The organism is Elizabethkingia bruuniana (assembly GCF_002024805.1).
GTDB lineage: Bacteria > Bacteroidota > Bacteroidia > Flavobacteriales > Weeksellaceae > Elizabethkingia > Elizabethkingia bruuniana.
Genome location: NZ_CP014337.1, coordinates 2,076,174 through 2,133,844, shown reverse-complemented (window position 1 = coordinate 2,133,844; position 57,671 = coordinate 2,076,174). Strand labels below are relative to the sequence as shown.

The window sequence follows — 57,671 nt, the reverse complement described above, 5'->3', positions numbered from 1 at the left end:
GGATAGTTATTATTATGTAACATTAAGTGTATATCAAAAAGATAAATTAAATGCAAAAATTAAAAGCATTATTCCCCGTAATGAAAACTTCATTATCTACAATGATAAGTATTTTAAAAAGTAAAAACTACTTGTATAGCTGGAAGTTATTAGATAAATGAATTTACATTCAATTATTACAAAAGCTCACAATATTGTGGGCTTTTGTAATAAATATGCTGTGCTTGATGTGTTTTTAATTTATAATTATGATTAATTGTTTATAAAAGCATTATTATTTATAAATATAAAATGAATATGATTGAATTATGAGTTGTATTGAATAATTTTGAACTATGTTTTAATGATTTTGATTCTATTTATTATTAATTTTTTGTATAGATTTTGCTGAGTTAATGTGGTATTTTGAGAATTTTTTTCTATTTTTAAGGTAATTATTAAATCCATAATCATATGAGAAAAAAATATTCACTTAAGCAAAAAATATTATTTATTTTGGCCTTTGCAGTAGCTCCACTTGGAAGCTTTTTGGACGCATGTACCAGAGTAGTATACAAAGGACCTGAAAATAATGTAATCACTGCCAGATCAATGGACTGGAAAGATGAAATAGATGCTAATTTATGGGCTTTTCCTCGCGGTATGCAGCGGGACGGAAATGTTGGTGCTAACTCTATAAAGTGGACTTCAAAATATGGTAGTGTGATTACAAGTGCTTGGGACATAGCCACTACTGATGGTATTAATGAAAAAGGACTTGTTGCAAATGTATTATGGTTGGTAGAAAGCCAATATCCAAAGTTTAATCCGAAAGGAAAATCCAAAGGTGTAACTATTGCTGCATGGGCACAATATGTACTGGATAACTTTGCAACGGTAAAAGAAGCTGTAGATGAGCTGAAAAAAGAGAAATTCGTTATTGTTTCTGATTTTATTCCGGGAACACAGAAATTTACAACTTTACATTTGTCTATTTCTGATGCTATGGGGGATAATGCTATTTTTGAATATATCAATGGTAAATTAGTGATTCATCATAGCCCTACTTACACGGTAATGACCAATTCACCGGAATTTAACAAACAATTAGCAATTAATCAATATTGGCAGGGAATCCCCGGAACTGTTATGCTGCCGGGAACCAACCGTGCTGCAGATCGTTTTGTGAGAGCTTCTTATTATATCAATGCTATCCCGCAAACCGCGGATGTGCGTACTTCTGTTGCCAGCGTATTTAGTGTAATTAGAAATTGCTCAGTGCCTTTTGGTATTTCTTCAGAGACCGAGCCAAATATTTCTTCTACAAGATGGAGATCTGTTGCAGATCATAAGAATCTGGTATATTATTTTGAAACTGTAAAAACACCTAATACATTCTGGGTAGATCTTAAAAAATTAGATTTTAGTAAAAATGCTCAGGTGAAGAAGCTAAGTGCCAGTAAAAATGAATCTTACGCCGGAGAGACATCACAGCAGTTTGTCGCGGCTAAGCCTTTTACATTTATCGGAATATAAATTGTTAATCGAGAAAAGAGGCTGGTTATGATAATGATCAGCTTCTTTTTGAATAAAAACGGGCAATCAAAAATGATTGCCCGTTTTTATTATGATAATCTTTGCTGAATAAATATTCAGATAAAAAGGTTATTGCTTATTCAGTATATTTTTTGAAAATACTTGTTGCAATATGCCCGCCAAATCCAAATGTATTGTTCATAGCGTAGATGACTTCTTTGTTTTTCTTTTTACCGAGTGTAAAGTCAAATACATCCTTATATGCAGGCTCCGGTTCCTGTGTATTAATTGTTGGAGGGATAATATTTTCACTTACAGTCTTAATACAGGTGATTGCTTCAACGGCACCAGCTGCCCCCAGTAAATGGCCAGTCATCGATTTTGTTGCGCTAATATTCAGATTATTCTCTCTTCCAAAGACCCTTTCTGCAGCATTAAGTTCACTAAGATCTCCTTGTGGAGTAGAGGTTGCATGAACATTTAAATAATCAATGTCGTGTGGTTGAATACCGGCATCTTCCAGGGCAGCAAGCATCCCAAGATATGCACCTACTCCATCCGGGTGAGTTCCGGTAAGGTGATATGCGTCTGCAGCCATTCCGCCACCTACAATTTCAGCAATAATATGAGCACCTCTTTTCTTAGCACTTTCCAGCTCTTCCAGAATTACAGCGCCAGCACCTTCTCCTATTACAAAACCATCCCGGTTTACATCAAACGGTCTTGATGCTGCCTGAGGATTTTCGTTGTTTGTAGATAAAGCTTTAGCAGAATTAAATCCTCCAACAGAACTCTCTGTAATGGCAGCTTCAGATCCTCCGGTAATGATCATATCAGCCTTGTTCCATTTGATGTAATTATAAGCATCAATAATGGCCGTATTAGAAGTAGCACATGCAGATACCGTAGTGAAGTTTACACCACGTAATCCATATTTTATAGAGATAACTCCAGAGGCGATATCTACAATCATCTTCGGTATAAAGAACGGACTGAATCTTGGAGTTCCGTCTCCTGATATATATTCTGTCATTTGTTGCTGAAACGTTTCGATACCTCCGTTTCCTGATCCCCATATTACGCCAATACGGTTTCTGTTCATCTTCTCAAAATCGATGTTTCCGGTTTTTACAGCTTCTTCTACAGCAACCAATGCATATTGAGTAAACAGATCGTATTTACGAGCCTCGGCCTTTTCAATAAAATCCAGAGGATTAAAGTCCTTAAGCTCGCAGCCGAATTTAGTTTTAAATTTTGAAGTATCGAATCTGGTAATTGGGGCAGCGCCGCTTTTACCTTCTGTTAATGATGTCCAAAAGTCATTTATATTATTTCCTATCGGAGTCACCGCGCCGATACCTGTTACAACTACTCGTCTCATAGTTATGATATTAAATCGTTTATAATCGTATTTTTTATTTCCTGAAAATTCTGATGGTAAGTTATTCTTGAAAGATGTTCAGCTCCCAGAATATTGGTGATAATCATCAATGCTTTTGTATGATGATCCATACTATAATTAAAGAAACCTTCCTTTTTGCCATCTTTTAAAGTATCTGTAAGCCAGTTAAGTGTATTGTCCGTTAAGATTTTCAGCTCAGCCTGAACCTCTGGCTCAAACGAATAATAATCATTGGATAATGACCCCAGAATACTGATGCGCCCTTCAGATTTTGCAACCGCATAAACGGATAGAAATTTTATAAGCTTTTGAAGCGGATTTTCATTCGCTATTTTACGCTTAAACTTTTCTAAAAGGATATGGTGCTTCTGAATAATGGCTATAACCAGTGTTGTTTTCGTTGTGAAATGATAATGTATTGAGGCATTTTTAATACCCAATTCCTTTGATATGTCACCAAAACTAAAGGCATTATAACCTTTTTTCCGGATCAGGTTATCTCCTAACAAAATTATTTTTTCACGTGTATTCATAATGCAAATATACTTACCTACTAGTAAGTAGGCAAATTTTTTAATCAAAATATAAATTAAATTTTAGAGTTAATTTCCATATTATCAGTAACAACCTGCTTTTAAGGGTTGAATTCAATAATGACTTGTATGAAATTTTAATTTATGCACATTAATTAAACTAGTTAAATGCATTGCGATTTGGCATGTTGTAATTTTACCTAAAAATAAAAAGACATGGAAAACAAAATATTAGGACTGCATCATATTACAGCAATAGCTGATAATGCAAAAATAAATCTTGACTTTTATACGAAAGTATTAGGTGTACGCCTTGTAAAAAAAACGGTAAACTTCGATGATCCCGGAACCTATCATTTCTATTTTGGGAACGAGACGGGAACTCCCGGGACTATATTGACCTTTTTCCCGTGGGAAGGAATTGGTCAGGGGACTAATGGAGCTGGTATGGCAACTCATATCGGTTACTCAGTTCCAACAGGAAGTATTGAATTCTGGAAAAACCGTTTGATACAAAACGGAGTTAATGTAGAAGAAGGAAGTATTTTTGGTGAAAAAATGATTTCTTTTAAAGATCCGGATGGTCTGCAATTACAATTTATAGAACCTGAAAATGAGGACAGCCGAAATGCCTGGACTATAGATGGAATAAGCAATGACAATGCACTAAAAGGTTTTCATAATGTAACACTTACCTTGCAAAAGGCAGATCCAACTATAAAAGTGTTAACAGATGTATTAGGTTACAGTCTGCAAAAGCAGGAAGACAGTCACTATCGCTTCACAACTGATACTATAGACACAGCTAACTTCATTGATATTATAGAGAATCCTTCTGTAGCATATGGACGAAATGCTGCCGGAACAAATCATCACATTGCCTTTCGGGTAAAAGATGAAAATACTTTGATGGAATACCGTGAAAAAGTATTGTCAGCAGGACTTCAGATAACGCCTAAGATAGACCGGGATTATTTCTATTCGTTATATTTCCGTGAACCAGGAGGTGTTTTGTTTGAGATTGCTACGGATAACCCAGGATTTATGCGGGATGAAGAATTGGCAGAATTAGGTACACATCTTAAACTTCCAAAACAATATGAAGGGATACGTGGTAAAATAGAAGAGGCTTTACCTAATCTGTTATGATTTTAGTAAATTTAGGGTAGGTTCCTGGTTTTCTTATGGGAGACTACCCTGAATTTAAATTATAAGTAAGAGAGACTTAATTTGGAAACAACAGCAAAAAAATAAAAATGGAAAGAACAGAAATTGTATTAAATACAAATCAGCAAGGAGAGATACAGCTATTTTCTGATGACAGAAAAGCCGGGAAAATGGATGTTTCCGTAGCTGAAGGAAAGTTAACAGTATATCACACCGAAGTAAATCCTGAGTATGAAGGCAGAGGGTTTGCTAAATTGTTATTAGAGAAGCTGGTTTCTTATGCCAGAGAAAATAACCTGAAGATTGTACCGCTTTGTCCATATGTTCATGCACAGTTTAAGCGCCATACTGAAGAGTATGCAGATGTATGGTTTAGACCACAGGCCTAATTGTAAAAGTATTAATAGAGATGTCATTAATTACAGGCTTGCATCATGTAACTGCAATAACAGGAGATGCACAGGAAAATATTGATTTTTATACAGGAGTACTTGGACTTCGACTTGTTAAAAAGACCGTAAATTTTGATTATTCAGAGGTTTATCATTTTTACTTCGGAGATGAGTTCGGGACACCGGGAACTATTATGACGACTTTTCCGTATGGAAAAGGTTTGGTAAACGGCAGACATGGAAAAGGAATGCTGAATACAACTGCTTTCTCTGTAGCAATGGACGGGTTGGATTATTGGCTGGAAAGACTGGATCGATTTGGGATTCCCTATAAACAGCCTCAGGAGCGCTTTTCGGGGGAAGTGTTTATTTATCTGGAAGATTATGACGGACTGGGGCTGGAGCTTGTATTCAATACAAAAGATCTGCGCAAAGGCTACAGTAAGGGAACTATTCCTGAAGACTATGCAATAAAGGGAATTCATCATGTAGAAATTTGGTTAGCATCCTATGAACGTACGGCTGCATTACTCACAACACAGATGGACCATGTACTTGTTTCTGAAAGTTCCGACCGTTTCAGATTTGCAACCGAAAATGCTCCCGGAAAATATGTAGACTTATTGTGTACACCAGCTGCATTAAAAGGTCTTGCAGGAAGGGGAACTGTACACCATGTTGCTTTTGCTACACCAGATGCCGAATCTCAACTGGAAATGATGAATAAACTGGACCGATTTGGTCTGGAACATACAGAGGTAAAAGACCGGAAATATTTTACTTCCGTGTATTTTAAAGAACCGGGTGGTGTTTTATTTGAAATTGCAACCTCCGGACCTGGATTTTCTGTAGATGAGGAATTGGCATCATTGGGAGAGAACCTAATGTTACCAAAGCAGTTTGAGAAGGAAAGAACACATTTAGAAGAAGTATTACCCCAATTTGTTTACCCGACAGAAAAATTTAAATAAATAATGAAACATATTCTTGATATAAAAACAGCCGGAGCTCCTTTAGATCGGGCTGAGAAAGTTCTTATCATGATTCATGGAAGAGGCGGAAGCGCTCAGGATATATTAAGTCTGGCATCCCATCTTCATGTAGATGATTATGCATTGGTGGCACCACAGGCTACTCACCAGACGTGGTATCCTTACTCATTTATGGCGTCTGTAGAACAGAATGAACCTTGGTTGTCCTCGGCACTTGAGGTTGTATCGCAAACCGTTGAAAAAGTTCGAAAAGAAGGCATAAAACCAGAGAATATATATTTCTTTGGTTTCTCTCAGGGGGCTTGTCTTACGTTAGAGTTTTTAGCACGCAATGCTCAGAGATTTGGAGGAGCAACAGCAATTATTGGTGGAGTTATCGGTGATAAAATTAATCGAGATCATTATAAAGGAAATTTTGAACATACTCCCATATTGATAGCGACAAGCAATCCTGATTTTCATGTTCCTGTAGAAAGAGTATATGCGACAACAAATATTCTGAAGGAGATGGGAGCTGACGTTACCGAAAAAGTCTATCATAATTTTGGACACTCCATTAATCAGGAAGAATTAGAATTAGCCAATACACTAATTTTTAAATAGGTGGTCAAGTTATACCTGAAAAAGTAAATTATTTCTTTAATAGATTTCAGAGAAGAGAGTATATGAAAATAACCCGTATATACAACGATAGTAATGGGAATTCCCATTTTGAAGATGTAGCTGTTGCTTTATCGGATTATGGAGCCATTGGATTTTTATCCCAGAATATTAAAGTCAGTCAGTTACAATTTAGAAAAGTAGTACCGGAGTATGACTATGATTTTCATTGTGCTCCCCAGAAACAGTATATTGTATTATTGGATGGCGGGGTAGAGATTGAAACATCTTTAGGACAGAAAAGAGTCTTTCAGTCGGGAGAAGTTTTATTAGTAGAAGATACAATAGGAAAAGGGCACAAAACCAAAAATCTGGAACACAAAGAGAGAACATCTTTGTTTATACATATTGATTGAGTTTAGAATAATAAATAAAAAATAAAATGCACGAGAATTTACTTTTAGTCCTGGGACTATTGGTTGTGGTTATGTTATTGGTTATGCTGGCTCAGAAAATTAAGATAGCATATCCTATATTTTTGGTCTTAGCAGGTTTGGGTATTAGTTTCATTCCCGGAATACCGGGGCTTAAACTCGATCCTGAGATTATATTTTTAATCTTTTTACCACCAATACTTTATGAGGCTGCATGGTATACTTCCTGGAACGACTTCTGGAAATGGAAACGCCCTATATCTTTATTGGCATTTGGATTGGTATTTTTAACCTCAGTAATCGTTGCCTATACTTCCCAAATGATTATTCCTGGATTTACACTGGCATTGGGCTTTCTATTGGGGGGAATTATTTCGCCTCCGGATGCTATTGCAGCAACAACAGTACTAAAAGGATTGAAAGTTCCTAAAAGAACATTAGCCATACTGGAAGGAGAAAGCCTGGTGAATGATGCCTCTTCACTCATTGTTTTTCGTTTTGCATTGGCAGCAATTCTTACAGGTAGCTTTTCGATGCAGGAAGCCACCGGACAATTCTTTATTGTAGCCGGTATGGGAATTATTGTAGGGATATTGGTAGCACATATATTTTATGCAATTCACAGATTTTTGCCAACAACTCCGGCTATAGATGCAGCACTTACGGTTATTACACCTTATGTACTTTATTTAGTGGCAGAACATTTTCATTTTTCAGGAGTAATGGCAGTGGTTAGCGGTGGACTTTTCATGTCATTCAGAGCTCATGAAATGTTTAAAACCGGAAGTACAAGAGTAAATATGACCGGAGTTTGGAACACACTCATCTTTACGATGAATGCTCTTGTATTTATTTTAATAGGATTAGAGCTTCCGGAAATCATTAAAGGATTGGGACAGACTTCTATTGTTCAGGGAATACAATATGGGGTGTTTATCAGTCTGATTATTATTGTAGTCCGTATACTATGGATTTATCCTGTGGCACACATTCCTCGTTGGCTAAGTAAGAACATTAAAAAAGATCCCTCACCAGGGTGGAAAAATCCACTTATTATTGGCTGGGCAGGAATGCGGGGCGTTGTATCTCTGGCCACAGCACTGTCTATTCCGGTGTTGATGAATGATGGTACTGCTTTTCCGTTCCGAAGTCTTATTATATTTATAACCTTCGTTGTCATCTTTATAACGCTTGTATTTCAGGGGCTGACATTACCGCTCATTATAAAACTAACGAAAATTGGAGAGCTGGATGCAATCCTCCCTTCACATGAGCAGCAGGCAGGTATCCAAATAAGATTAGATACTGCTGCAATCAATATGCTGGATAATAAGTATGAAGAAGAAATGCAGCATAATAATCTTGTAAGAGATTTTAAAGAACATCTTGAAAAAGATTTTAAGATGCATGAAAAACATTTGAGCTCATTAGAGGTTTGTAGTAACAGGCAAAAGGATTTAAAAGAGTATCATGAAGTAGTTTTGGATATTTATGCTATGCAGCGTAAAGAGCTATTTAAAATGAAAAGAGAAAAACTATTCAGTGATGATGAAATCAGAAAGGCAGAATCGCAGCTTGATCTGAATGAATTAAAAATAACAGGAAATAAACATTTGTAAAACACCTTGGATAACCAACATATAAAAATGAAAACATTAAATTTTTTAGTTCTCGGAAAGAACAAGGAAATTCTGGAAGTTTTAAAAAGACTTATCGAAAATAATGAGGGGTGGAATGCGGAATTACTTTTTGATGAAGATGCATCATATGAGTATCTGAAAACTAATAATGTTGATATTCTCCTTCTGAGTTCAGGATTGGATTTAGAATATGAACAAGAAATAAAAAAATACACATTATCTTTAGACAAAGATATTAAAGTGATAGACCACTACGGAGGCGGAAGCGGACTACTTAAAAATGAAGTATATAGCCTTTTTCCGGATCTGAATTCTTAAAATTTTAAATTATGTTTGAGAAAATTATTGAAAATGTAACCAGATGTATTGAGCTTACTGAAGAAGAGAAGCAAAGCTTTACAGATCTTCTGGATTGTAAAGCTATACCCGCTAAAACTATTTTGCTTCGCGAGGGCGAGATCTGCCAGTTTGAAGGTTATATTCATAAAGGCTGTATTCGAACCTATTATATAGATGAAAATGGTTTTGAAGTAACATTATATTTTGCTGTTGAAGACTGGTGGGTAAGTGATATCGCATCTTTTCATGAACAAAAACCTTCCCGCCTTTATATAGAAGCATTGGAAGACTCTGAAATATATATGCTGACACCGCAAACGAAAGATATACTCCTAGAATCTATTCCTAAGTTTGAAAGAGTTTTCAGAATGCTGGTGCAAAGGAATCTTACAACACTTCAGAACCGTCTGGTTAATACTATATCTAAACCAGCAACCGAACGATATCTGGACTTTATAAAAGTATATCCGTCTATTCCTCAGCGGGTTCCACAGTATTATATAGCTTCTTACTTGGGCGTTTCAAAAGAATTTGTAAGTACCATCAGGAAAAGACTTTCCAATAAATAACATTGCTGTTTTTTTATTTATTGCCAGGTAGCTATGCTATCTGGCAATTTTTTTTGTACACCAAATCATTTATTAAACTAGTTAAATGGAATTGGTTTTTGATGAGTGTAATTTTGACCTATCAAAAAACAATACTAATGGACAGAAAAGATTTCATAAAAAAAGGCTTGCTTGGTACAGGTATTTTTGCAGCATCTGCTGCTCTGGGAAATCTCCTTAAAAATGATATTGATGAGATTGAACCACTAAAGCCTATTGGTTTTAATCATCTGCCAAGTGGCGATTCCAAAGTAAAAGACAATTCAGTACTGCACAAGGCAGATTCCAGAGGTGTTGCGGATCATGGCTGGTTATTAAGTCATCACACCTTTAGCTTTGCAAACTATCATAATCCGGAGCGTATGCATTTCGGCGTATTAAGAGTGCTGAATGATGATAAAGTAGAAGGCGGGAGAGGATTTGGAACTCATCCACATGATAACATGGAAATTATTAGCATTCCGCTGGAGGGAGACCTGGAGCATAAAGACAGTATGGGAAACCTTGCTGTTATTAAAAGCGGTGATGTACAGGTGATGAGTGCCGGGACCGGAATTATGCATAGTGAATTCAACAAGAACAATGACCAGCTGGTAAAATTTCTACAGATATGGGTATACCCTAAAAAAAGAAATGTAGTACCAAGATATAATCAGATTTCTCTCAATATAAATGACCGTTATAATAAGTTTCAGCAAATTCTGTCTCCTGATCCGAATGATGAAGGTGTATGGATTCATCAGGATGCATGGTTTCATATGGGATCATTTGACAAGGAATTTATATCAGAATATCAGCTTAAGAAAGAAGGTAACGGTATATATGCCTTCATTATAAAAGGAAGTGCTGTAATAGAAGAAACAGAACTTCATGAAAAAGACGGTTTTGGAATATGGAATGTTTCCAAACTTCAAATAAAAGCATCAAAGCCAGGAACAGAAATCCTATTGATGGAAGTTCCGATGACGCTGTCCTAAATAATCTATTTGAATATCCGTTTATTAGCCTAAATTTCAAATATTTGAGTAAAAGCCTTTATTAAAGATGAACATATTCAGTTTTACTGCAAATTTTGGAACAGAAGAAGATTGTAGAACCCATTTTAAAGGCCAAAGAGATCTACAAGGAGTAATTTGCTCCAAATGCAATTCTACCGAACACTATTGGAAGCAAGATAAATGGAACTATGAATGTAAAAAATGTAATTACAGAACCTCTATACGAAAGGGAACAATAATGGAATGCTCCAAACTATCCTTTTTGATTTGGTATAAGACCATGTTTTTGATGAGTGTAACGAAGAAAGGATTTTCTGCTAAAGAAATCCAAAAACAATTAGGCTTGAAGAGATATGAGCCAGTCTGGACAATGGTTCATAAATTGAGAAAAGTTATGGGCAACCGAGATTTCCGGTATACTTTAAAAGGGATAATTGAGTTTGACGAGGCTTATTTTACAGTAGAATCCAACGAAATAGAACAGGAAAAAGGAATCCGTGGAAAGGGAGCAGTTGGCAAACAAAATGTAGCGATGATGGCGGATCAATACCATTACTAATAAGCCATTTGGAGCTTTATTAGTAAACCAATAGTCCAAATAAAATTTATCTTATTGATTATCTCTGGCTCTTATTAAAGAAAAACAGAAAAGGTTACTATTCTCTTGGGTATATTATATTATAACTTTATCCTTAATTAATACTTTTCTGATGATAACAAAAAATATTTATCTATTACTATTATTATCGGTAGTTTGGTATTCTTAGGAAGGATTGTGTAACACAAACTTGTTAAATATATTCCTATTCAAATGTAATAACATGGCATTTAGTTTTTAGCCTTACAGTAATAGTTTATAAGAAAATTTTAAATAAAATGAATCAACTTACAATTATAGATAAATAGGAAGTAAAGCTCAATAAAGTTAGTGATATTCATTCAAATGTAGAGGTTATTAAAACTGGAGATATTCAGGTGATGAGTGCCAGAACAGGTATTATGAGTAGTGGGTTCAATAAAAATAATGATCAGTTAGTGAAATTTCTATATATATGGTTGTATCCTAAGAAAAAAATGTAGCACCAAGGTACGATCAGGTCACTCTTGATATGAGTAAAAGACATAATAAATTTCAATAAATACTCTCTTCTAATCCAAATAATGAAGGTTTTTCTGGATTCATCAGAATGTCCGGTTCAAATTGGGTAGGCTTGATAAAGACTTCGATCCTACACATTCAGAGATGAGATTCAGCAATGTTTCCGATAAAATTAACAGAAAAGATTTTGGGCTAACCTGGAACGCTTCATTGGAAACAGGTGGTGTGCTGGTTGGAGAGGAAATAAAATTAACAGCTGAAATACAGCTTATCAAACAATAAATTATAGTAATACATTAATTAAATACTTAAAAAAATGAAAAAAACAATCTTATCTTTTGTATTAGGGCTAATATCACTAAGTGTTTCAGCCCAAAAGCCAAGTCCGGCATTATTAACACCTACTAACCATGCTTTGGTTTTAATCGATCATGAAAGTCAGATGGCTTTTGCAACAAAGAGTATTACAACCGAAGAACTGAGAAATAATGTTGCACTTACAGCAGGAGCTTCTAAAATATTCAATGTTCCGACTGTTGTAACAACTGTTGCCGAAAAATCTTTCAGTGGTCCGGTTTTCCCTGAAATTTCTGAATTCTACCCGGAACCTTATATCGATCGTACAACGATGAATACCTGGGAAGATGTTAACGCTTATAAAGCTATTACCGGAAAAGGTAAAAAGAAGCTTGTTTTTGCAGGACTATGGACAAGTGTATGTATTGTAGGGCCTGTACTTTCTGCAATTAATGATGGATATGATGTCTATGTAGTAACGGATGCTTCGGGAGACGTTTCTAAAGAAGCACATGATCAGGCGGTAACACGTATGGTTCAGGCTGGAGCACATCCGGTAACAGCAACACAGTATATTCTGGAATTGCAAAGAGACTGGGCGAGACAGGGAACTTATAAAGCAGTTACCGATTTAGTAAAAAGATACGGAGGTGCTTATGGTTTGGGAATGCAGTATGCGCACGACATGTTAAAACACTAATCTAATCTAAAGGCAGGCTAATTGCCTGCCTTCTTAAAACTGTTTCATTATGAAATCATTAAACAGAATCGTTCTTTCATTATTACTGATTAGTGGAAGTGTTATAAAAGCACAAAAAGCAGATATCATTGTTACGAATGGAAAAATTACAACTTTAGACGGAAGAAGTCCCGAAGTACAGGCTGTGGCAATTTCCGGAAATAAGATTTTGCAAACCGGAACAAATGCTCAGATATTAAAACTAAAATCCACAAATACAAAATTAATAGATGCGAAAGGCAAACGGGTTATTCCGGGATTATTCGATAGTCATTTGCATGTGATTCGCGGTGGACGTTTTTATAATACGGAATTGCGTTGGGATGGTGTCACTTCATTAAAGAAAGCATTGCAAATGCTCAAGGAACAGGCTGCCCGTACACCCAAAGGCCAGTGGGTGCGTGTTGTAGGTGGTTGGAATGAATACCAGTTTGAAGAAAAGCGTCTTCCAACCCTTCAGGAAATAAATGAAGCAACTGGAGATGTTCCAACATTTATATTATATCTGTATGCAAAAGCATGGTTGAATAAAGCCGGATTAAAAGAACTGAAGATTACTGACGATACAGCTAACCCTATACAGGGATTGATAGAAAAGGATACTAATGGAGATCCGACCGGGTTATTGGTTGCAGAACCCAATGCATTCATTTTATATTCAACTCTGGCAAAATTGCCTGAGCTTTCACACGATGAAAAAATAAATTCAACTTTACAGTATATGACCGAGCTTAATCATTTGGGTATTACTGCGGTAATGGATGCAGGTGGAGGATTTCAAAATTTTCCGGATGATTATGGGATTACCGATGAATTAAATAAACAAGGAAAAATCACAGTGAGGCTGCCTTATTATTTGTTTGCTCAGAAAAAAGGAACCGAACTGGCTGACTATACAAAATGGACCGGAATGGTAGATATAGACCACCATGCTTCGAATGGACATAATGAAGTTGATTACTATGTAAATGGGGGTGGTGAAAATTTGGTTGCCGACGCTGCGGATTTTGAGAATTTTTTATTTCCACGCCCCGAGTTACCGGCTACTATGGAGAAAAATATGAAAGAAGTCCTGAGTTTGCTGGTGAAGAAACGTTGGCCATTCCGTATACATGCTACTTATAATGAAAGTATTTCCAGAGATCTAGATGTAATAGAAGCTGTGAATAAAGAAACACCTCTAAACGGATTACCATGGTTGTTTGACCATGCTGAAACGATAAGTGAGGCGAATATGCAGCGTATAAAAGCATTGGGAGGAGGTATAGCAATTCAGCACAGAATGGCATATCAGGGTGAGAGCTTTATTCACCGTTATGGCAAGAAAACAGCTTTGGCTGCACCTCCGGTAAAACGTATGCTGGAGCTTGGAATTCCTGTAGGACTTGGTACTGATGGTACACGTGTAGCCAGTTACAATCCATGGGTAGCATTATACTGGATTACTTCCGGTAAAACCGTTGGCGGAGCTCAGGTAATGGCCAAAGAAAATACACTTGACAGAAAAACAGCATTAGAACTCTTTACCTATGGTGGTTACAGTCTTATTAAAAATACTGATAAAGGTAAAATCCAAAAAGGTTTCTTCGCAGATTTGGTGATTCTGGATCAGGATTATTTCAGTGTTGAAGAATCTGAGATTAAGAATATAACAGCTAAGCTGACAATTGTGGATGGTAAAATAGTATATGGTGATACTGACTATAAAGCTATTGCACCTAAAGCACTGGAAGTTATTCCGGAATGGTCTCCTGTCAAGTATTTTGGAGGCTATCAAAAAAACTAAATTATAACGAGACAATAACCTAATCTATTATTTTATTATGAAACCAGCACAAAGTTTATTAACGCCGGACAATCATACCCTGGTACTTATAGATTTCGAAGGACAAATGGCTTTTGCCACCAATAGTCATTCTATGCAGGAATTGCGTCAGAATACCGGACTTATCAGCGGGGGATCAAAAGTTTTTGGAGTGCCTACAATTGTAACTACAGTAGGAGAACATCATTTTGCGGGGCCTGTATTTCCGGAAATTTTGGAATACTATCCAAAAGAAGAATATGAATATATTGACCGCACATCCATGAATACATGGGAAGATGAAGCTGCTTATAAAGCAATTATCCAGCCCGGAAAAAAGAAAATTGTAATGGCTGGATTATGGACAAGTGTATGTATTGTATACCCTGCACTATCTGCTATTGAGGAAGGCTATGAAGTATATGTAATTGCGGATGCCTGTGGAGACGTAACCATGGAGGCACACAACAGAGCTATGGAAAGGATGGTTCAGGCAGGAGTACAGCCTGTCACTTCGGTACAGTATGTTTTGGAGCTTCAACGGGATTGGGCAAGGCCAACAGGCGGAGCCGTATCCAGACTTATGAAAAAATATGCAGGAACGTATGGAATCGGAATGCAGTATGCTGAAGGCATGCTCAGACATTAGAAAAAAACACAATGAAAAATATTTTATGAAAGCTAATCTATACTCAGCCCTTGAGTAATAGTTTTGATTTAGGAATGCTTATATTCAGAGTTTTGCTATCTGTAGAACTAATATATGCACATGGATTAAAGAAAATCGGAATAGGGGTTGGAGAAGCGGAAATAGTGCCTAATCCATTAGGGCTTCCCGATGTTTTTAATAGTCTTTTTGCTGACGCTGCCAATCTTATATTTCCATTGTTTGTTATAATGGGTTTAATGACCAGGCTGGCTGTATTACCTATTCTGGCTGTAACGCTTACCGGTTATTTTGTGTTGCATTTTCATGATGCACCACTTATAAAGGATACCCCTTATATGTACAGTCTGTCTTATTTACTTATTTTATTTTTTGGTGCCGGAAAGTATTCTTTGGACTATCTGATTGAAAGAAAAATGAGGGTACAATAGAAATTTGGTTTAGAGAAGACGAAATTAAACTAGTTAAATCAATAAAGATAATAACCCGAATAAATTTGTTGTCATTATTAACAACCGCACTAAAAACAAACTAATACCTATATGAGACTACTATTAATTCTTTTGCTATTATTTTCAGCATATGCTTTCTCACAGAATTTTCCGGCATTTAAGCTGATGCGGTATGATGAAGACTATTCTTTTCTTAAAGATTCAACCCGCAGTTTTTATAATTCTGTAAAGTATATGCCAGTCACTAAGGATAAAAAAGTCTTTCTCTCCTTAGGTGGTGAGGCCAGAGCCGAGTTTGTAGATTTTAACAACGAGGATTGGGGGCGTCTGGGCATAGGAAGTAACCCCTTTTTGCTCCAAAGATATAGTATTCATGCAGACCTGCATCTTGGAAAGCGTATCAGAATCTTCGGACAATTACGCAGTGCGTGGGAATCCGGGCGTAAAAATGGTCCCCGCATAATAGATGAAGATCACCTGAATATACAAAACCTATTTATAGATGTAGATATTATTAAGAATCAGAAATCCAGCCTTACTTTAAGAGCCGGAAGACAGGAAATGAATTATGGCAGCGGCAGACTTATCTCTGTGAGAGAAGGTCCTAATTTGAGGTTGTATTTTGATGGTGCAAAGCTGATGTATAAAAGAGGCAACTTTAGTTCCGATGCATTTGTAATGGCAGACAGCAGAGTGGGGACCGGAACTTTTGATAATCATTCTACAAAGAAAATAAATCTGTGGGGAAGTTATAATACCTTTATTTTTCCTAAAAGTGGAAATTTAGAATTATATTACATTGGAATTCATAGAGATAATGTGGCTTTTGAAGATGGACTTTCCGATGAAAACAGACATACAGCAGGCGCGCGATTCTGGAGATATGGCGGGGGATTTATTTATAATATAGAGGCAGCATATCAGTTTGGTAAGTTTGGGAAGGGTAATATTAGTGCCTGGACCGGATCAGTAGATATAGGTTATCTGTTCGAGAATATTAAAGGAAAGCCTACAATCAATTTAAGGAATGATTATATATCAGGTGATTCGCAGAAAGGTGATGGCAAATTGCAAACTTTTAATCCAATATATCCCAAAGGCGGTTATTTTGGTTTTAGCCCACAGATAGGCCCTGTAAACCTTATTGATATACATCCTTACGCAACTTATAATATTACGGATAATATGGCTGCCCAGGCAGATGTAGTACTCAATTGGAGATATTCCCTTCAGGATGGGATTTACAGGCCGAGTGGCAGTCTGAATCTGCCTTCTTCTAATTCTCAAAAGAGATATATAGGAACGGCCTTCTTAGGAAGTATAACTTATAACATTAACCAATTCCTGAGTTCAACTACGGGAGTACAATATTTTAAAACCGGCGGTTTCATCAATGATGTGGTTCCGGATCATAAAGACGGATTATTTATTAACACAAAACTTGTATTCAAATTTTAAACAATTATTTTATGAAAACTATAGAATTCAGAAGCCTGAAAAAATCTTTAATGATTTTTGGTTTCTCATTAATGACAACAGTAAGTTTTGCTCAGCAAACAGCCACTTCAAATTCATCGGCAACTCCTACAGCTATTGGAACAACCAAAACATGGGGAAGTATAGACGGAGTACAAATGATAGGAATGGTACAGGGACCTTCCGCTGCAAATGCAGAATTACAGGTAGCCTGTGTATTCGAATATACCGAAGGTGATATTTTTGTTTCTCCGCCTGCGCTACCGGCGGCACTTAACGGATTGGTGCATTTGGATGAAGCCCTTAAAGGAAAGCTTACAGAAATCCGCAAAACCGGAGAGTTTAAAGGACATGCATTGGAAACACTTTTACTGACGCCTCCTACAAAGACTCTTGGAGCCAGAAAGTTATTATTAATAGGATTGGGTGACCGCAATAAATTTACACCGGAATTAATGATATCAGTTGGTGAAATTGCAACCCGCGAAGCATTGAAATTAGGTGTGAGCAACTTTGCATTTGCTAGTGATCTTAAAGATGCCGGAATAGATTCTCCAACAGCTCTGGTTGCCGGAAATGTGGTAAGAGGAGTGGTCAATGAATACCGGACTCAGAATATTCTGAAATCACAGAAATTAACTACTTTCAAACCTCTGAATAAAGTATTCTTACTGGCAGGACCTTCTTTTTTTACAGTTGCTGGCGGTGGGATAGCTGAAGCGATTGCACAGTATAAAAACTAAACTAAAAAAGCAGGAGTTTTCTCCTGCTTTTTTTATACTGATTATAATTTTTTTATAATTCGTCCTTTTTTATCAAGCAAAACCTTTTTATTTTGGAAGGTTATTGCTTGCCTTATATCCTTTTTAAAGGGAATTATCTTTTTAAATCTTTGACCGGCTTTATTGATATAACCTGATTCGGTTACATTTCCACCCCAATACCAATGTACATCTGTTAGAGAACCTCCCTCTCGGGCAATCTGTGAAGCAGTTTTTCCATTGTCATAAATTCTTTCTCCACCTATAGAATATTCTGCTAATCCGTCTTTAAAAGGTGTTACAAAATCAAACTGAGCACTAATAATCTTTTCTCCGCTAAGATTGGCAAAACCAATTTTTTTCCCTTCAGTATATCTGAATAGACCTTCCTCTACATAGTCAGGTCCGTTATCGTAGATATAAGGTCTTAAAATAATACTTCCATTTTTACTTATTCCTGTCCATCCTTCTTTTGAATCCAGTACAATTGCCATTTTACAGAGGTCGTCAGAGTAAGCTGAGATAAACTTCGCAGGGATTTTTATTACATTATTATGGTTTTTATAACCATATAGTGCTGTTCCTGAGGCTGAATCTGAGAATATTCTATAGCACTCATTTTTATCCTGAGCTGCACAAAAGATTATAGGTATAAAAAGGGTAATAAAAAGAAAACGAAAATTCATAGCAGGGATGTGTTAATACCAAATATATAAATTTTGTTATTATTTTTTAGATTTTGATTCTTGTTCAAAGCTGTAAAATTTTACCCGGTCGATTTCCATTTCAACAGGTAGTTGTTTAGGATCTACTTTACCAACCCAGGAGCCTCCAAGCTGCATATCCAGCAACAGGTAATATTTGTGATCTGTAAAAGGAAATTGCCCCTGTTTATCTGTTTTTATGCGGGGATAAGAAAATGTTCTATGGCCGTTGATGAAGAAGGCAAGGCTGTCACTGTGTAACTCCACTGCATAAGTGTTGAAAGAGTCTGGTTTTATTTTTCCGGTACTTCCGTGTTTCGGATTATTTTTTATGTTAAGTATGTGTGTATAATAACTGTGAACAGTCTGGTAGGCAATGCTGTCATGATTTAGTCTTTCCATAATATCTACTTCACCGCCCTCAGGCCATTTACCATTCTGGGCTAGCAACCAGAAGGCCGGCCAGGCTCCTTTTGCAGCATTTAGTTTAGCCCTCACTTCCCAGCGTCCTAATCCAAAAGCAACTTTATCTTTAGTATAAATGCCACCCGTAAGAAATTTTGCGGTATCCTGAGATAGATTGGTATTATTAATTCCGCGGAGTATTAGTTTTCCATTTTTCATATCATAGCATTTCTCATCGTTACTCATATGTCTGTCCCAGTCAGAAGTTCCTCTGGGAATCTTGCTCCAGTATTTGGCATTGAATGCTTTTTTATCGTTAAAATTATCCTGCCATACAAGTTTCCCTTTGTGGTACTGATTGCTGACTGAGCATGAGTATAGAAAGAGGAACACTGGGCAAAGCAGAAATATACGGAGCATATTTCTGGTTGAAAGTTGATTTTTCATGGTAGGTTGTTATTAGTTTTGTTTTATGGAATATAAAGATAGAAAATACCAGGCAGAGTGGTGTGAATAAAAGTATCCATTAATTTATAGTGATTTTATAGGACTAAAGAAGATCAAAAATATTCTCGATAAACTATATTCATATATAAATACAATTTGTTATCATTGTATTTACGATATCATAATATAATAGAGATTCAGAAATGGTTAAAAAAAGTTTTTTATTGATTTTGCTTTCAATATATTTTATTTGTTTAAGTCAAAAAAATGATAAAATTAATATTGCTAAAATAGACACTACTGAAGTCATTCCAATAGGAGGAATTAAGCAGTTCATTAGTATAAAAGGCAATAACAAAGAAAAACCGATTCTTCTATTTTTGCATGGTGGGCCTGGTACATCATTAGTTGCTGTTTCTGAAAAATTTACAGATAAGCTGAAGGATGAATTTGTGGTTATAAACTGGGACCAGAGAGAAACCGGAGAAACATTAAAACTAAATTCAACGCAACAAAATCTGACTCCAGAACTTCTAAAAAATGATGCTTATGAAGTTGTCAATTACCTTTTAAAAAGATTTAAGCGTGAAAAACTGTTTTTAGCTTCTCACTCATGGGGATCTGTTCTTGGTTTTGATATTGCTAAAAATCATCCCGAATTATTATATGCCTATATTCCGATAAGTGCAATTATCGATATAAATAAATCGTCAGAATTAACGGTAGATATGCTGAAAAAATGGGCTGTTAAAACGAATAATATGACAGCAACGGAAGAGCTCAATTTAATAAATATTCCTTTTACAATGCCTGATGATTTATTCTATTCCCAGAAATGGTTATTTATTCATAACGGAGTAGATTTTGCTAAAAAAGAAGATTTTAAACCTACTTATTACAAATGGCTGGCAATCTGGTTTCCGATGTGGAAAAAATCTGTAGAAGGAAGTCTTTTTAATACACTTCCTGAAATTGATACTCCGGTATATTTTATTGAAGGAAATGGAGATAAACAGAAATCACATTACCTTGTTGAAGATTACTATAAATTTGTTAAAGCACCGAAAAAGGGAATGTTCTGGATGAAAAAATCCGGACATACCATTTTTAATACAGAACCAGATAAATTACAAAAAGTAATCATGGAGAAGATAAAACCAGAAGTATTTGTCCAGTAAATGGTTTTATTTATATCATCATGTACCTTTATTCAGGTTTATAAATTCTGATTTATGAAAGAAATAGTTTCTGCTGAGCTAATAGAAAAATGGTTGAATGGCTGGTCGGTATCAAGAGGAGTATCACTACCGGTTAAATATAAGTCAGGATTTAAAATAGAAGTTGGTTGGGAAGAGCAGAAAAGCCGTTATGTTTTCCCTTTTCTAAATAAAGATTTAATTGATTTAGCAGAATCGATTGAAGAACCGTGGGTTTTTCTTAAAGTCTGCGCTCCCTGCAACGAGCTTACAGAAATCTTACCTGATCGATGGACCATTCAGCCACAAGGCTATCTGATGATGGGTGAAAATAATCCTGAGAAGTTTGAAAACCGATTACTAGCAGACGGCTATAGTATGGAAACTGAAGTTTCTGATGATGGAGTTTACCTCATTAAGATTAAAGATAAAAATAATGAGTTAGCCTCTTCTGGCAGAGTTGTATGTATTGACGGTTGGGCTATATATGACCGAATAGAAACCAGTCAGTTTCATCAAAGAAAAGGATTGGGAAGTTATTTATTTGCTGAACTTCAGAAAATAGCAGAAAGAAAGGGAATTGAAAATAATATTCTTGTTGCTACAGAACAGGGGCGTTTATTATATGAATCTTTAGGTTGGAAAGTAGTAAGCCTGTATACCTCTGTTGTTATTGTTCCTTAAAAACATTTACTTAAGCTGAATTTTACATTATCATAAATAAAATATCTTTATTAAGAATAGAAACATAATACAGATACAATTGGGTAATACTATTTTTTATGTGTTTATTATTTGTTTTATCTTTATAGTTGCTTTCGGATATTCTAGATTAATAATTATGAGTATTCGCGCTCTACACACAATGATTTATGATGAAAAATTCTTACTTACTAGTAGTACTAATGCTTTTTCCTCAGTTCGTATTTTGTCAGAACTTAAATGAGAGATATACTGAATTAAGAAAAGAAGTAAACAACTCTCCTGATAATGTCATAAAAGAAAGCAAAATATTAAAAGAGAAAGCTTTAAAGACTAATACATTCGATATTGTATCAAAGGCTGACTATATTACAAGTTTTGCATTTTATTTAAAAGGAAGTCCTGATTCCTGTATTTATTATGCTAATGCCGCTATTGAATCTGCTAAAAAGAACAATTACAATGAAGGAGAGGCGCTGGGATTGAGGATTCTTGGTACGCAGTATGCTAAGATGGGACTGTTGGACAAATCCAAAGAACTGCTTGATCAGGCACTTGTTTTGGTTTCGAAGCAACAAAATGATGAAGCTTATGAAATTAAAGGTGGAATTTATGCCTCTTTACTTGTGCTAATGGATAACAATAAGGAACTGGATAAAAAGATTATCGTTGCCCAAAAAGGCATTAATAGTTATTTGAAAGTAAGTAGCGAAGTTTCCAGAAAAGAATTACTGCCTTCAGCATATACGAATCTAAGCTATCTCTACTCCAAAACCAAGAAATATGATTCGGCTTATGTATATTCACAAAAGGCTTTGGAGTTTATTAATGCTAATGATACTTACAAACTGGCTTTTACTTATCATGATATTGGCTATCTTTTAGCGGCACAGGGTAAATACTCCGAAGCTATCGAGCAGTATAAAAAAGCTTTAAGCTATTGCAAGGGAGAGAGCTTTTACGATAAAAAACTAGAGATCTTACAAGGCCTTTCCGAGGCTTATGGAAATGCAGGTGATAGTAAAAATGCACTTTATTATTTACAACAATACCAAAAACTATATCTAAATGGAACTCAGAAAAATCAGCATGCTGTAAATGAAATATACAATGCGACCAGTAAGCCGACTCCTATCAAAGTAGCTCCGGTTTTAATAACGACGGCCTGTATTGCTTTTGGATTGGTAGTCATTTATTTCTTTTTAAACTATAAAAAGAAGTCTGAAAAAATAAATAGTTCACAGAAAGAGAAAAAAGAAACCCTGCAGATTGATGTTAATATAAGTACGGAAACAGAAGAAAAAATTCTTTATAATCTCAACGAATTCGAAAAACAGGAAGCCTTTGTAGATAAAGAAACTTCCTTATATAGCGTTGCCAATAAATTCCAGTGTAATACAAAATACTTATCACTAGTCATAAAGAGGCATAAAAATAAATCATTTGTTCAATATATTAATGACCTTAGAATACAGTATGTTATTAATAAACTGAAAACAGACCCTAACTTTAGTAAATTTAAAATCTACTATCTTGCAGAACTCTCCGGATTTTCTTCACAAAGAGCCTTTACTTCTGCATTTACCAATAATACCCAAATGAAACCTCTGGAATATATAAAGAAATATTATTCTAAAGAGTAAGAGTCTGTTTAAATTTTATAGTTAATACTCTTCGATAATTTAGTTCGTCAAGCTCACTATAAACTGGCTCATTACAGGCTTAGAGCTTAGAGTGACATTGTTTATCTAAAATATCTTTCTTTATAGGTGTCAGACTGAGCCTGTCGGAGTCTAGATTATTTTTGAATTAAAATCTAAACAGGTTCTAAAGGAAGACTTTAAGAGATATTTTGTCAAATCAGAATGCTATTCTTAATCTGAAATCATAAGATTATTTTGATTCTTAATGTAGGATTTCAGAAAAGTGCTACCCATTTTAGTAAAACATAATGTAATAAAGTGGATTTATGCAATATGCTTATTATTAGCGCGTTGCTGCTTTTAATATATTCGTTTTTCTGAAAATGAACCTGTTTTTTTATTGTTATTTCCTTTATTGTATGTGCCTTTTCTTTTAGGGTAATACATGAATTTTCATATTTGTAATAAATTTTTACGATCACAATTCCTAATCCACATGTACGGGAATTTATTAATAGACAAATAAAAATTTTAAGACACAAACAAAGATGGAAAGAATAAAGAAAGATGAAATGTTATTTCATGGTAAAAAGCACGTGTATATCCCGCCCGTATTTGAGATTGTTTTGGTTGAAATGGAAGCCGGAATATCTGCTACATCTGCACTCGTAAAACCTGATACTACTGTACAAACAGATTGGGAAGGGACAGATACCCAAACCGGGGAAATTATTTGGGAATAGTCTTCTTTTATCATTAGAACCTGCTTACAGAGCATTAATAATAATTCCCATGCTTTAAAAACATTTTATCTAAAAAGCACACAAATATGAAAACAAAAAATTTTAAAAGTTTAAGTATAACTTTATTATTGGTACTATTGTCTTCCTGTCGAAGTAATGATACAGATAATACTTTGAATCCTGATTCTAAAGGCAATACTGCTATAAAAATTAATCTATTGGGTTCAGATTTTGCAGGGGCTACAGAGCCTGAGTTTACAGCATCTACTGGAAAAGGAACTACTGCGCCTTCTGGTGTAGTACAAACCCAGATTACAATGATAGACCCAAGTACCTTTATTTCAACAGAAGTTACTCCGGTTTTTAATGGATTAAATACTCAGGCAGCTATGAGTGGTGCAAAAGCAGCAGTGAGTGGCAATAATTTAGGAAATGGGATACAGTTTCGTGTTATTGCCTATAGAAGTGCATCCTCTACAAGCCCCGGAGCCTATGCTGCTCACAGAGATTATAGAGTGAACGGTGCTAATGTAGAGCTTGTTAATCCCGCAGAAGGTGATCTTTGGCTGGATAATAGTATTTCTTATGATATAGTAGCATACTCTTTTGCAACAGCTTCTTTACCTAATATTACTACTGAAAAAGGTAATATCAGCGGTGCTAAGGCCGATTATATCAATAATACTGATATGATGTATGTAAAGATGCCTAATCAGACATTTGCGAAAGGCAGTAATACACTTGGTATTATTCTTCGTCATAAAACAGCATTAATAGAGAAGGTAAACGTAAATATATTAGACTCTCAACTATCTTTTTCGGGAAGCGGTATAACGAACACTGTACTGACGATACCACATGCTAAAGATGGATCTATAGCTTTCAGCGGGGCAAATGCCGGAATAATCTCCGGACGTACAGACTATGAAAATAAAGTCATCAATCTAACATCAATTAATGGTACTGCAAAATCTCAAAGTCAAACGCTAAATAATGTTTTAATTAATACCAATACCAGTATTGATAATAGTAAAACGGCTGTTTTTTCGGCTAATGTTACTATAACAGATAATACAAAAACGCCTGCGGTTACTAAAACACAGTCGATTAATTCATCATTTAAATTGCTTCCGGAGTATAAACAAAATCTAAATGTTGAGATTAAAAAGTGTGGCGCATATACAAGACCAAAAGGTGCCAGTCAGATGACGCTTGAAAATAAAGTGTGGCGCGAATTTATGTGTAATGATCTTGGAGTGGATACCAGTGGTAACTTTAATCCATTTGACGTAAGCAGTTCCACTAATATTAAAAGGTTCCATGGAGCTAGATACGAATGGGGAAGTAATGGATTGAGTAATCAGCAAAATATAAGATGGATTACTAAGGACGTAGATCAGGATGCAAGGTATAATCCGGGATTAGCTTTCAATTCTCCGGGGGCCCCGGCAGGTAACCCGAATGGTACAGGATGGAGAGGAATAGGATGGATTGCAGGTGGATTGTTCCCTTGGACAGATACTTCTTCCGGAGCCTCTACGCTTCCTGCTGATTCCTGGACAACCAGTGGTAATGGAGGAGCGAGCAACCCTTGCCCGAGCGGTTATCGAGTTCCCACTAAAGATGAATGGGCAGATGCAGCTAATGCCGGAGATGGATTTAATAAATTCACAAGAACAGGAAATGCGAGCGTTGATTTTGGAGATGAATATGGCAGAGGACGTTGGCTGGGGAATGCATTATTTATTCCTTTTGGTGGCTATCGCCGAATTACATCTACGAAAGTTCCGAGCTCTGCTCAAGGGGAATTGGCGGCTCGCCGTACAGAGAATGCATTTTACTGGACAAGTTCAAGAGATGAGAGTGGGGCAGATCTGGTTTATTTTTCTTCCATAACACCATCTGGAACTATCTCTTCTGGCACAACGCATCCTACACACGGGATGGCTGTTAGATGTATAAAAGAATATAATTAGTTATAAGGATTATACCTTTGAAAACAAGGATACAGCTTTCCATAAGAACAATTTCATCATTTGTTTGTAAAACTGATATGTTTTACCGGTAGTTTCAAGAACTACCGGTTTTATTTATATACTTTTAGAAGTATAATTATTTAATCAGTGTTTTAGCCAAATTGCCTACTTCAATTAATTTTTCTTTCAAAGACTCATTCCATGGTAGTCCCAGAGTAAGGCGCATACAATTATGGTATTGATCCTGAAGTGTAAATACACGCCCCGGAGCAATACAGATATTTTTTTTCATGGCTAGTTCAAAAAGTTCAACGGTATTAATATCTCCAGAGAATTCCACCCATAATGCGAGGCCGCCTTTGGGCTGACTTATTTTAGTCCCTTCCGGAAAATGCTGGGCAATGGTTTGTGCGTAGTTTAAATAGTTTTCCTGAAGTGTTTTACGTAGCTGCCACAAGTGCTTTTCGTATTTACCACTTTTTAAGAAGCTGCCTACGCTTTCATTAATAATAGAGTTGGAGCAAATAGAGTGTACCAGCTTTAATTTCATAATCTGGTCTTTATATTTTCCCGGAGCAATCCATCCCACACGGTATCCCGCTGCAAGGGTTTTGGATATAGAACTGCACCAAAGTACATTTCCTTCTGTATCAAAAGCTTTACAACAACTTGGTCTTTTATTGCCAAAATGAAGATCTCCGTACACATCATCTTCCACAATTGGAATGTTGTGTTTTGAGAGAAGCTCCACAACAGCTTTTTTATTTTCATCTGGCATACAACTGCCTAGTGGTGTATTAAAATTGGGAATCAAGAGGCATATGTCTATTTTTGAAACCAGTTTTTCCAGTTCATCAACCAAAAGTCCTGTTTCCGGATGGGTGGGAAGTTCCAGCACTTTTAGCCTCAGGCTTATAGCCAGCTGTAGTATCCCAGGATAGCAAGGACTTTCTATCGCAATTGTATCTCCCGGTTTGGTAAGAGCCATCAAACAGAAAGATAAAGAATTCATTCCGCCGTTGGTGGTAATAATATCATCTTCATTTAGATTTCCACCCCAGTTAAGAGATCTGGCCGCAATCATACGGCGAAGCGTTACATTACCTTGTAGAGATTCATAGGAAGTTCCGCCTCCTTTTAGAGTTCTTGTAGCCTGTATCACTTCCTTCTTTAGTTGGGGAAGCGGGATTAGCTCACCGTCTGGTGCACCAATAGAGAAAAGTGTTAAATCCTCACGCCCAATATTTGTAAATACCTTATTAATAAGCTCATTAGGCTCATTGCTGCTGGCGATAGGGGATGGCTTACTCGTCTCTGGAAGTGGTAAACGCAGGTATGGAAGCTGGCTCACAAAATATCCCGATTGAGGTACAGAGTAAATCAGAGACTGAGATTCCAGCTCCAGAAAAACTCTTTTAGCTGTGTTCATGCTTACGTTATGATTCTGGCATAAAGTCCTCACAGAGGGGAGTCTTTCACCTTCTTTCAAAACTCCATTTTTAATTTGAGCTGAAAGTTTATGTGTAATGGAGCTGTATAGGAAATCGTTTTTCATATTACAAATATATCTGTATCCATTGAAATTTCAAAAATTGAGACTGTATTTATTTTTTTGAACCTCATAATTTTGTTTTCAATAAAAATAACAACATGATGAGAGATACTGTAATATCTACTACACAAAATGACAATACAACAAAAGGCTGGGTTAATGGCTTTATAGGAGTCTTACTTTTCAGCGGTTCATTACCAGCGACGAAAGTTGCTGTTATGGATTTATCGCCATATTTTGTAACAGCAGCAAGAGCTTCCATAGCGGGAGTACTAGCACTACTGGTTTTGCTTATTTTTAAAGAAAAAAGACCCTCGAAACAGCAGATAGTTCCTATTATGCTCGTTTCCATCGGAGGTGTTGTCGGATTTCCGTTATTGTCTGCAATGGCCTTGCAACATTTTACTTCTGCCCATTCTATTGTATTTATAGGTTTATTACCGCTAGCAACTGCTATATTCGGGATTTTTCGTGGCGGAGAAAAAGCACCAAAACCTCTTTTTTGGGTATTCTCAATTTTAGGAAGTCTATTGGTTGTAGGTTATGCAGTTGCTCAAGGAATCTCTGTAGCCCCGGTTGGAGATCTGTTAATGATTCTGGCAATTATATTATGTGCTTTGAGTTATGCTGAAGGTGCAAAACTTTCAAAAGATCTGGGTGGATGGCAGGTTATTTCATGGGCACTGGTTATCGCATTGCCGATTACAGCTCCGTTAACCTTCTTTCTGCTTCCGGAATCTTTGGATACAGTAAGTTTCTCTGCATGGATGGGAGTTGCTTATGTAGCTTTGTTCAGTATGTTTATAGGATTTATATTCTGGTACAAAGGACTTGCACAGGGAGGCATTGCAGCTGTAGGCCAGCTACAGCAATTGCAACCATTTTTTGCATTGGCGCTAGCCTCTACCTTACTTCATGAAAAAGTAAGTATTGGTATGATTGCCGTCACTTTAGGAGTTATCCTTTGTGTACTGGGTGCCAAGAAATATGCTAAATAAAATTTCAGTTTTTTTTTAGACTGGGGCTCTTTTGCCTGATTTATGAAGTTTGAAGTTTCTTCATGCCCAGAAGATTCTTAATGATAAAAAAGAGTCCCAGTATTATAAACGGAATACTTAAGATTTGTCCCATATTTAAAATCATTCCGTGTTCGAAATTCACCTGATCTACTTTGATAAATTCTACAGCAATTCTTAAGATGAAAATAAGGCAGATGCTTATTCCAAAGTAAAAGCCTTTTCCTGCTTTAAAGATTCCTTTCTGGTAGATAAAATAGACCAAAAAGAAGATAATAAAATAAGAAATAGCCTCATATAGCTGCGCCGGATGTCTCGGAACATCATCTACATGTCTGAATATAAATGCCCATGGTAAGTTAGATGGGGTACCTATTATCTCAGAATTCATTAGATTGCCTAATCTGATAAATGCACCACCTAAAGGAGCAACAATAGCAATAATATCAAAAATTCTCAGGAATTGTATTTTGTATTTTCGGGCATAGAATATCATCATAATGATAAGACCGATTACACCACCATGACTGGCCAGCCCGGCATATCCGATAAAATGATAAGCACCGTCTTCACCTTTCTGGATAGGTAAAAATATTTCAATTGGGTGTTGGGAATAATAATCGAAATCATAGAATAGACAATGTCCTAATCTTGCGCCTACAAGAATTCCAATAAATGCATAAGCAAATAAAGCTTCGTGTGCTTTTTCACTTAATTGTTCTTTTTTATATACTTTTCCGAGAAGATTATAACAAAGAATTAGTCCTATACAAAATAATAAACCATAATATTTTAGCGGAAATCCGCCACCTATATTAACGATTTCAGGATTTACATCCCAGTTGATGTAGAGTAAACTCATTGATTTTTTATTTTGTTTTAACTATTGGATTATGTTTTACAGGGAAATTCACAGAATTGGCAATAAAGCAGTATTCATGAGCTTTTTTATGAAGTTCGATAGCTTTTTCAATCATATCGCTGCTTTTAACAATAACAATGGGATTAAGTGTTACTTCTTTAAAGTAGCCATTTCCGTTTTGTTCTTCAAGCATTATACCCTCAGCTGTGTCTGTGTATTCCTCAACGATAATATGATTCGCAGAACAGAAGTGCAGATACCAAAGCATATGACATGAAGAAAGAGATGATACCAGTAAATCTTCAGGGTTATGCTTGGTTGGGTCACCCAGAAAAGCAGGATCAGAAGATGCCTGAATTACAGCTTTTTGTTCAACAATAATATTGTGGTTTCTTTCGTAATTTTTATAGTGATCTGTACCAGAACCTTTATTACCGGTCCACTCAACCTTAGTTTGGTAATGGTGCTCCTTCATAAGTGTTTTCCCTTTTTTACAGGCCAAAGATACGGAATAAATGCTTAAACTATTTTTGCCCTCCTAAGGTCTTGAGAGCCAGAGCAGCAATGTCTGATATCATTTTTGTAGGAGAATTACAATCGCAGTTACTGAGTCCAAGAACATAGATATCCTGTTTTGGAAAATAGATTCCCATTGTTTTAAATCCAAAAATACTTCCGCCGTGTTCCCTTGTCGGTTGTCCTGTGATTTCTTTAATATGCCAACCGTAACCGTAAGTAAATTCCTGTCCGTTATTGAGTTTATATTTTCTAAAAGCTTTCTGGGTATTTTCAGGTTTTAGCAGCAAATTCTGATTAAGGGCTTTTTGCCACTTTAGCATATCAGTTGTAGTAGACATTAACGATCCCGATGAAAAAGGAACACTAAAACTGATAATAGATTTATTGACATAAACATTTCCTTTTTGATGGTAACCATATGCTCTGTTTTTAATCACTTTTCGATCGCTTGCATAATATGAATTTGCCATGCCAGCTTTATCAAAGATATTTTTCTGTATAAAATTTTCGTAAGTATCTCCAGAAGTTAATTCTATGATATAACCCAGTAAGACATAACCAGCATTGTTGTATTCAAATTTCTCTCCCGGAGCAAAATCTATTGGTTCATTTTTGAAGAAATCAACCATCATTTTGGGAGGCATTTCCTTCTGTGCAATATCCTGTAAAGATTTCATTTTTGTAAAGTCTCTGATTCCGGAAGTATGAGTAAGCAGATGATGAATTGTGATTTTATCTCCGGAAGGGTAGTCCGGTACATATTTGGATACAGGATCTGTTACTTTTAGCTTTCCTTGTTCTTCAAGAATAAGGATTGCAATGGCTGTAAACTGTTTAGTTATAGAACCTAATTGGAAAACATTTTCAGGATTCAGATCTGTATTTAATTCCAGATTAGATTTTCCGAATGCTTTCTTATACACAAGTTTTCCATTCTTTGTAATCATAAATACCCCACCAGGGCCATTGATATCTCCAAATTCTGTTTTGATAATACTATCTGTTTTTTGCTCCAGATTCTGAGAGAATAGTGTAGTAATGGTAAACAGAAATAGAAATGCTGAAAAAATTCTTTTGCTGTACATAGTTTTTATTTTAACATTGTAAATATACATAATACTATGTTATGCAAGATAATGTGTTTATAAAATTGCCTGAGCAAATACCTGATTTATTATTCCAATACTATTTTCATTTAGATTATACTTAAAAGATTCTAATGCCTCTTTAACATCTCTATTTCAATGATATTATTATCTTTTAAAAAATCTTCTTTATACTCTTTTACCAGTTCACGCTTTCTTTCAGCACCATTTATAAATTTTCCTCCTGAGTAATGATCCGGAATTTCTCCGATATTACTAGACGGATCACTTCGGTAATTTCTAAACACTTTTATATACTGTGGATAGCTTATTTTTAATGCATTAGTATCTCTCTCTCTTATGGGATATACAAAATTTTCTTTTTCGTGCTTAATGCCCTTTAATTCCCAGATATAGCTTTTAGTATCATCTTCGAGTTTTACAATTAATCCGGGTAACCCTCCAAATTTGTATGGGCCATTGGGAATAGGGATTTCCTTACAAAACCATGCAGTCCATTTTCTTCCCCCGTATTGAGTAGTTGCTTTCTGGGCTTTAAAGTTTAAGATCAAAAGAGTTTCGTTTGAAAGTTCCCACTGAAGATGAATTTCTTGATTAATGTTGTAACGTTTATTGTCTATATTTTCAAAGAAATCCAGATTATCATAGGAACTATTTTTTTTAATAACTCTGGTATAAGTTATAATTTTATTTGGAGGCATAGAATTTATTCCTCTTTTAAAATTTTCAGATAGTACAGAATCTACTGCATAGGCACTCTGGCTGAAATATTCAGATTTTTCCTTACCAATGCTTAAAATCATTATTTCATTCTCAATATTTTGTTTTTGAGTGGAATCAGAAATGTATTTGTACTCATAAATAAATTGTTGATTCTGACTGAAAAATATATTGCTAATAAGAAGTACTAAAAGTAAAATGGATTTGTTCATTTTAGTATTTCTATAGGTCATATTAATTAAGACTTGAAAAGAATAGATAATGTATTGAACTAATACTTGTTTATTTGAATTTCGTTTAATAGATATTTGTAGTGATTTGATTTTCATTGTAAAATGGTTAAGTTTTTTTGTTGATTTTTAGTTTTTAATAAAATTAAGAAAAAAATGAATTAAATGCTTTTGATAATATTTATTTTATGCTATCACCTTATTTGTAAAATAGTTTCAGAAATAATTTATAATGTCTGAATCTATAATATTGATTTACAGTTGGTTTTAGAATGAAGAGCCGGTAAATATTCTTTTACTGGCTCTTTTTATTTATTATGAAAATGTGTAATGTTATTATTTAACCGCTATGTAAATATCAACTTCAGCGTTTTCAGGATCTTGTGCTTTTTCACCATAAATTTCAAAATCTGCTGTATAGGTTCTGTTGAGATCCATATTCCATATTTTCAGCCATTCATTGTAAACAATACCTTCTGCTAAGCTTCCTTTGGTGGTTTGTTTATTATAATCGGAAGATTCAATTGCCTTCCCGACCATTCCTTCAGGAATCTTATCCAGGCTGTTTACTTTACATCCTAAAATAGTAGTATAGGGCTTTGTATAGTCTTTCTCATAATCTGTGTAAATACAATAAATAGCGTGATCAGCTTTATTAGGAATTTGGTCGATAATCCCTTCAGTCATAAACTTATTCCATAATACAGGAATATCCTGGGCTGCCTGCTGATTTTCATTTGTTGTTCTTACAGCGATACCAATTACGTAAAATGTGTCGAGTTTGGGCATAATTTCTTAGTGTTTACTTTTATAACCACAAATTTATAATACTATTATGACAACCCTTTGTCAGTAGTAATTTCCAGTTCTGCAAATAATAAAAAACGGACAGCCTGAAAGACTGTCCGATAAAACTGTTGTATGAAACAGTTTTTACACATAAATGAATGATAATATTACGATGAAATAATATTCAGGTTAAAGTTGTTATACTATATCTATGCTTAATATCACTATGGGGCACAGGTCACAATCTGTTTACCTGTTCCGTTACCGGACATATAGGTAATGTTAATGACAGATTGTGTCGCCGTAACAGTATTAGTTCCGGTCGTATTCCATTTTATGGTATTAAGTGTATTTCCGTTGAATAATTCCAAAGGTTCCAATGCTCCTCCGGATGATTTGCTTCCAAAGAGTGAAATTTTTCCGTCCTTGCTAATTACGACTCTTACTAATGGAGCGGAAGGGGTTCCTTCAAGGTCCCAGATTTCATAAGTCCTATTAGCAGGTAGTGCAGCCGGACGCAAAAGAGCAGGGATCCTATCACTACCATATACTGTTCCATCAGCGAAACGCACTGTACGGGTAGCACCGTCGTTCCCCTGGAAATTTATTTCTTTAGTTGCCATTTGTGTTCCGTTAATAGTAAGGTTGAAAGAATTATCCAGTTTGTAAATATCGAATACAAACCCAAAGTCAGTAGCCGGCATGGTGAACGTTTGTGTAACACCATCTTTTACAGAAAAAGGAACCGGATTAATATCCTGTCTGCATGGACCCAGTCTCAGATTCAGGTTATATTTTACTCCCGGAGTAATTTTCAGTTTATCTATTGTCATACTTTTCGATACACCATCTACGGTTACAGTACCCAGATTAAGCTGTCCCGTCGTAGTGGTATTAGAAATGACCTGTGTGGCACTGCTTGTCACTATTGGTAGGTTTTGAGCAGAAAAAGACACGGGCTGATTTATAGAACCATTATAAGTTAGAGCATCTGTGGCAAAGCTAATATCAGCAGAGCTATTGGCAGGTGAAATAGTAGCATTGGTTACTGCAGAAATATTTCCAACCTGTCTCGCATCCAGTTTCGTAGTAATCTGACTGTACTGATGTTTTAGTACTATATCAAGATTATTAACCCCGTTTCCGGTTACCGTCATATTTTTTTTGAAATACATAAGATCTCCGCTAATACCTGATAACTTTGCATTAGCCAGAGTTCCGCCGTTGTTTATAGATGGGGTAGAAGAAGCACTATTTACAGAGTAAGCAACAAAAGTATAATTTTGACCGCCGTTTAGCAGAAAACCATCAGTTTCTCCATTTTTATAAGCAAACTCTTTTTCAGTAACATAGTTTCCGTTATTGTCATATACAGCTACTTTATATCTCACACCAGCGCCTAACTCTGTTGGCGGTGTTGCTGCAGCCACAGGGTTAATAGATGCCTGAGCCTGACTGGCTAAAGAAGATGTATTAGACTGAGGCGTAAGAGTAGCCATTACAAAGCTGTCATCACCCAGCGAAATTTTTGTCTGTTGAGGACTAACGGTTGCTACTCCTGTTTTTCCTGCTGAAGCTTGAAATACTGGTGTTTCTTCTTCAGATTCAATACTTGCAAGGTTTACCTGTACATTGTATACTGAATTGTTGGCTGTTGTGTTGTCGCTTATACCACCTTCCGCACTTCGGCAGGAAGCAGCTGTTAAGGACAATACCAGTAGAGGAAAGCCTACTGCTTTTAATTGTAATTTCATCATTTTGTATTTTAAATTGTGTGTTTTTTGTGTTTTTGTCTTTTAGACTATGGGCTACAGGTAACAATTTGTTTTCCTGTACCGAAGCCGGACATGTATGTTGTTCCGAACACCATCTGGGTAGCAGTTACGGTGTTACTTCCTGTGGTATTCCATTTAATTTTGTTAAAAGAAGAGCCGTTGTATAGCTCCATAGGTTCTAATGGTCCGCCGGAAGATTTACTTCCGAATAATGATACCTGACCATCTTTACTGATAACTACTCTTACCAAAGGTTTACCAGTAATACCTTCCATACTGTAAATTGTAGGTATTCCATTGCTGCCATATTTTGTTTTATCCTGAAATCTGATTGAAGAAGTTGATCTTCCGTTTACACCGTAACCATCTTCAAAATTGATCTCTGCTGTGGACATTTTTGTACCATTAATCGTAAGATTAAATGAATTGTCCAGTTTGTAGATATCGAATGTAAACCCAAAATCTGTTGCAGGCATGGTAAAGGTTTTGGAAACGCCATTGGCGACATCAAACTTTTCAGGTAATATATCCTGTCTGCAAGGACCGAATCTTAAGTTTAGGTTATATTGTACCCCTGGAGTGATTTTTACTTTATCTAGTTTCAGATTTTTGGTTACCCCGTCAATAGTAACGGCTCCTATATTTAGTATTCCTTCAGGATTGGTATCATTAGTTCGGGCAATGACCTGCGTTGCAGTACTTGTAACTACAGGGTCATTTAATTTAGGTTGAAAGCTTACTGCCTGGCCGCCAGAGAGAGCATTGTTATAAGAAAGAGCATCAGTCCCAAAACTAATATCTGCAGAGGCAAATGCAGGAGTGAAAGCAGCATTATTAACAGCTGAAATATTTCCAACCTGCCTTGCATCCAGCTTAGTTGTAATTTTACTAAACTGATGTTTTAGCACTATAGCTAGTTCATTAACTTTATTACCAGTTACGGTCATATTTTTTTTAAAATACATCAAATCTCCGCTTACTGCTGCCAGTTTAGCCGTAGTAAGTGGGGCTTTGTCATCAAAAATATTAGGTGTAGGGGAATTGTTGTTTAATGAATAAGCAATAAAAGTATAATTCTGATCTCCATTTAACAAAAAGCCATCTGTTTCATTCTGTTTATAACTGAATTCTTTCTGGTCTACATAATTTCCGGCTTTATCATATACAACGACTTTATATCTTATACCATCTTTTAGTTCGTTCGAAACAATACCAGCTGCTAAGGGACTAACAGAAGCTTGAGCCTGACTGTTTAGTGAAGAAATATTTGTGTTAGGTATAAGTGTAGCTGTAACAAAGGTATCGTCTTCAAAAGGAATAACTGTCTGCTGAATATTTCCGGATGAGATTCCTTTTTTGCTTGCAGAAGCCTGTAATGCAGGTGTTTCCTCAATAGTTTCAATTCCGGAAAGCTTTATTTTAACATTGAGCGCAGAAGCAACTGTTGTTGTATCATTTATACTCTCTTCAGTACTTCGGCATGAGATTGTAGTAAGAAATAAAGCTAATAGTGAAAAACTCACCATTTTAAATTGTAAAGGTTTCATCATTTATGTGTTGTGTTTGTGATTTAACTATCAAAAAAAGGCGGGCAATACGGGGACTGCCCGCTTAAAAAACTGTCAACAGCTTTTTATTAATAAATGATAGATAAATGAATTTTATATTACGGAGTACAGGTAACAATTTGTTTTCCTGTTCCGAAACCTGACATATAAGTCGTTCCCAGTACCAGCTGAGAAGCAACTACAGTATTATTTCCTGTAGTGTTCCAGGTAATTTTATTGAATGAATTACCATTGAATAGTTGTAATGGCTCAAGCGCTCCACCAGCAGTTTTACTTCCAAACATTGAAATTGTACCATCTTTACTGATTACAACTCTTACTAAAGGTTTTCCTTCAGTTCCTTTCATATTGTATATTGCAGCAATAGTACCATCCTGCCATGCTGTACCATCTGCAAACCTGATGTTTTGTGAAGGTGAAGAACCTCTTTCAAACTGAATTTCTCCGGTAGCCATTTTAGTACCGTTAATGGTAAGGTTGAAAGAATTATCCAGTGTGTAAATATCGAATACAAAACCAAAGTCTGTTGCCGGCATAGTGAAAGTTTGTGTAACACCATCTTTTACAGAAAAAGGAACCGGATTAATATCCTGTCTGCATGGACCAAATCTAAGATTCAGGTTATATTTTACTCCAGGAGTAATTTTTAGGTTGTCTATTTTTGCAGGTTTAGTGACCCCGTCAATAGTTACATTCCCTAAATTAAGCTGCCCGGTAGTTGTAGTACTGGCAATAACCTGGGTTGCGCTACTGGTTAAGACGGGTTGATTAAGGTTACTAAAACTAACACTCTGACCTGAAGAAAGAGGCCCGTTATAAGTTAAAGCATCTGTTGCAAAGCTTATATCAGCAGAACCGTTAGCAGGAGTTATTACAGGATTGCTGACAGCTGAAATATTTCCAACCTGTCTTGCATCCAGTTTTGTAGTAATCTGGCTGTATTGGTGTTTTAATACAACATCCAGATTGTTAACTCCGTTTCCGCTTACTGTCATATTTTTCTTAAAATACATAAGATCCCCACTAATACCGGATAATTTTGCAGCAGCAAGAGTTCCGCCGTTGTTTATTGATGGGGTAGAAGAAGCACTATTTACAGAATAGGCTACAAAAGTATAATTCTGACCACCGTTTAGTTGAAAACCATCAGTTTCGCCATTTTTGTAAACAAATTCTTTTTCAGTAACATAGTTTCCGCTGTTGTCATATACAGCAACTTTATATCTTACACCTGTACCCAGTTCTGTAGGTGGAGTTGCCGCAGCCATCGGGTTAATAGATGCCTGAGCCTGGCTAGCCAATGAAGGTGTATTGGACTGAGGTGTAAGGGTTGCCATTATAAAGCTGTCATCACCAAGTGATATCTTTGTCTGTTGCGGGCTGGAAGATACTGAATTTGATTTACCGGCAGAAGCTTGTAAAACAGGAGTTTCTTCAATATTCTCTATCCCTGAAAGGTTTACCCGTACATTGAAAGCTGAAGGGTTCGTATTATTGTCTTCTATGCTACCGTCAGTACTTTTGCATGAGATAACAGCAAAGGATAATGCTAGCAGCGGAATGCCCGCAGCCTGTAATTTTAATTTCATCATTGATTTGTTTGTGTTTTGTTTGCTTAATCTACTGGTCTACCATTCGATAGTTCGGTTATCATCAGGGTCTTGTGTCCATTCTTCCTGAACCTGGCCACCACTATTTGGGGGGACAACTTTTGCAGAACCGGCAGCTATGCCTTGTTCCATTTCCAACCATAATACATCCAGCGCAGGAGCAGAATACTCCTGTTTAAGGTTTTCTTTAATCATCATTTGTAATCTTCTTTATTTGTTTGTGTTTTATACTAAGTCTCCAACATGTTGGAACTGTGATCCAATTAATTATATATAAATTATAATAACCAGCATTCTGCACACTACATATGTGTGATATGAGGTTTAATTTATTATTCCTCTCAGTGATTTGGATTTTTCAGTCTTATTTTGAGCAAAAAGCTAGCGCTGTGTAAAAAAATATTTTTACATCAACTTTTTATTCAAAAATCTAAATAGTACTTAGGTAAACAGAAAGGTTACCCCTAATTGTGATTAATAAGTTTCTCATCATTGTGTGTTGTTTGTTTGTGTTTTTGTATTTATAAACATCCTATAAAAGAGGATGTTGTATTATTACAATGACAAATATAGAGTTTTTAATTTTATTAAGAGTACTGTATGCCAATCATTTATGTCAATTATGATAATTTTAACAATCTATTTAGTTTTTTTTAATATTGATTTTCTTAGTATTCATGGGGGGTGTACTATGTTTTATATGTATAGTAAAAAGTGAAATATTTTTTTGCTTGTCTCTTTTTCTATCTTGGTTTTTGATGAAATTTAAAATTATTTAATCAATTTTGTCATTGTATTTTCAAATCCGAGGAATATGAAATTTTCCTATGTTTTATAAATCATTATGAAGTTTAAATTTATTATCCTGACATTGTTTTTTTGTTGCCCGGCATTATTTTTCGCCCAGTCTCAAAAACATTATATCATCTTTTTACACAATAAATTTTTAGAGAATCATGCTTTATATGAGAAGCATCCACAATATGGTATTGCAGAATATAAAGCCATCATTCACAAACTTGAAGATAAAAATACCATTGTGATCTCTGAGAAGAGAAAGCCCGATACTGATATCAAAGCTTATGCAATGAAAGTAAAAAAGCAAATTGATAGTCTCTCCCAGAAAGGAATTTCCATTAAAAACATTACCATAATAGGGACTTCTCAGGGAGGTTATATAGCTCAATATGTTTCTTATTATATGAAGAATCCAGAATTAAAATTTGTATTTGTTGGTTCCAGCTTTAACGATGACTCTTTAAACAGGGATACTAATCTCAGACTTTATGGAAAGATTCTCTCTATTAATGAAAGCTCTGATAAAGGAAGTGTGCCATTATCCGGTCAAAAGAGATTTATAAGCTCTAAATTAAATTCTTTCAAAGAAATAGAACTCAATACAGGGCTAATTCATGGCTTTTTATTTAAAGCTTTGGATGACTGGATATTGCCATCAAAAGAATGGGCTATAGGAAAGTAATCCATTTATGATTCTATCTGGCTTTTACCTTATTAATCTCTTCCTGAAGTCTTGGTCTGATATCTATTTTAGCGTTGGAGAAACTAAAGATGGTGGCACCATATTCCCGTGCATATTTATTGGTCACAGAATCTGCTATTACACTATGTTTAAAGAATGGTGAAGTCTCCTTTAATTCATTGTTCCTTTCACTTTGGTTTTTCACACGGATGAGGTAAATGTACTTTTTATGAAGGTCGAACCAGTTAATATAATCTGCATTAAAAGAAACAGCTCGTATTCCATATTTTGAATAAAAATTAATAGCACCAGCCTGTCCGTAATTATCACATAAGACAAGCGTATGTGCCGGATCATTGAATTCTAAATAAGCTTTGTCGACTTTGTTGGCGAGCTCTTTCCATCCCAGCATATCTGCAAAATCCTGAGGCAAAGGATACTCTTTACCATCTTCCCAACGAAGCATTCCCAGTTTATGAAAAGTTTCTTTGTGTGTTATATAGTAGTCTGGGCTTCTATTAGGAAAAGCCACTAAATACATTGGGATAAAAGAGGCTATAGCCAGGATAATACAGACAGGTTTTAAAATTTTCAGAGATTTTTTCTCCAATAGATGTGCTATATAAACAGAGCCGAAGGCAAAATAAACAGGATAGACACCAATGGCATAATAATCCTTTGCTTTTAGGAAAAGAAAAATGCCAAGAGTAATGAAGAAAGACCAGAATAATAAACGGAACTTTTTAAAAGACTGATATCTGAAAAGTGAATAGAGTCCTAGAAGTATTATAATATTAGTTCCCGGAAAAAATAAAAACTGTGAGCGTATAAAGTCCAGTCTGTTGACATTTACAAGCTGTGTGTCCGCTAATTCTTTCATGTGGTGGATAACCGGGAAGTTATTTTGGTACTGCCACAAAAGATTTGGGAGGATTAATACAAATACCAACGCCAGAATAAAATATAACTTTTTGTTTAAAAATATTTTTCTCTCAGGTGTTATAATAAAGGCAGGTAAAAGTCCAATGACAGCAAACACTATATTGTACTTATTTAAGAATCCAAAAGCAAAGGTAATTGCGGCATAATATAGCCACTTAAACTGGTGCTGGTTGATATATTTTATAATAAAAAAGTAGAGTAGGGTCCAGCAAAGAACATCTAGCGAATTTGGCTGATAAAGGGTGTTAAGACGAAATAAAACTGAAAAGGTGATGCAACTAGCTCCCAGAATGAGTGCAAATAAGTTTCCGCCAAGTTCTTCGATTGTTTTCCATACGACAATGGTGGTTAAAACACCAAATAGTGCAGGAAAAAATTTGATCCAGAAAACAGAATTTCCCAGAAGCTTTATGATATAAGAAATCCATGAAGTAACCGGCGGAACCGATAGATATCCCCAGGCTAAATGATTTGCCTGATCCAGATGGAGATATTCATCTCTTTGCAGATCATATTCGGGAAGGATGAGTGAATACTGTATAAGGAATTTCAGGATGATAAAACTAAAAAGTACAGTGGTTTTAATGAAACGATCCGAGTTTGTAAAATTACCTTTCATATTACAGTATGATTTAATGAAAAATAAAGCAGACTTAATAAAGCCTGCTTTACGAAGATACATTAAAAAATGTAATATTTTGAAAATCTTTTTATTATGGTTTATTAGTTGACATCCAACTCCTCACCAGCGATATCTTCCCAACGGTAATAATGAAAAGTTTTATCATCACTCATCACAACAAAAAGGCCATGTCTGAATGTTTTATTCAAAGGAATACTTACCATATCAGAACCATCACTTTTGTTGGCCATTACTTTTACAATTTTTAGCAGCTTGTTTTTTCCCTCTCTGCTAAAGATATGGAACTTATTAGCGCCCTGATCAGAAACCAGGATATAACCTTTTTTGGTCTTTGTTTTGTAAATGGAAATTCCTTCATGATCTTCTGTAAAACCAGTCTGAGCGAATACACCAAGTTCCTGGTTGCCTTTATCAGGATCAGCATAGTATTTTCTTACACCAAATTGTTCATCCGAGTAATAAACATAACCATTCTCATTATCTACAGCAATAGATTCTATTTCCTTTTTACCGCTATAATTACCAAATTTCCGTACAAGTTTAGCTTCTACAAATCCTTTTCCGGAATCTGATAACAGATACTGCCAAAGATAAGTGCCATCTTTAGGACCCGTTTTTCTGCCGGTAATTGCATAAATATTTCCTTTTGGATCTGTATACAAAGCAATCCCCATAAGGTCTCTTTCACCTTCTCCGGTTTGTCCTTCAAACATTGGGAGGCCACCATTATCTATAGGTTTCATATCTGGTAAAGAGAAAACTCTTAGCTTGTGGGTGTATCTTTCTGTTGTCACTGCAATATCCGTCTTTTTGCCATTTAGCATCAATCCATATGCAATGTCAACATTATTAGGTCTTTTTAACCCCGTTACAGAAAGATCCTTTTGTATTTTACCCTCCAGATTAAAAACAAAAAGACCACCATTAATATCTTTATCAGTTCCTATTACAAGGCTTTTAGATGGATCTGCAGAGTTTACCCATATTGCAGGATCATCGGAGTCAAAATTTACAGGCTCGGTAACAATAACCGGCTTAATAATTTCCGGAGAAGCAACTACTTGTTTTTGACTCGAACAGGACAGCGCGGAGAGACTGATAAGTGTATATAAATAGTATTTCATGATATCAATATGTTATTGTCCGTATGCACCGATGTAGGATGATGGTTCCGGAGATTCATAAAGTGTATTGTTAATGGTAAGTCCTTTCGGGAAATTACGGATAATATTTGTGCTTCCTTTGCCTAGTGCAGATGAGCCCGATGAAAGATGAAAATCCCATGCATCATTAAATAAAGCGCTGGTATAGCTGTTATTCAATGGATAATTTTTAAACTTAGGGTCGTTTGCCTGAGGTGTTGTACTGATCACATCATTGCTCCCACTAAGAATATCACCATTATTGGGTGTAAATCCGGTAACAGCATCGGCTGTATAACCATAATAAAGATTATTAGAAGATTTAGAACGGGTATCAGGTTTGTTTTTAGTATCCTGTTTGATACCAAATCTTGTATTGGCAAACAATGTATTGTAAACTTCGGCATAAACAGAGCTTTCCAGCCATATTGAACCACCTTTAATATCCGGCCTTCTCCAGCCTGTATTGATAATGGTATTGTTATAAGCGACGACATGGGCCTGAGGAGAACGTCCCCCAGAATTGGAAAGTTTTAGCGCATTGGTGTTGTTGGAGAAGAATAAGTTGTAACTAACATCGGCAAGTACTCCGGATTTAATGTTTACACCTTCTCCGCCTTTATTTCCGGTACTGTAAAATTTATTTTTGGAAATGATAAGCTCACCACCTTCCAGGTAAGTAGCATCATCGTGAAAGTTTCGGATAACGGAGTTGGTAATAACCAACTTGCCTTTAGTATTAGAGAACCATAAAGCAGGAAGGTTTTCACCTGCTTTTGCTTTATATAATCCCATTTTTACAGATGTTGATGCCTCGGTAGTAGTGGCTCCGCCAAGTTCTATAATGGTATGGTCCAGCAACATTTCAGTACAGGTAGGAGTTGCCAGAATTCCGCCCCATACCTGTCCCCATGAATCTGGTTTTCTGGTTTCGGCAGGGCCTGTTATTTTCACAGGATTTACAACAGTCCCCATACTATAAAGATTCCCTTTTACCACAAACTCCGGTTTTGTATTGGGATCCATAATTACGGTAACACCCTCTTCCAGAACCAGCGACTTTCCCTCAGGGACAATAATATCCCCACTTACATATATTGTTGTGTTTTTGTTCCATATACCGAATACTTCTCCGTGTACGCCGCTGGTGTTTGGAGCTTCCACAGATGTGTCTACCATAGAGTTGGCATTCTCACAAGACTGAGTAATACTCAATAGAAAAGCTAAGGCAAATATTTTATAGTATTGTGTTTTCATTGTCTCTTTAGATTTTGAATTTTACCCCCAGTAAATAGGTTTGTTTGTAATAATCTTTTCGGATAAGGGTTTCGTTATCAGATACCCTTTGATACGGAATGTTTTGGTTTTCCGGGTTACTTCCTTTTATAAATAACTCCATCGGTGTATTCAATAGATTATTAGCCTTTAGGAATATAGTTACGCCATTCTTCAGCTTCTTTTCTATAGAAAAGTCCAGCTGTACAAATCCTTTTTGCCAGATATCATTATCCAGATATTGGGATATTGTATTAATTCTTTCACCTGTATAAGAACCTGCCAACTGTGCATCCCAGCCATTTTGTACATCCTTGTAGAGTATAGAAAGGTTGGCTATATGTTTACTTTGCCCATACAATGGTCTTTTCTGCATTACCTGAATGGTTTCCAGATCACCAGTCTGGTTTCTGATTTTCTGACTTTTAGGAGTTTCAATATTGCTGTTGGTAAAGGTATAGTTGGCTTTGAATCCTATTTTGTTGAAGAATTTTATAACATCTACTTCTACACCAAAATTACGGGCAGTTCCGAAGTTACCCGGGGAATAGAAAATATCCTGTGGTCTTGTAGGATCTGGTTGTAGTGTATATTCAATAGGGTCTTTAATTGTTTTGTGAAATACACCAATCATATACTGGTCTGTTGCATTAGGAAAGTATTCATACCTGAAATCCAGATTGTCTGCCAAAGCTCTTTTCAGATCCGGATTACCTCTTTCCTGAAATTCTTCATATACAATTCTGGAAGGTACTATTTCATAGAATCCAGGTCTGTTGACAGAGCGGAAATAGGTGGCTCTGAAATTTTGGTTATGGTTGAGTGTATATTTTAAACTAAGACTTGGTAGATAATCTGTATACTTTTGATTCATTTCAGGTTTAGATTCTCCCTGAGGAAAATAGAGTTTGTATCCCTGGTTGGTGTTTTCCATTCTTAAACCTCCCGAAATATGCAGATCCTCTATCCTTGTATTAACCATCAGGTAAGCTGCTGTTGTTTTCTCAGTAGCATCGTATGTTAAAGGGTTAGCGACTGCACCTTTTGGATTTTGTACCTCATAGTCCATGTCCGTATAGCCCTGGTAGTCGGTTCCCCATTGTGCTATAGGGTTTACAGGCTTTAATACATAATTGTTGTAGAAGCTGCTTCTTTTTTTGTCCCGGTATAATCCCCCGAATTTAATTTCAGATCTGTTACCCAAGTCCAATCCCAAATTCAGATAACCTGCATAATCATTATCTGTATTTCTTTGCCAGCTTCTACTGGCATCGGTAGGAGAAGTATGGTTTTCAGCAAAGTTTTTGCGTACCCCCAATGTACCGAAAAGGGCAGTGTCCGGAAGCTCATTACTGGCAGAAGATACAACGGCTGACCAGTCCATATTCAATAATCCCGGTATCAGTCTGTGCTCACCTTTCAAAGTAGAGTTCCATACTCTTTGTTGTTGCAAACGTGTTCTGTTTTGGTAGCTAAGTGAGGCGTTTCCTAATGCAGGATCATAAACGGAATTAGAGAAGTTGGTATTAAGGTTTTCTCTAAGTTGGGTATCTCTAAGCTGTACAAATAAGTTGTACAAAGAGAGACTATTATTTTTATTAAACTTATAATCTAATTTGGTATGAATCCCCAATCTTTGCTGGTTTTCGTAATAGTTTCTGTCACCTTGAGAAGTAAGCACAGCATACTTCATAACATCTACATTGCTGGAATTAAAGAATTGACTTTCTGTAAGACGGCTATTGTTCTGGAAGCTTACAGCTCCTATGAAACCTAATTTCTGATTGAAAAATCTCTTTCCGTAAGAAACCCCGCCACTAAAGTTAGGCATAGCGGTAACACTCTCTATTCTGTAGTTGTTTCTTGGGAAATCTGCATTTTTAGCCTGGTAATTCTTACCTCCTAATTCGTATGGTGAACGGAAATTAATCTGATCTGTAGGGAAGGTTTTAAATTTTCTGTCCATTAGCATCTGACTGTATCCTAATGCCAGGTTTACATTGATTTCCTCACGGGAAGGAGCATCTTTCATCACCATATTTATGGCTCCGCCTACTGCATCACCCTCCATATCCGGTAATAAAGATTTATAAACCTCCAGCCTGTCCAGTAGCTCAGCAGGGAATATATCCAGAGGAATATATCTGTTTTTACCATCAGGGCTGGGTATTTTCACACCGTTTACCAATGTATAATTATACCTTTTATCCATTCCCCGAAGGATGGCATATTGCCCTTCACCATTGCTGCTTCGCTCTACCGAAATCCCGGAAACTCTCTGGATTACATTGGCAACACTAATGTCCGGTGATTTGGCAATGGCAGCTCCCGAAACAATATTAACTACTTGTGGTAATTTTTGTTCTCTCTTTCTGGCAAATGCGTCGGAATCGGCTTTTTTGCTCCCTTTAACACTAATCCGCTCAATCTCCTTCACACTAGATGTTCCCATAAACACTTCAACCTCATTCTTTTCCTCAGCAATAACAATTGTACTGTGAACTGTTTTAAAAGGATTGTAAGTAATAGTATAAGTATATTGTCCCGGAGAAAGATTTTTGAACTTAAATTCGCCATCCAGTCCTGAATAGGCTTTCTGTTTTCCGGGGAAGATCTGTACTTCTGCGCCGGTTACTACTTCTCCGGTTTCGGAGTTGAATATTTTACCTTTAAATTCCTGAGCCATTACCGCTGCTCCTGTAGTGCAGAGCGCAATGAACATAGTCTTTTGTAGAGCTGTTTTCATCCTCACTTTTTATAAAAGCAAAAGTATCAGTTAGAGGCTGAAATCCGATGAACAGGGAGTGAACTGTCTATTAAGGAACTGTAAATAGAGGTGATGTAAAATGAATTTTTTGTTAAGCTTTTGGGCAACGGGTTTTGTTTTATTTAACAGCACTAAAGAGCTAAAGGCTTATAATAAAAATGAGTTTGTCTCAAAAAATGTCATGTTGAGCGTAGTCGAAACATTTTCATTAGCAAAGAACTAATGGTCAAAAATCCTTCGATAGTTCGCCAGGCTCACTACTAGCTCTGCTCAGGATGACAAAGTGTAATACTTTTGGTTTTTGAAACAACCTCATTTTAAATTGTATATTAATTAGTTAATGTTTTGCTATCGATAACAAACCTATACCTTACATCGCCTTTAAGCATTCTTTCGTAAGCATTTGTTATATCTTTGATGTCGATAAGTTCAATATCTGAAACAATATTGTTCTCTGCGCAAAAATCCAACATTTCCTGAGTTTCTTTAATACCACCTATACCAGAGCCTGCAACACTTTTTCTTCCTCCCAGAAGTGGGAATATTCCCAATTCCATTGGTTTAGAAGGTGCTCCAACACAGATATGAACTCCATCTGTTTTTAATAATGAGATGTAAAGATTCATATCATGTTCTGCAGAAACCGTATCCAAAATAAAATCAAAGGAACCTTTTACAGCTTTCAATTGTTCAGGGTCACTCGTTACAACAAAATGATGAGCTCCTAATTGTTTGGCATTTTCTTCTTTTGAAGGAGAGGTACTTAGAACCGTTACTTCGGCACCAAAGGCAACTCCAAATTTTACAGCCATATGTCCCAATCCTCCTAAACCTAGAACGGCTAATTTATGACCTTTGCCAACCTTCCAGTGTCGGAGAGGAGAGTAGGTTGTAATACCTGCACAAAGTAATGGAGCAGTAGCTGCTAAATCTAACTTTTCAGAGATGTGCAGAACAAACTCTTCTCGGACAACAATGGTGTCAGAATAGCCTCCATAAGTAGGATGTCCACTGCGGTCAAGATTGTTGTAGGTTTGTGTATTTCCTTCTAAGCAGTATTGTTCTAAATCATTTTTGCAGTTTTCACACTCCTGACAAGAGTCGACCATACATCCTACTCCTGCAAGTTCACCGACCTTGAAGTCTTTTACGTGATCACCTACTTTAACAATTTTACCTACAATTTCGTGTCCTGGTACCATTGGAAATAATCCGGGAAACCAATCATTTTTTATTTGGTGCAGATCTGAATGACATACACCACAATACATAATTTCAATTTGTACATCGTGAGCTCCAACCTCTCTTCTTTCAAAATTCCAAGATGCTAAATTAGAATTGGGGTCTTGAGCTGCATAGCCTTTTGTTTTAATCATAATTAATAAGATTTGTTTATTCAAATGTAATTATATTTCGGAAGTTGTCTTCCCAAATTTCTGTCTGAATGAAAAATAAAAGTGTGAAAGATTTTCAAATCCCAGATCCAGATAAATATCCGTTGGTTTTTGTTTTTTATGTTTGATCAGATAGTAAGCTTCTTCCAGGCGTTTGTTCCTGAGCCATTGTTTAGGAGGGGAGTCAAATACTTTTTCGAAATCTCTTTTGAAACCTGAAAGACTCCTGCCGGTAAGTTTTGCAAAAGATTCAACAGATACATTGAACATGTAATTCAGGTTCATAAATTCTTCCAGATCTATTTTATGAGGCTGAGAGAAATCAAATAAAATGTTTTTAAAATCAGGGTTGCTTTGTAATAATAGCTCCAGAGCTTCTCTGATTTTTATATTAGCAAGATTAGGTTCAATCTTGTTTTGCTGATTGATATATGGCGTTAATGAAAGGAAATAATATTTAAGAAAATCATTAGGTTCGAAGAACAATTCCTGTTTGTTTTCAGCATGACTATCTATAACAATTTTATGATCTAAAGCATATTGCTGCAATATATCTTTGTCCAATGTTATAGAAAGAAATTGGTACTTACCTTCCTTCGAAGGATATTTTGTTGAACGGATCAATTGATTTTTTCTTACCAGTACTACAGAGCCTTCAGGAACAATTGTATTACCCTGTGCATGCATTGCATGAGTCTCACCAGATAACTGGAAGCCTAAAAAATGATCCGGAATAAATTCTTCCTGCCCTGTATATTTTTCAAATGTACAGGAATAGACCAGTCTGTCAAATATTATATCCTGTCCGGTTTCCATTTTACGAATATCTTAAATTATAAGGGAACTTTAGCTCCCAAGTACGCAATTTCTTTATCCTGTCCGGGGGTCCCTCCGGAAACACCTATTGCTCCGATAATATTCCCTTCTTTATTTTTTATAACTGTTCCGCCCGCTATAGTGAGCAATCCATTATTTGAATTAATCATTCCGTATCCGTGTAACTCCGAGCCTGCAATTATACTACCCATAATATCGCTGTCTGTACCGAACATTACAGCAGTTCTGGCTTTTTTTACAGCAAAATCTATCACACCATATACACTGTCTAGCCTTGCAAAAGATACAAGGTGCCCGCCGGAATCTACCACAGCAATACTTACCGGAATTCCAATTTCTCTAGCTTTTGTAATGGCTGCATTCATTGTTTTTACAGCTTGATCATATAATATATCCATAGTCTTTGTGTTTAAGTAATATCTGAAATATACAGACAGATTTTTATGACTGTCTGTATATTTTTATAGGAAATTTAATTAGCTTTTAGCATTCCATGCTTCTGCCTGCAATTGTTTTACAAAATCTTCAGTTTCTTTAGGATGTACATTTCTGAAGTTTGAGTTATCGTTCAGTGCAACATCGACAATAACTTCTGCCATAGATTGAGGATCAAGTTGGTGAGCCAAAGATTCTGCAGCTCCGTCAAATGCAGATGGAGAAGTAAAATTTACGCTCGGATCATACCAACGGGATATGGAGTCTACGCCACGGTCGTTAAACCCTGTACCAAATACTCCGGGATTGCATGTTGCTACTTTAATACCAAATGGTTCCAGTTCTGTTTTTAGTCCTTCTGCAATGGCTTCCAGTGCATGCTTGGAGGCACAATATGCCGCAACATAAGGAACAGTCCATAAGCCTCCCATCGATGAGGTAAATACAATTTTACCAGATTTTTTAGCAACAAATTTCTTAATAAATCCCTGTGCCAGCTCCAGCGCTCCAAATACATTAATGTCAAACATGGAACGGATCAGTTCCAAAGGCTGTTCTGCTATTGGGCCTCCTTCCATAATTCCGGCATTGCTTATCAGGATATCAATGTCATATTTTTTGTGTGCATAGATAATATCACGTGGATTTGTTACATCGAGTTTGTCTACTATTAGCTCAATTCCTTTTTCTCCGGCTTCTCTTATAAGATCGCTCATCTGAGGATAAACCTGAGTTGTTGCAATGACTTTATGTCCTCTTTTTGCCAGTTCAAATGCTGCAATTTTACCAAAGCCACTTGCCGCTCCTGTAATTAAAATGGTCTTGCTCATATAAATTGTGTTTTAAATGTTACAGAGCAAAATTGGTCTAAATAGTTATAAAATTTATTGCCAAGAAGTTCAATTATATATTGTTGGAAAGCCCATGTTTTGAAGACATGTTAATTTATGCATGACTTTCATCATTTGGCGAAAGAAAACAAGTTTTGTATTTGTACCTTTGACTGACAAAAGTTGGTAATTGAAGTCACTTATTTCGATATTCATCATATTTACAATCGCATTACGGCCTGTACTGCCATTGCTGGACTATGCCCTGAATTACGATTATATTGTGAACAGACTTTGTGAAAACAGAAATCGTCCGCAATTAGACTGTAATGGTATATGTTACCTGTCCAAAGAACTGGTAAAGGTATCTGGCAATTCTCCAAAACAGGAAAATTCCAAGATTAATATTTCCGGTTTTATTGATGCTTTTATTGTAAATGATACGTTTACTTTTAAGTCATTGCTCACTAGTATTACCCATAAAGTAAAACCATCCATTTATTACACCGATTTCTACGACTTTACCTCTCATTCCAGGATATTCAGACCTCCTTTGGTTTCATTATTTTAATTTTTACAACGAGATGCTTTTAAGACGTAAAGCATTGGATTTTAGTTTATAATTTATCGGAAAATAATGAAACAATATATATTGATGATACTATGCTCAGTATCAATTTTCTCCTGTGCGAAACAAGAGCCGACTGTAAAACATGTAATGAAAGCGGGAGAGGGACCTAACTTGAAAAATGTGAAAGTGGTAAATGAAGATGATCCGGTCTGTCATATGAAGACTGCAGAATTTTTAAAAGATACAGCCGTTTATAAAGGAAATATCTATGGATTCTGTAGTGACAATTGTAAAAAGACCTTCAAGAAGAATCCTGATAAATATGTGCAAAAATGAAAAGCAGAAGCAAGGGGAAGCCTCAGCAGTCTTCAAGGACTAAAATTGTAATTCCATTGATCGTATTGGCTGTGGTATTTGTAACGATTGGACTCGGAATAGGCTATTTTAAGAAAGATCTTTATACTGTAATGAAGGTCCCTGAATTTAATCTTACTGACCAGAATAATAAAAAGGTTACTAACCACGATATGCAGGGGAAAGTTTATCTGGTGGAATTTTTTTATAGCCGCTGTCCTACAATCTGTCCTGTAATGAATCACAATATGCGGCATATAGAGGATCAGATTAATAATCCTGATTTCGGAATTATCTCTATTAGTATAGATCCAACAAATGATACGCCAGAAGTATTGAAAAATCATGCTGCAATGATGGGGGCTAAATCTCCTAACTGGCATTTCCTCACCGGTGACAGAGATTATATAGGGAAAATAGCTGATCAGTTCAATATTTATGTTGGTGATAAAGAAGATCAGGCTGAAAGTCTTAATCACAGCGGAATGATAGCTCTTGTAGACAAAAATGGTAATATACGTAGCAGATATGGCAAAGACGGAATGCCTATTCTGTATTATTCCGGGCTGAATTACAAAGATCCTGAGGGTAAGGAAGCTGAGCTAAGTGGCAAATACCATCCGGACAGGGAGCTTTTGATAGAAGACATTAAAAAACTTTTGAAATAACGAATCATAAAATACAATACTATGAAATTATTTGGAGCAGCCACATTAGGCTTTGTACTTGTGGCACAGCTGGTATCAGCACAATTTAAGCAAGCACCATTACCTTATGCTTATAATGCATTGGAAGGATCAATTGATGCACAAACAATGGAAATACATTATAGCAAGCATGGAGCAGCGTATGTAGCAAATTTAAATAAGGCTATCACCGGAACACCTCTGGAAAAGGAAAGCCTTGTGAAAATACTTTCCGGAATCTCGAAACAGACTCCTGCGGTAAGAAATAATGCTGGTGGTCATTATAACCACGAGTTGTTCTGGACAATCCTTACACCTGAAAAGAATACACAACCATCAGAAAAACTGGCAAAAGCTATTAATCAGTCTTTTGGAAGCTTCGATGCTTTTAAAGAAAAAATGAGCAAAGCCGGAGCAGATCGTTTTGGTTCTGGTTGGGCATGGCTTATTGTAACGCCGGAGAAGAAACTAGCTATTACTTCTACTGCAAATCAGGATAATCCATTGATGGATATTGCTGAGGTGAAAGGTATACCTGTTTTAGGAATCGATGTATGGGAACACGCTTACTATCTGAAGTATCAGAATAAAAGAGCTGATTACCTAAGTGCTATCTGGAATGTAATTAACTGGAAAGAGATTAATAAGAGATATGAAGCCGCTTTAAACGGGAAGACTGAATAATCTGAGATCAGACGTTAATCTATAACAAAAACACCACTAATCTTTAGTGGTGTTTTTTGTTTTGCCGGACTTAAAAAGAAATAAACGGATATTCCATATCGTGATAAAATAAGACTTTCCAATTTTCTTCTTTTGCCAGTTTTTCCCATTTTATGCGATCCTGTAAAGCTTTTTTGCCGTCAAAATCCGACTTATAAGCCAAATGATATTTAAAATAAGTACTTTGAGGCAGATTATCTGCACCATAAAAAGCAGTGTCATTATTTTCCTTAATCCAGAAAACCTGATGAAAAGGAGAGTGCCCACCAGTGACTTCAAAAGATATTTCATCTGTAATATTTCCGCTATTTTCATTCATCCACACCAGTTCCGAATGCTGTACTGCAAAACGCAATATATCCAAATCGTAAGAAGGGCTGCCTTCTTTTGTGAGTGCAAAATTATACTCTCTTTCCTGGAGGTATATTTTGGCTCCCGGAAAATTTAGTTTCATACCTTCCGGAGTCCTGTTAACCAGCCCGCTTATATGGTCTTTATGAAGATGGGAGAGCAAGATCTTATTAATTCGCTCTGGTTTTATTCCAGCCTCAGCAAGCCTTTGAAATATTGTCTGTGTATTGTCTTCTTTCCATCCAATTCCGGCATCCAGTAATATATAGTCTTGTCCGGTAATAATAAGAAAAGGCTGAATGGCCATTTTTAACCCGGGGGATATGCCTGCTTTTTCTAATAATACAAACTCTTTTTGAGAGTTAACAGAAAAGTTACCTTCTTTTAAAGGGATAATCTTCATGTACTTTTTTATGTTTTCTTAATTAATTTAATTTTGATTTACCTTGTTGCTTTTAGCTGTAAGAAAGAATGTCATAAAAATAACAAACATCAGAAACAGGATAAAGCCCATCCATGAAGTTGCATGCAAAAGATAGCCTGTACCACTTCCAAGTACACTGGAGCCAAGATAATAGACCAGCCAGTAAATGGATGTAGCCGAGCTTTTTCCTTCTTTAGCATGCATGGCAACCATTCTGCTGGCCATAGTGTGTACTGCAAAAAACGAAAAAGTAAGCAGTGCAAGACCTATGATAAGTATATAAATGTGTTTAGAAAACAACATTGCTACCCCAATAAACATACTGATGATAAAAACCTTCAGAATATTCTCCGGAGCATATCTTTTGACCAGTCTACTGGTGGCCATCGTACCAAATACACCAAAAGTATACATGAGAAAAATAAAGGCAACAAAAATATGGTGTAATGAGAATGGAGGAGCTTCGAGGCGGAATGTAAGATAATTGTATACGCTTACAAATACCCCCATCAATAATGCTGCAATACCATATAATCTAAGCATATAAGGATCTGACAGAAACTTTCTCATCTGTTTGAACTTCTGGATAAAATCAGTTTTCTGTGGTGTGAAAAAATGTGATTCAGGGAAAAATTTCCAAAATACCAATCCAAGTAATAAGCTTTCGATTCCTATTGCCAGAACAGCAGTCTGCCAACCCAATTCTCCGGAAACAATCGTTGCGAGTATTCTGCCACTCATTCCTCCTATTGTATTACCACTTACATACATGCTAATAGCAAGGCCTACAATAGCCAGATCTACTTCTTCGGTGAGGTAGGCAAGAGCCACTGCCGAAACTCCGGATATCACAAAACCTTTAATAACGCCGATTGCAATTAATAGGGTAAGGCTTTCTATACGGGCAGAAATAATAGTAAGTACTGCAGAAGTTATCAATGAAAACACCATTAATTTTTTCCTCGAAAACTGATCTGCTTTAAAAGCAAAGAAAAAAAGTCCCAGAGCCATTCCTGCTGTGGCAGAAGAAACTAATAATGAACTATCACCAACGGAGCGGTTAAAATGAGCTGCAACCATTGGAAGCAGAGGTTGGAACAAATAAAGCTGTGCAAATACAGAGAGCCCCGAAAGAAAAATACACAATTTTATATTTCTGAAGCGTTTGCTGTCTTTTTTAGCCTTTATAATCGTATTCATTATAGATGTCCGTAAGGAAAACCAACGTAATAGAGACGTCATAGCTACGGTAGCGCTAATTTCTGCATATTTTCTAAATATGAAAAGCACTTTATTTGTAGATTATCTATACAGCAATTAGATAATTTTTATAATTACAGCATTTGATATAACCTTATAGATCCTTTGAACCTATAAGGCTTGTAAATTTAAATATTAAATTATTTTTTCAAAAGCTGTTTTGCAGATTCCGAAGCCGTAACCAATCCTGCAGCCATCATAATAATATCTTTCAGAACTAATCGTCCGGCACCTGAAAGGTAAGGGAAGCCATGCTGTGGAGTAGGAAAGTCTCCACCCAAATTCGGAACATAAGCTTCGGGAGTCGTGATGAGGAATGATAAGGTGACAAGAGACATCAGAAAAGTCAGTATGCCTCCATATAAGCCAAATTTAGGAGACCAAACACCGCCTAAGTTAAGTAAACCAATTAATACTATAACAGTTCCAAGCCCATATGCAAAAACATAAGTACCATTGGCTTTATTCCATTCAATATTTTTTTCTACCATTTTTCCTTCAGGATTTTTGTATTCTTGATATTCCGGAGCTTTCTTCTGGTATAAAAAATTCATAAAAGGACTATTGGTAACAAAAGGCACAATACCATCAGCTTCGTACTGAAAGGCTTTCAGACCACCAATCCATGCCATTACAATGAAAATAGAAATACGAAGAATATTGATGAAATAATGCTGTCCGTTGACCAGTAAGTGAAGTAAATTTTTCATGTTCTTTTTTTATTACAAAGCTATTGCCTGTAATATTCTGATGACATGGACAAATTCGTCTTTATCGTGTACTATTCCGCTACAATGGAAATTCCTGTTTTGGTTCTGAATTCTGATGGAGAAACACCAACATTCTTTTTAAAATATCGGCTGAAATAATGTTCATCCTGGAAATTTAATTGTGAAGCAATTTCCTTTATAGAAAGACGGGTGAGATGTAATAGCTTTTTAGATTCCAGAACTATGCGTTCCTGAATAAATGCAGAAGGTGTTTTACCCAGTTGGCTTTTTATTTTTTTGCTGAATGTATCTGTATTCAGACAAAGTTTTTCTGCATAAAAATTAACTGATTTTTCCTGAGCAAAATTTTCTTCCAATAATTTCTGAAACTCACTGCCTTCATAATTCTCATATGGTAAGACTATAGCTGCATTATCTTCGATATAAGATTTCTTTACTTTGCTGGATAGTGCAAGGATAACCTGTAGATATGCTTTAATAACAGCCTCTGAAAAATCAGAATGATCATTGAGTTCCTTTTCTATTTTCAGGATAATTTCTTCAATTTCCCGGAATGATCCTGGACTTAAGGCAACGTATGGTAACAGGTAAATATTATTGAATAATAATCCATTGCAGGCAACCTCCTGTTTATGGTATTCAATACAATAAAAATCTCCATGAAACAAAAGTTGTATCACTGGCGAATTTGATGGTTTTGTCCATGTAATATGCTGATAAGGGCTTAGGAACAATAATGCCGGAGTTGTAATCTCGTAAGTGGTGAAATCTACTACAACTTTTGTTGGACCCTGAATTAGAAAAACCTGGTAAAAAGCTTTATGTTGCGGGTCCTGATTTGTTTCAGTAGTGATATGATTAATCTGAATCGGCATGTCAGAAGCAGATATTTTTTTTATGAATGACTGATCCCTAAAGTTATCAATTATCTTTTTTACTCAGGGATAAATCTTAATTATTTAAAAATGTTCATTTTTTCATCATAAATAGGACTTTGCACTCCTAAGAAATTTAGAACACTGTGAAATACCTGATTCTGAGAAACAGTATTGTTAGGTTTCAGCTGTTTCGAGCCATCAGATACCCATACAATAAAAGGAATTTCATATTGTTCCTTTGGAGCAATACTGATAGGAACACCGTGCATATACAGGTTCTTTTCACCTAAAGATTCTCCGTGATCTGATACATACATCATGGCACTGTTGTATCCATTCAGTTGTTTCAGATCTTCAATTATGCTGTGTAAAATATAGTCAGTATAAACAATGGTATTATCATAAGCATTGATGAGCTGTTCTTTAGAACAATTTCCTAATTCCACACTATTGCATACAGGTTTAAAAGTTTCAAAACGTGAAGGATACTTTTTGCTATAGGTAGGGCCGTGGCTTGTGCTGGTATGTAAAATGATTAGTACTTTATTCTTTTTACTGGCCATTATTTCTTCTTTTAATCCGTTTAAAAGAACACCATCATATCCACAATCTTCACCTTTACATTTTGCTTCCAGACTCTCTTTGTTCTGGTAGTTTTTAATGTGTACAGGAGGTTCTCCCCAGTTGGTTGTCCTCCAGATTACATCTACATCATTTCGTGATAAATAATTTGGTAAGATTTCATATAGATCATCGGTGTTTTTATGCTCCAGAATACATTTTACACCAGCAGTGGTATAGGTTGCACAAGATGTAGCATTGAAACTATGAACCCCGGGAGTTTTAGAAAGTAAAGGATTTGTATTTTTCTTATATCCATATAACGAAAAATTCTCTCTTCTTGCAGATTCCCCTATAACCAGAACCATAACAGACTTTTGGGTATCCTTTATTTTGGCATCTGGCAATAATATTTCCTTTTCATTCTTTTTAGCCTGATGGATATAAAAAAGAGAAATGTTGACCGTATATGACCAGGGCATAGCAAGTCCACCCAATGTTTTTGAATTTTTATCAATCCATAGCCAGTTGCTAGCATTAGCAAATGCCAGGATAACCATAAATAGTAAAGTGAGTGAAGAGGTAATCAGAAATTTCTTTGGCGTCTCTTTTATAATCTTTGCTTTAATAATAAAGACAGAGGGGAGTATACCAAGTATAACAAGATATAGTATAAGTTTAAAAGAGAAAAAACTGCTGGACTCTTCATAATTGGTATTGAGTATATTTCCAATCATACTCTCATCTATTATTACACTATAGGTATTGATAAAATAGACTGCAATAGAGTTGATGATAAAAAATAATACCAGTAAAACCTTTCCTGCTATGCGTGACAGAAAAAGGATAAGATAAAAAGTAAAGAAGTTTGCAGCCAGCATTAATATGACCAGGCTTATAATAATACTTACGCCGCTAAAGGTTTTGTAATCAACATTACCTACGACAAACTTGAAAAACGGAAGATGAAATAATAGAAAATTAAGAAAGCTTATTAATAATGAAAAATCTCGTAATTTTAAATTTCTTTTTAGCATATATATTGGTAATTATATGAAGTACAACCATAAGATTAATTAGTGATAAATAAAATATGATCAACTTTTCATTAATAAGCTTATTGATTAAAACAATACTACAAATTGCAATAACTAGCATGAAAACAGGATAGTACCTTTTATCACTTATCCATGTCCATGTTTTATATTTCTGATTGATAAATATACCTAAAATTCCCGATAGATAGCCAAGTACAGCACCTGCAATAACATCTAAAGGATAATGTGCCCCAACACCTACTCTTGTAAAGGCAATCATCAGTCCTGCAAACGTAAATGTAGCAATCCAGATAATTTTATAATTTAGTTTTTTAGGCATAAACGAAAATAATAAAACTGTAAGGATTGTAAAAATAGTAATAGAGTGCCCGGAAGGTAAACTATTATGCCCTGATAATGTTTTTCCAATAATTGTGAAGCTGCTATTATCAAAGACTGCAGCAGGTCTTGGTACGGCAAATAAAGACTTTATAGGGGTACAGAATATTGCTGAAATTATTGAAGCGGTTATTAATGCGCCCCATACTTTCGGTGCATAGACAATAAGAATAGTTAAAAACGATAAAAATACAAGTGCATCTCCCAATTGGGTAAGATTGTACTGTACACTTGGATATTGTGATAGTTTGGAATTGATCAGAAAAAATAAAGGTGTCTGAAGCTGTATATAGGCCCCAACATTTAGAGATCCACTGATATAAAGAAAAAAAACAACCAAAGCAACCAGAATCACCGGCACATAGAATAAATAGAGATGAAGTTTAACGTAGTTGTCAGTAGTAGTTTTGTGCATAGTGTTTAATTTTTTGTTCTAATCTTTTTCTGGGCTGCAATATACACAATATTAATCA

Annotated in this window: 57 protein-coding genes and 2 pseudogenes (1 of these 59 only partly in view); 31 read left to right on the top strand and 28 right to left on the bottom strand. The window is 35.8% G+C overall.

Annotated elements, in window-relative coordinates; genetic code table 11:
• On the top strand, positions 1-124 hold the 3' portion of the coding sequence (locus tag AYC65_RS21070) for a hypothetical protein (protein ID WP_234300291.1). The gene continues 572 nt to the left of window position 1, outside the view; the window shows 124 of its 696 coding nt (coding positions 573-696); its start codon lies beyond the left edge, outside the window; it ends in the stop codon at positions 122-124.
• Positions 125-453: 329 nt separating this feature from the next.
• Positions 454-1,515, top strand: coding sequence for a linear amide C-N hydrolase (locus AYC65_RS09935; protein ID WP_078674527.1), 1,062 nt, complete (start codon positions 454-456; stop codon positions 1,513-1,515).
• Positions 1,516-1,651: 136 nt separating this feature from the next.
• Here the strand turns inward: AYC65_RS09935 and fabF are convergent, their stop codons facing one another.
• Positions 1,652-2,896, bottom strand: coding sequence for a beta-ketoacyl-ACP synthase II (gene fabF, locus AYC65_RS09930; protein ID WP_034870565.1), 1,245 nt, complete (start codon positions 2,894-2,896; stop codon positions 1,652-1,654).
• A 2-nt stretch (positions 2,897-2,898) separates the two neighbouring features.
• Positions 2,899-3,450 carry a TetR/AcrR family transcriptional regulator gene (locus AYC65_RS09925; protein WP_034870564.1) on the bottom strand — a complete coding sequence of 184 codons (552 nt, stop codon included), beginning with the start codon at positions 3,448-3,450 and terminating at the stop codon, positions 2,899-2,901.
• Positions 3,451-3,666: 216 nt separating this feature from the next.
• Between AYC65_RS09925 and AYC65_RS09920 the strand changes: the two genes are divergently transcribed.
• The 18 genes and pseudogenes from AYC65_RS09920 (at position 3,667) to AYC65_RS09835 (ending at position 17,897) form a co-directional block, all read left to right on the top strand.
• Positions 3,667-4,599, top strand: coding sequence for a ring-cleaving dioxygenase (locus AYC65_RS09920; RefSeq protein WP_034870563.1), 933 nt, complete (start codon positions 3,667-3,669; stop codon positions 4,597-4,599).
• A gap of 107 nt (positions 4,600-4,706) precedes the next feature.
• Positions 4,707-5,006 carry a GNAT family N-acetyltransferase gene (locus AYC65_RS09915; protein WP_034870562.1) on the top strand — a complete coding sequence of 100 codons (300 nt, stop codon included), beginning with the start codon at positions 4,707-4,709 and terminating at the stop codon, positions 5,004-5,006.
• A 20-nt stretch (positions 5,007-5,026) separates the two neighbouring features.
• Positions 5,027-5,980, top strand: a complete 954-nt coding sequence (locus tag AYC65_RS09910) for a VOC family protein (protein ID WP_034870561.1) — start codon at positions 5,027-5,029, stop codon at positions 5,978-5,980.
• 3 nt (positions 5,981-5,983) lie between these two features.
• The gene (locus AYC65_RS09905; protein ID WP_034870560.1) at positions 5,984-6,604 is read left to right on the top strand and encodes an alpha/beta hydrolase; all 621 of its coding nucleotides are present in this window, start codon (positions 5,984-5,986) and stop codon (positions 6,602-6,604) included.
• Positions 6,605-6,666: 62 nt separating this feature from the next.
• Entirely contained in the window at positions 6,667-7,017 is a 351-nt protein-coding gene (locus AYC65_RS09900; RefSeq protein ID WP_034870559.1) for a cupin domain-containing protein, read from the top strand.
• Positions 7,018-7,043: 26 nt separating this feature from the next.
• Positions 7,044-8,654 carry a Na+/H+ antiporter gene (locus AYC65_RS09895; protein WP_034870558.1) on the top strand — a complete coding sequence of 537 codons (1,611 nt, stop codon included), beginning with the start codon at positions 7,044-7,046 and terminating at the stop codon, positions 8,652-8,654.
• Positions 8,655-8,681: 27 nt separating this feature from the next.
• Positions 8,682-8,993 carry a hypothetical protein gene (locus AYC65_RS09890; protein ID WP_034870557.1) on the top strand — a complete coding sequence of 104 codons (312 nt, stop codon included), beginning with the start codon at positions 8,682-8,684 and terminating at the stop codon, positions 8,991-8,993.
• Between the two features lie 11 nt (positions 8,994-9,004).
• Positions 9,005-9,583, top strand: coding sequence for a Crp/Fnr family transcriptional regulator (locus AYC65_RS09885; protein ID WP_034870556.1), 579 nt, complete (start codon positions 9,005-9,007; stop codon positions 9,581-9,583).
• A gap of 137 nt (positions 9,584-9,720) precedes the next feature.
• Positions 9,721-10,599 carry a pirin family protein gene (locus tag AYC65_RS09880; protein ID WP_034870555.1) on the top strand — a complete coding sequence of 293 codons (879 nt, stop codon included), beginning with the start codon at positions 9,721-9,723 and terminating at the stop codon, positions 10,597-10,599.
• 67 nt (positions 10,600-10,666) lie between these two features.
• A pseudogene (locus AYC65_RS09875) lies at positions 10,667-11,164 on the top strand (IS1595 family transposase); the annotation flags it as partial.
• 434 nt (positions 11,165-11,598) lie between these two features.
• Complete coding sequence (locus AYC65_RS21065) at positions 11,599-11,700, top strand: cupin domain-containing protein (protein ID WP_234300290.1); 102 nt, start codon at positions 11,599-11,601, stop codon at positions 11,698-11,700.
• A 175-nt stretch (positions 11,701-11,875) separates the two neighbouring features.
• Positions 11,876-12,001: pseudogene (locus AYC65_RS09865) on the top strand (YceI family protein); the annotation flags it as partial.
• A 34-nt stretch (positions 12,002-12,035) separates the two neighbouring features.
• Complete coding sequence (locus tag AYC65_RS09860) at positions 12,036-12,716, top strand: hydrolase (RefSeq protein WP_034870553.1); 681 nt, start codon at positions 12,036-12,038, stop codon at positions 12,714-12,716.
• A gap of 49 nt (positions 12,717-12,765) precedes the next feature.
• Entirely contained in the window at positions 12,766-14,541 is a 1,776-nt protein-coding gene (locus tag AYC65_RS09855; protein WP_034870552.1) for an amidohydrolase, read from the top strand.
• Between the two features lie 37 nt (positions 14,542-14,578).
• Positions 14,579-15,208 (top strand): isochorismatase family protein, encoded by a 630-nt coding sequence (locus tag AYC65_RS09850; RefSeq protein ID WP_034870551.1) that lies wholly within the window; start codon positions 14,579-14,581, stop codon positions 15,206-15,208.
• A gap of 50 nt (positions 15,209-15,258) precedes the next feature.
• Complete coding sequence (locus AYC65_RS09845; protein WP_200289559.1) at positions 15,259-15,657, top strand: DoxX family protein; 399 nt, start codon at positions 15,259-15,261, stop codon at positions 15,655-15,657.
• A gap of 111 nt (positions 15,658-15,768) precedes the next feature.
• Entirely contained in the window at positions 15,769-17,136 is a 1,368-nt protein-coding gene (locus AYC65_RS09840; protein WP_034870550.1) for an alginate export family protein, read from the top strand.
• A gap of 11 nt (positions 17,137-17,147) precedes the next feature.
• The gene (locus tag AYC65_RS09835) at positions 17,148-17,897 is read left to right on the top strand and encodes a M17 family peptidase N-terminal domain-containing protein (protein WP_034870549.1); all 750 of its coding nucleotides are present in this window, start codon (positions 17,148-17,150) and stop codon (positions 17,895-17,897) included.
• Positions 17,898-17,938: 41 nt separating this feature from the next.
• Here AYC65_RS09835 and AYC65_RS09830 read toward each other — a convergent pair whose 3' ends face one another.
• Together AYC65_RS09830 and AYC65_RS09825 are read right to left on the bottom strand one after the other, a co-directional pair.
• The gene (locus AYC65_RS09830) at positions 17,939-18,601 is read right to left on the bottom strand and encodes a WG repeat-containing protein (protein ID WP_034870548.1); all 663 of its coding nucleotides are present in this window, start codon (positions 18,599-18,601) and stop codon (positions 17,939-17,941) included.
• Between the two features lie 39 nt (positions 18,602-18,640).
• A complete protein-coding gene (locus tag AYC65_RS09825; protein ID WP_034870547.1) occupies positions 18,641-19,471 on the bottom strand; it encodes a glycoside hydrolase family 16 protein in 831 nt (276 codons plus the stop codon).
• A gap of 230 nt (positions 19,472-19,701) precedes the next feature.
• Here AYC65_RS09825 and AYC65_RS09820 point away from each other — a divergent pair, with 230 nt between their 5' ends.
• The 5 genes from AYC65_RS09820 to AYC65_RS09800 all read left to right on the top strand — a co-directional run bounded on the left by AYC65_RS09820 (position 19,702) and on the right by AYC65_RS09800 (position 25,731).
• On the top strand, positions 19,702-20,649 hold the full coding sequence (locus AYC65_RS09820) for an alpha/beta fold hydrolase (RefSeq protein WP_234300288.1): 948 nt from the start codon (positions 19,702-19,704) through the stop codon (positions 20,647-20,649).
• Between the two features lie 54 nt (positions 20,650-20,703).
• Positions 20,704-21,351 carry a GNAT family N-acetyltransferase gene (locus AYC65_RS09815; RefSeq protein WP_034870545.1) on the top strand — a complete coding sequence of 216 codons (648 nt, stop codon included), beginning with the start codon at positions 20,704-20,706 and terminating at the stop codon, positions 21,349-21,351.
• Positions 21,352-21,539: 188 nt separating this feature from the next.
• The gene (locus AYC65_RS09810; RefSeq protein ID WP_034870544.1) at positions 21,540-23,012 is read left to right on the top strand and encodes an AraC family transcriptional regulator; all 1,473 of its coding nucleotides are present in this window, start codon (positions 21,540-21,542) and stop codon (positions 23,010-23,012) included.
• 548 nt (positions 23,013-23,560) lie between these two features.
• Positions 23,561-23,755 (top strand): hypothetical protein, encoded by a 195-nt coding sequence (locus AYC65_RS09805; protein ID WP_034870543.1) that lies wholly within the window; start codon positions 23,561-23,563, stop codon positions 23,753-23,755.
• 86 nt (positions 23,756-23,841) lie between these two features.
• Positions 23,842-25,731, top strand: coding sequence for a fibrobacter succinogenes major paralogous domain-containing protein (locus tag AYC65_RS09800; protein ID WP_034870542.1), 1,890 nt, complete (start codon positions 23,842-23,844; stop codon positions 25,729-25,731).
• 136 nt (positions 25,732-25,867) lie between these two features.
• Here the strand turns inward: AYC65_RS09800 and AYC65_RS09795 are convergent, their stop codons facing one another.
• Positions 25,868-27,286, bottom strand: coding sequence for an aminotransferase-like domain-containing protein (locus AYC65_RS09795; RefSeq protein WP_034870541.1), 1,419 nt, complete (start codon positions 27,284-27,286; stop codon positions 25,868-25,870).
• Between the two features lie 98 nt (positions 27,287-27,384).
• On the opposite strand from AYC65_RS09795, the gene AYC65_RS09790 reads away from it, so the two are divergent.
• Entirely contained in the window at positions 27,385-28,281 is an 897-nt protein-coding gene (locus AYC65_RS09790) for a DMT family transporter (RefSeq protein WP_034870540.1), read from the top strand.
• A 40-nt stretch (positions 28,282-28,321) separates the two neighbouring features.
• On the opposite strand, the gene lgt is transcribed toward AYC65_RS09790, so the two are convergent.
• The 9 genes from lgt to AYC65_RS09745 all read right to left on the bottom strand — a co-directional run bounded on the left by lgt (position 28,322) and on the right by AYC65_RS09745 (position 37,676).
• Positions 28,322-29,161, bottom strand: a complete 840-nt coding sequence (gene lgt / locus AYC65_RS09785) for a prolipoprotein diacylglyceryl transferase (RefSeq protein WP_034870539.1) — start codon at positions 29,159-29,161, stop codon at positions 28,322-28,324.
• Positions 29,162-29,168: 7 nt separating this feature from the next.
• Complete coding sequence (locus AYC65_RS09780) at positions 29,169-29,636, bottom strand: OsmC family protein (protein WP_034870538.1); 468 nt, start codon at positions 29,634-29,636, stop codon at positions 29,169-29,171.
• Between the two features lie 49 nt (positions 29,637-29,685).
• Positions 29,686-30,765 (bottom strand): serine hydrolase domain-containing protein, encoded by a 1,080-nt coding sequence (locus AYC65_RS09775; RefSeq protein ID WP_034870583.1) that lies wholly within the window; start codon positions 30,763-30,765, stop codon positions 29,686-29,688.
• A 131-nt stretch (positions 30,766-30,896) separates the two neighbouring features.
• Positions 30,897-31,718 carry a GLPGLI family protein gene (locus AYC65_RS09770; protein ID WP_234300287.1) on the bottom strand — a complete coding sequence of 274 codons (822 nt, stop codon included), beginning with the start codon at positions 31,716-31,718 and terminating at the stop codon, positions 30,897-30,899.
• A gap of 354 nt (positions 31,719-32,072) precedes the next feature.
• A complete protein-coding gene (locus AYC65_RS09765; RefSeq protein WP_034870536.1) occupies positions 32,073-32,525 on the bottom strand; it encodes a GyrI-like domain-containing protein in 453 nt (150 codons plus the stop codon).
• A gap of 224 nt (positions 32,526-32,749) precedes the next feature.
• On the bottom strand, positions 32,750-34,282 hold the full coding sequence (locus tag AYC65_RS09760) for a hypothetical protein (RefSeq protein WP_034870535.1): 1,533 nt from the start codon (positions 34,280-34,282) through the stop codon (positions 32,750-32,752).
• A gap of 44 nt (positions 34,283-34,326) precedes the next feature.
• Entirely contained in the window at positions 34,327-35,850 is a 1,524-nt protein-coding gene (locus tag AYC65_RS09755; RefSeq protein ID WP_034870534.1) for a hypothetical protein, read from the bottom strand.
• 116 nt (positions 35,851-35,966) lie between these two features.
• The gene (locus tag AYC65_RS09750; RefSeq protein ID WP_034870533.1) at positions 35,967-37,460 is read right to left on the bottom strand and encodes a hypothetical protein; all 1,494 of its coding nucleotides are present in this window, start codon (positions 37,458-37,460) and stop codon (positions 35,967-35,969) included.
• A 36-nt stretch (positions 37,461-37,496) separates the two neighbouring features.
• Complete coding sequence (locus tag AYC65_RS09745; RefSeq protein WP_021346654.1) at positions 37,497-37,676, bottom strand: hypothetical protein; 180 nt, start codon at positions 37,674-37,676, stop codon at positions 37,497-37,499.
• 646 nt (positions 37,677-38,322) lie between these two features.
• Here AYC65_RS09745 and AYC65_RS09740 point away from each other — a divergent pair.
• Positions 38,323-38,958, top strand: coding sequence for an alpha/beta hydrolase family protein (locus AYC65_RS09740; RefSeq protein ID WP_034870532.1), 636 nt, complete (start codon positions 38,323-38,325; stop codon positions 38,956-38,958).
• Positions 38,959-38,971: 13 nt separating this feature from the next.
• Here AYC65_RS09740 and AYC65_RS09735 read toward each other — a convergent pair whose 3' ends face one another.
• The 8 genes from AYC65_RS09735 to AYC65_RS09700 form a co-directional block, all read right to left on the bottom strand.
• Entirely contained in the window at positions 38,972-40,519 is a 1,548-nt protein-coding gene (locus AYC65_RS09735; protein WP_034870582.1) for a glycosyltransferase family 39 protein, read from the bottom strand.
• A 104-nt stretch (positions 40,520-40,623) separates the two neighbouring features.
• Entirely contained in the window at positions 40,624-41,667 is a 1,044-nt protein-coding gene (locus AYC65_RS09730) for a phytase (RefSeq protein WP_034870531.1), read from the bottom strand.
• A 12-nt stretch (positions 41,668-41,679) separates the two neighbouring features.
• Positions 41,680-42,942 (bottom strand): right-handed parallel beta-helix repeat-containing protein, encoded by a 1,263-nt coding sequence (locus AYC65_RS09725; protein WP_034870530.1) that lies wholly within the window; start codon positions 42,940-42,942, stop codon positions 41,680-41,682.
• A 7-nt stretch (positions 42,943-42,949) separates the two neighbouring features.
• Positions 42,950-45,706 (bottom strand): TonB-dependent receptor domain-containing protein, encoded by a 2,757-nt coding sequence (locus AYC65_RS09720; RefSeq protein ID WP_034870529.1) that lies wholly within the window; start codon positions 45,704-45,706, stop codon positions 42,950-42,952.
• Positions 45,707-46,056: 350 nt separating this feature from the next.
• Positions 46,057-47,103, bottom strand: a complete 1,047-nt coding sequence (locus AYC65_RS09715; RefSeq protein WP_034870528.1) for an NAD(P)-dependent alcohol dehydrogenase — start codon at positions 47,101-47,103, stop codon at positions 46,057-46,059.
• 30 nt (positions 47,104-47,133) lie between these two features.
• Positions 47,134-47,937: a helix-turn-helix domain-containing protein gene (locus AYC65_RS09710; RefSeq protein ID WP_034870527.1), complete on the bottom strand. Its 804-nt coding sequence runs from the start codon at positions 47,935-47,937 to the stop codon at positions 47,134-47,136.
• A 17-nt stretch (positions 47,938-47,954) separates the two neighbouring features.
• Positions 47,955-48,356 carry a GlcG/HbpS family heme-binding protein gene (locus AYC65_RS09705; RefSeq protein ID WP_052114746.1) on the bottom strand — a complete coding sequence of 134 codons (402 nt, stop codon included), beginning with the start codon at positions 48,354-48,356 and terminating at the stop codon, positions 47,955-47,957.
• 78 nt (positions 48,357-48,434) lie between these two features.
• Positions 48,435-49,223 carry an SDR family oxidoreductase gene (locus AYC65_RS09700; RefSeq protein ID WP_034870525.1) on the bottom strand — a complete coding sequence of 263 codons (789 nt, stop codon included), beginning with the start codon at positions 49,221-49,223 and terminating at the stop codon, positions 48,435-48,437.
• A gap of 190 nt (positions 49,224-49,413) precedes the next feature.
• Here AYC65_RS09700 and AYC65_RS09695 point away from each other — a divergent pair, with 190 nt between their 5' ends.
• The 4 genes from AYC65_RS09695 (at position 49,414) to AYC65_RS09680 (ending at position 51,518) form a co-directional block, all read left to right on the top strand.
• A complete protein-coding gene (locus AYC65_RS09695; RefSeq protein WP_034870524.1) occupies positions 49,414-49,794 on the top strand; it encodes a hypothetical protein in 381 nt (126 codons plus the stop codon).
• Positions 49,795-49,860: 66 nt separating this feature from the next.
• Positions 49,861-50,130 carry a YHS domain-containing protein gene (locus AYC65_RS09690; RefSeq protein WP_034870523.1) on the top strand — a complete coding sequence of 90 codons (270 nt, stop codon included), beginning with the start codon at positions 49,861-49,863 and terminating at the stop codon, positions 50,128-50,130.
• Positions 50,127-50,816 (top strand): SCO family protein, encoded by a 690-nt coding sequence (locus tag AYC65_RS09685; protein WP_034870522.1) that lies wholly within the window; start codon positions 50,127-50,129, stop codon positions 50,814-50,816. The genes AYC65_RS09690 and AYC65_RS09685 overlap by 4 nt, the downstream gene beginning before the upstream one ends.
• Positions 50,817-50,837: 21 nt before the next feature.
• Complete coding sequence (locus AYC65_RS09680) at positions 50,838-51,518, top strand: superoxide dismutase (protein ID WP_034870521.1); 681 nt, start codon at positions 50,838-50,840, stop codon at positions 51,516-51,518.
• A gap of 70 nt (positions 51,519-51,588) precedes the next feature.
• Here the strand turns inward: AYC65_RS09680 and AYC65_RS09675 are convergent, their stop codons facing one another.
• From AYC65_RS09675 to AYC65_RS09650, 6 genes are all read right to left on the bottom strand, one after another.
• Entirely contained in the window at positions 51,589-52,311 is a 723-nt protein-coding gene (locus tag AYC65_RS09675; protein ID WP_034870520.1) for an MBL fold metallo-hydrolase, read from the bottom strand.
• Positions 52,312-52,338: 27 nt separating this feature from the next.
• Positions 52,339-53,532, bottom strand: a complete 1,194-nt coding sequence (locus AYC65_RS09670) for an MFS transporter (protein WP_034870519.1) — start codon at positions 53,530-53,532, stop codon at positions 52,339-52,341.
• A gap of 200 nt (positions 53,533-53,732) precedes the next feature.
• Positions 53,733-54,302, bottom strand: coding sequence for a DUF417 family protein (locus tag AYC65_RS09665; RefSeq protein WP_034870518.1), 570 nt, complete (start codon positions 54,300-54,302; stop codon positions 53,733-53,735).
• Between the two features lie 71 nt (positions 54,303-54,373).
• Positions 54,374-55,198: a helix-turn-helix domain-containing protein gene (locus AYC65_RS09660; RefSeq protein ID WP_034870517.1), complete on the bottom strand. Its 825-nt coding sequence runs from the start codon at positions 55,196-55,198 to the stop codon at positions 54,374-54,376.
• Positions 55,199-55,278: 80 nt separating this feature from the next.
• The gene (gene eptA / locus AYC65_RS09655; protein WP_034870516.1) at positions 55,279-56,799 is read right to left on the bottom strand and encodes a phosphoethanolamine--lipid A transferase EptA; all 1,521 of its coding nucleotides are present in this window, start codon (positions 56,797-56,799) and stop codon (positions 55,279-55,281) included.
• The gene (locus AYC65_RS09650) at positions 56,744-57,613 is read right to left on the bottom strand and encodes a phosphatase PAP2 family protein (RefSeq protein WP_034870515.1); all 870 of its coding nucleotides are present in this window, start codon (positions 57,611-57,613) and stop codon (positions 56,744-56,746) included. The genes eptA and AYC65_RS09650 overlap by 56 nt, the downstream gene beginning before the upstream one ends.
• Positions 57,614-57,671: the final 58 nt, after the last annotated feature.

Coding starts and splice junctions, on each gene's coding strand:
- AYC65_RS09935 (WP_078674527.1), top strand. CDS start 454: ATGAGAAAAAAATATTCACTTAAGCAAAAAATATTATTTATTTTGGCC.
- fabF (WP_034870565.1), bottom strand. CDS start 2,896: ATGAGACGAGTAGTTGTAACAGGTATCGGCGCGGTGACTCCGATAGGA.
- AYC65_RS09925 (WP_034870564.1), bottom strand. CDS start 3,450: ATGAATACACGTGAAAAAATAATTTTGTTAGGAGATAACCTGATCCGG.
- AYC65_RS09920 (WP_034870563.1), top strand. CDS start 3,667: ATGGAAAACAAAATATTAGGACTGCATCATATTACAGCAATAGCTGAT.
- AYC65_RS09915 (WP_034870562.1), top strand. CDS start 4,707: ATGGAAAGAACAGAAATTGTATTAAATACAAATCAGCAAGGAGAGATA.
- AYC65_RS09910 (WP_034870561.1), top strand. CDS start 5,027: ATGTCATTAATTACAGGCTTGCATCATGTAACTGCAATAACAGGAGAT.
- AYC65_RS09905 (WP_034870560.1), top strand. CDS start 5,984: ATGAAACATATTCTTGATATAAAAACAGCCGGAGCTCCTTTAGATCGG.
- AYC65_RS09900 (WP_034870559.1), top strand. CDS start 6,667: ATGAAAATAACCCGTATATACAACGATAGTAATGGGAATTCCCATTTT.
- AYC65_RS09895 (WP_034870558.1), top strand. CDS start 7,044: ATGCACGAGAATTTACTTTTAGTCCTGGGACTATTGGTTGTGGTTATG.
- AYC65_RS09890 (WP_034870557.1), top strand. CDS start 8,682: ATGAAAACATTAAATTTTTTAGTTCTCGGAAAGAACAAGGAAATTCTG.
- AYC65_RS09885 (WP_034870556.1), top strand. CDS start 9,005: ATGTTTGAGAAAATTATTGAAAATGTAACCAGATGTATTGAGCTTACT.
- AYC65_RS09880 (WP_034870555.1), top strand. CDS start 9,721: ATGGACAGAAAAGATTTCATAAAAAAAGGCTTGCTTGGTACAGGTATT.
- AYC65_RS21065 (WP_234300290.1), top strand. CDS start 11,599: ATGAGTGCCAGAACAGGTATTATGAGTAGTGGGTTCAATAAAAATAAT.
- AYC65_RS09860 (WP_034870553.1), top strand. CDS start 12,036: ATGAAAAAAACAATCTTATCTTTTGTATTAGGGCTAATATCACTAAGT.
- AYC65_RS09855 (WP_034870552.1), top strand. CDS start 12,766: ATGAAATCATTAAACAGAATCGTTCTTTCATTATTACTGATTAGTGGA.
- AYC65_RS09850 (WP_034870551.1), top strand. CDS start 14,579: ATGAAACCAGCACAAAGTTTATTAACGCCGGACAATCATACCCTGGTA.
- AYC65_RS09840 (WP_034870550.1), top strand. CDS start 15,769: ATGAGACTACTATTAATTCTTTTGCTATTATTTTCAGCATATGCTTTC.
- AYC65_RS09835 (WP_034870549.1), top strand. CDS start 17,148: ATGAAAACTATAGAATTCAGAAGCCTGAAAAAATCTTTAATGATTTTT.
- AYC65_RS09830 (WP_034870548.1), bottom strand. CDS start 18,601: ATGAATTTTCGTTTTCTTTTTATTACCCTTTTTATACCTATAATCTTT.
- AYC65_RS09825 (WP_034870547.1), bottom strand. CDS start 19,471: ATGAAAAATCAACTTTCAACCAGAAATATGCTCCGTATATTTCTGCTT.
- AYC65_RS09815 (WP_034870545.1), top strand. CDS start 20,704: ATGAAAGAAATAGTTTCTGCTGAGCTAATAGAAAAATGGTTGAATGGC.
- AYC65_RS09810 (WP_034870544.1), top strand. CDS start 21,540: ATGATGAAAAATTCTTACTTACTAGTAGTACTAATGCTTTTTCCTCAG.
- AYC65_RS09805 (WP_034870543.1), top strand. CDS start 23,561: ATGGAAAGAATAAAGAAAGATGAAATGTTATTTCATGGTAAAAAGCAC.
- AYC65_RS09800 (WP_034870542.1), top strand. CDS start 23,842: ATGAAAACAAAAAATTTTAAAAGTTTAAGTATAACTTTATTATTGGTA.
- AYC65_RS09795 (WP_034870541.1), bottom strand. CDS start 27,286: ATGAAAAACGATTTCCTATACAGCTCCATTACACATAAACTTTCAGCT.
- AYC65_RS09790 (WP_034870540.1), top strand. CDS start 27,385: ATGAGAGATACTGTAATATCTACTACACAAAATGACAATACAACAAAA.
- lgt (WP_034870539.1), bottom strand. CDS start 29,161: ATGAGTTTACTCTACATCAACTGGGATGTAAATCCTGAAATCGTTAAT.
- AYC65_RS09780 (WP_034870538.1), bottom strand. CDS start 29,636: ATGAAGGAGCACCATTACCAAACTAAGGTTGAGTGGACCGGTAATAAA.
- AYC65_RS09775 (WP_034870583.1), bottom strand. CDS start 30,765: ATGTACAGCAAAAGAATTTTTTCAGCATTTCTATTTCTGTTTACCATT.
- AYC65_RS09770 (WP_234300287.1), bottom strand. CDS start 31,718: ATGAACAAATCCATTTTACTTTTAGTACTTCTTATTAGCAATATATTT.
- AYC65_RS09765 (WP_034870536.1), bottom strand. CDS start 32,525: ATGCCCAAACTCGACACATTTTACGTAATTGGTATCGCTGTAAGAACA.
- AYC65_RS09760 (WP_034870535.1), bottom strand. CDS start 34,282: ATGATGAAATTACAATTAAAAGCAGTAGGCTTTCCTCTACTGGTATTG.
- AYC65_RS09755 (WP_034870534.1), bottom strand. CDS start 35,850: ATGATGAAACCTTTACAATTTAAAATGGTGAGTTTTTCACTATTAGCT.
- AYC65_RS09750 (WP_034870533.1), bottom strand. CDS start 37,460: ATGATGAAATTAAAATTACAGGCTGCGGGCATTCCGCTGCTAGCATTA.
- AYC65_RS09745 (WP_021346654.1), bottom strand. CDS start 37,676: ATGATGATTAAAGAAAACCTTAAACAGGAGTATTCTGCTCCTGCGCTG.
- AYC65_RS09740 (WP_034870532.1), top strand. CDS start 38,323: ATGAAGTTTAAATTTATTATCCTGACATTGTTTTTTTGTTGCCCGGCA.
- AYC65_RS09735 (WP_034870582.1), bottom strand. CDS start 40,519: ATGAAAGGTAATTTTACAAACTCGGATCGTTTCATTAAAACCACTGTA.
- AYC65_RS09730 (WP_034870531.1), bottom strand. CDS start 41,667: ATGAAATACTATTTATATACACTTATCAGTCTCTCCGCGCTGTCCTGT.
- AYC65_RS09725 (WP_034870530.1), bottom strand. CDS start 42,942: ATGAAAACACAATACTATAAAATATTTGCCTTAGCTTTTCTATTGAGT.
- AYC65_RS09720 (WP_034870529.1), bottom strand. CDS start 45,706: ATGAAAACAGCTCTACAAAAGACTATGTTCATTGCGCTCTGCACTACA.
- AYC65_RS09715 (WP_034870528.1), bottom strand. CDS start 47,103: ATGATTAAAACAAAAGGCTATGCAGCTCAAGACCCCAATTCTAATTTA.
- AYC65_RS09710 (WP_034870527.1), bottom strand. CDS start 47,937: ATGGAAACCGGACAGGATATAATATTTGACAGACTGGTCTATTCCTGT.
- AYC65_RS09705 (WP_052114746.1), bottom strand. CDS start 48,356: ATGGATATATTATATGATCAAGCTGTAAAAACAATGAATGCAGCCATT.
- AYC65_RS09700 (WP_034870525.1), bottom strand. CDS start 49,223: ATGAGCAAGACCATTTTAATTACAGGAGCGGCAAGTGGCTTTGGTAAA.
- AYC65_RS09690 (WP_034870523.1), top strand. CDS start 49,861: ATGAAACAATATATATTGATGATACTATGCTCAGTATCAATTTTCTCC.
- AYC65_RS09685 (WP_034870522.1), top strand. CDS start 50,127: ATGAAAAGCAGAAGCAAGGGGAAGCCTCAGCAGTCTTCAAGGACTAAA.
- AYC65_RS09680 (WP_034870521.1), top strand. CDS start 50,838: ATGAAATTATTTGGAGCAGCCACATTAGGCTTTGTACTTGTGGCACAG.
- AYC65_RS09675 (WP_034870520.1), bottom strand. CDS start 52,311: ATGAAGATTATCCCTTTAAAAGAAGGTAACTTTTCTGTTAACTCTCAA.
- AYC65_RS09670 (WP_034870519.1), bottom strand. CDS start 53,532: ATGAATACGATTATAAAGGCTAAAAAAGACAGCAAACGCTTCAGAAAT.
- AYC65_RS09665 (WP_034870518.1), bottom strand. CDS start 54,302: ATGAAAAATTTACTTCACTTACTGGTCAACGGACAGCATTATTTCATC.
- AYC65_RS09660 (WP_034870517.1), bottom strand. CDS start 55,198: ATGCCGATTCAGATTAATCATATCACTACTGAAACAAATCAGGACCCG.
- eptA (WP_034870516.1), bottom strand. CDS start 56,799: ATGCTAAAAAGAAATTTAAAATTACGAGATTTTTCATTATTAATAAGC.
- AYC65_RS09650 (WP_034870515.1), bottom strand. CDS start 57,613: ATGCACAAAACTACTACTGACAACTACGTTAAACTTCATCTCTATTTA.